Source organism: Pseudescherichia sp. L3 (assembly GCF_024656065.1).
Lineage (GTDB): Bacteria > Pseudomonadota > Gammaproteobacteria > Enterobacterales > Enterobacteriaceae > Pseudescherichia.
Window position 1 is genome coordinate 576,208 of the sequence record NZ_JANKYC010000002.1, and the last position, 56,061, is coordinate 632,268.

Annotated in this window: 53 protein-coding genes (2 of these 53 cut by a window edge); 21 read left to right on the forward strand and 32 right to left on the reverse strand. The window is 56.2% G+C overall.

The window, feature by feature from the left end; all coding sequences use genetic code 11:
• A protein-coding gene (locus NR795_RS14285) for a hypothetical protein (RefSeq protein ID WP_257758573.1) crosses the window boundary here: on the forward strand, nucleotides 1-423 show its 3' portion. 6 nt of this gene lie to the left of the window's left edge; only the last 423 of its 429 coding nucleotides appear in the window; its start codon lies beyond the left edge, outside the window; its stop codon occupies nucleotides 421-423.
• 34 nt (nucleotides 424-457) lie between these two features.
• On the opposite strand, the gene cybC is transcribed toward NR795_RS14285, so the two are convergent.
• The gene (gene cybC, locus NR795_RS14290) at nucleotides 458-847 is read right to left on the reverse strand and encodes a cytochrome b562 (RefSeq protein ID WP_144816483.1); all 390 of its coding nucleotides are present in this window, start codon (nucleotides 845-847) and stop codon (nucleotides 458-460) included.
• A gap of 33 nt (nucleotides 848-880) precedes the next feature.
• Nucleotides 881-2,233: a metalloprotease PmbA gene (gene pmbA / locus NR795_RS14295; RefSeq protein ID WP_144816486.1), complete on the reverse strand. Its 1,353-nt coding sequence runs from the start codon at nucleotides 2,231-2,233 to the stop codon at nucleotides 881-883.
• A gap of 94 nt (nucleotides 2,234-2,327) precedes the next feature.
• On the opposite strand from pmbA, the gene yjgA reads away from it, so the two are divergent.
• Nucleotides 2,328-2,879, forward strand: a complete 552-nt coding sequence (gene yjgA / locus NR795_RS14300) for a ribosome biogenesis factor YjgA (RefSeq protein WP_144816488.1) — start codon at nucleotides 2,328-2,330, stop codon at nucleotides 2,877-2,879.
• A gap of 45 nt (nucleotides 2,880-2,924) precedes the next feature.
• Here the strand turns inward: yjgA and mpl are convergent, their stop codons facing one another.
• Nucleotides 2,925-4,283 (reverse strand): UDP-N-acetylmuramate:L-alanyl-gamma-D-glutamyl-meso-diaminopimelate ligase, encoded by a 1,359-nt coding sequence (gene mpl / locus NR795_RS14305; RefSeq protein WP_144816490.1) that lies wholly within the window; start codon nucleotides 4,281-4,283, stop codon nucleotides 2,925-2,927.
• Nucleotides 4,284-4,455: 172 nt separating this feature from the next.
• Here mpl and fbp point away from each other — a divergent pair, with 172 nt between their 5' ends.
• Nucleotides 4,456-5,454, forward strand: a complete 999-nt coding sequence (gene fbp / locus NR795_RS14310) for a class 1 fructose-bisphosphatase (protein ID WP_144816493.1) — start codon at nucleotides 4,456-4,458, stop codon at nucleotides 5,452-5,454.
• A gap of 44 nt (nucleotides 5,455-5,498) precedes the next feature.
• On the opposite strand, the gene NR795_RS14315 is transcribed toward fbp, so the two are convergent.
• The 5 genes from NR795_RS14315 to ytfQ form a co-directional block, all read right to left on the reverse strand.
• Nucleotides 5,499-7,064 (reverse strand): methyl-accepting chemotaxis protein, encoded by a 1,566-nt coding sequence (locus NR795_RS14315; RefSeq protein WP_238081742.1) that lies wholly within the window; start codon nucleotides 7,062-7,064, stop codon nucleotides 5,499-5,501.
• A 109-nt stretch (nucleotides 7,065-7,173) separates the two neighbouring features.
• A complete protein-coding gene (gene yjfF, locus NR795_RS14320; RefSeq protein WP_042388421.1) occupies nucleotides 7,174-8,175 on the reverse strand; it encodes a galactofuranose ABC transporter, permease protein YjfF in 1,002 nt (333 codons plus the stop codon).
• A complete protein-coding gene (ytfT, locus tag NR795_RS14325; protein ID WP_238081746.1) occupies nucleotides 8,162-9,187 on the reverse strand; it encodes a galactofuranose ABC transporter, ATP-binding protein YtfT in 1,026 nt (341 codons plus the stop codon). The genes yjfF and ytfT overlap by 14 nt, the downstream gene beginning before the upstream one ends.
• Nucleotides 9,188-9,197: 10 nt before the next feature.
• The gene (ytfR, locus tag NR795_RS14330) at nucleotides 9,198-10,700 is read right to left on the reverse strand and encodes a galactofuranose ABC transporter, ATP-binding protein YtfR (RefSeq protein WP_144816500.1); all 1,503 of its coding nucleotides are present in this window, start codon (nucleotides 10,698-10,700) and stop codon (nucleotides 9,198-9,200) included.
• Between the two features lie 29 nt (nucleotides 10,701-10,729).
• Nucleotides 10,730-11,686, reverse strand: coding sequence for a galactofuranose ABC transporter, galactofuranose-binding protein YtfQ (gene ytfQ / locus NR795_RS14335; protein WP_042388427.1), 957 nt, complete (start codon nucleotides 11,684-11,686; stop codon nucleotides 10,730-10,732).
• Between the two features lie 309 nt (nucleotides 11,687-11,995).
• Here ytfQ and ppa point away from each other — a divergent pair, with 309 nt between their 5' ends.
• Nucleotides 11,996-12,526, forward strand: a complete 531-nt coding sequence (gene ppa, locus NR795_RS14340; RefSeq protein WP_042388429.1) for an inorganic diphosphatase — start codon at nucleotides 11,996-11,998, stop codon at nucleotides 12,524-12,526.
• A 135-nt stretch (nucleotides 12,527-12,661) separates the two neighbouring features.
• Nucleotides 12,662-12,985 carry a hypothetical protein gene (locus tag NR795_RS14345; RefSeq protein WP_257758574.1) on the forward strand — a complete coding sequence of 108 codons (324 nt, stop codon included), beginning with the start codon at nucleotides 12,662-12,664 and terminating at the stop codon, nucleotides 12,983-12,985.
• 48 nt (nucleotides 12,986-13,033) lie between these two features.
• Here NR795_RS14345 and NR795_RS14350 read toward each other — a convergent pair whose 3' ends face one another.
• From NR795_RS14350 to tamA, 3 genes are read right to left on the reverse strand one after another with little or no spacing between them, the layout of a single operon-like run.
• Nucleotides 13,034-13,378, reverse strand: a complete 345-nt coding sequence (locus NR795_RS14350) for a gamma-glutamylcyclotransferase (RefSeq protein WP_144816502.1) — start codon at nucleotides 13,376-13,378, stop codon at nucleotides 13,034-13,036.
• Nucleotides 13,379-13,380: 2 nt separating this feature from the next.
• Nucleotides 13,381-17,157 carry an autotransporter assembly complex protein TamB gene (tamB, locus tag NR795_RS14355; protein WP_257758575.1) on the reverse strand — a complete coding sequence of 1,259 codons (3,777 nt, stop codon included), beginning with the start codon at nucleotides 17,155-17,157 and terminating at the stop codon, nucleotides 13,381-13,383.
• Nucleotides 17,154-18,887 carry an autotransporter assembly complex protein TamA gene (tamA, locus tag NR795_RS14360; protein WP_144816506.1) on the reverse strand — a complete coding sequence of 578 codons (1,734 nt, stop codon included), beginning with the start codon at nucleotides 18,885-18,887 and terminating at the stop codon, nucleotides 17,154-17,156. Before tamA ends, tamB begins: the two co-directional genes overlap by 4 nt.
• 211 nt (nucleotides 18,888-19,098) lie before the next feature.
• Between tamA and msrA the strand changes: the two genes are divergently transcribed.
• On the forward strand, nucleotides 19,099-19,740 hold the full coding sequence (gene msrA / locus NR795_RS14365; RefSeq protein WP_144816508.1) for a peptide-methionine (S)-S-oxide reductase MsrA: 642 nt from the start codon (nucleotides 19,099-19,101) through the stop codon (nucleotides 19,738-19,740).
• 47 nt (nucleotides 19,741-19,787) lie between these two features.
• On the opposite strand, the gene NR795_RS14370 is transcribed toward msrA, so the two are convergent.
• Nucleotides 19,788-20,918 (reverse strand): RHS repeat-associated core domain-containing protein, encoded by a 1,131-nt coding sequence (locus NR795_RS14370; protein ID WP_257758576.1) that lies wholly within the window; start codon nucleotides 20,916-20,918, stop codon nucleotides 19,788-19,790.
• A gap of 47 nt (nucleotides 20,919-20,965) precedes the next feature.
• Nucleotides 20,966-24,895 (reverse strand): RHS repeat domain-containing protein, encoded by a 3,930-nt coding sequence (locus NR795_RS14375; protein ID WP_257758577.1) that lies wholly within the window; start codon nucleotides 24,893-24,895, stop codon nucleotides 20,966-20,968.
• Nucleotides 24,896-25,229: 334 nt separating this feature from the next.
• Between NR795_RS14375 and NR795_RS14380 the strand changes: the two genes are divergently transcribed.
• Entirely contained in the window at nucleotides 25,230-26,567 is a 1,338-nt protein-coding gene (locus NR795_RS14380) for a hemolysin family protein (protein WP_144816512.1), read from the forward strand.
• Between the two features lie 104 nt (nucleotides 26,568-26,671).
• On the opposite strand, the gene NR795_RS14385 is transcribed toward NR795_RS14380, so the two are convergent.
• Entirely contained in the window at nucleotides 26,672-26,878 is a 207-nt protein-coding gene (locus NR795_RS14385; RefSeq protein ID WP_042388447.1) for a DUF1107 domain-containing protein, read from the reverse strand.
• A 327-nt stretch (nucleotides 26,879-27,205) separates the two neighbouring features.
• On the opposite strand from NR795_RS14385, the gene NR795_RS14390 reads away from it, so the two are divergent.
• Nucleotides 27,206-27,763 carry a YtfJ family protein gene (locus tag NR795_RS14390; RefSeq protein ID WP_222890669.1) on the forward strand — a complete coding sequence of 186 codons (558 nt, stop codon included), beginning with the start codon at nucleotides 27,206-27,208 and terminating at the stop codon, nucleotides 27,761-27,763.
• Between the two features lie 3 nt (nucleotides 27,764-27,766).
• Here NR795_RS14390 and cysQ read toward each other — a convergent pair whose 3' ends face one another.
• A complete protein-coding gene (cysQ, locus tag NR795_RS14395) occupies nucleotides 27,767-28,513 on the reverse strand; it encodes a 3'(2'),5'-bisphosphate nucleotidase CysQ (protein ID WP_144816514.1) in 747 nt (248 codons plus the stop codon).
• Nucleotides 28,514-28,698: 185 nt separating this feature from the next.
• On the opposite strand from cysQ, the gene NR795_RS14400 reads away from it, so the two are divergent.
• Nucleotides 28,699-30,645, forward strand: a complete 1,947-nt coding sequence (locus tag NR795_RS14400) for a bifunctional 2',3'-cyclic-nucleotide 2'-phosphodiesterase/3'-nucleotidase (protein WP_257758578.1) — start codon at nucleotides 28,699-28,701, stop codon at nucleotides 30,643-30,645.
• 46 nt (nucleotides 30,646-30,691) lie between these two features.
• On the opposite strand, the gene NR795_RS14405 is transcribed toward NR795_RS14400, so the two are convergent.
• Nucleotides 30,692-31,078 (reverse strand): helix-turn-helix domain-containing protein, encoded by a 387-nt coding sequence (locus tag NR795_RS14405; protein ID WP_144816519.1) that lies wholly within the window; start codon nucleotides 31,076-31,078, stop codon nucleotides 30,692-30,694.
• A gap of 89 nt (nucleotides 31,079-31,167) precedes the next feature.
• Here NR795_RS14405 and NR795_RS14410 point away from each other — a divergent pair, with 89 nt between their 5' ends.
• The 3 genes from NR795_RS14410 to NR795_RS14420 all read left to right on the forward strand — a co-directional run bounded on the left by NR795_RS14410 (nucleotide 31,168) and on the right by NR795_RS14420 (nucleotide 33,935).
• Nucleotides 31,168-32,016, forward strand: coding sequence for an SDR family oxidoreductase (locus NR795_RS14410; RefSeq protein ID WP_257758579.1), 849 nt, complete (start codon nucleotides 31,168-31,170; stop codon nucleotides 32,014-32,016).
• Between the two features lie 80 nt (nucleotides 32,017-32,096).
• Nucleotides 32,097-32,921 carry an AraC family transcriptional regulator gene (locus tag NR795_RS14415; protein ID WP_257758580.1) on the forward strand — a complete coding sequence of 275 codons (825 nt, stop codon included), beginning with the start codon at nucleotides 32,097-32,099 and terminating at the stop codon, nucleotides 32,919-32,921.
• A gap of 75 nt (nucleotides 32,922-32,996) precedes the next feature.
• The gene (locus NR795_RS14420; protein ID WP_257758581.1) at nucleotides 32,997-33,935 is read left to right on the forward strand and encodes a DMT family transporter; all 939 of its coding nucleotides are present in this window, start codon (nucleotides 32,997-32,999) and stop codon (nucleotides 33,933-33,935) included.
• Between the two features lie 40 nt (nucleotides 33,936-33,975).
• Here NR795_RS14420 and NR795_RS14425 read toward each other — a convergent pair whose 3' ends face one another.
• The gene (locus tag NR795_RS14425) at nucleotides 33,976-35,547 is read right to left on the reverse strand and encodes a methyl-accepting chemotaxis protein (RefSeq protein ID WP_144816527.1); all 1,572 of its coding nucleotides are present in this window, start codon (nucleotides 35,545-35,547) and stop codon (nucleotides 33,976-33,978) included.
• A gap of 178 nt (nucleotides 35,548-35,725) precedes the next feature.
• Here NR795_RS14425 and ytfE point away from each other — a divergent pair, with 178 nt between their 5' ends.
• Nucleotides 35,726-36,388 (forward strand): iron-sulfur cluster repair protein YtfE, encoded by a 663-nt coding sequence (ytfE, locus tag NR795_RS14430; RefSeq protein ID WP_257758582.1) that lies wholly within the window; start codon nucleotides 35,726-35,728, stop codon nucleotides 36,386-36,388.
• Between the two features lie 48 nt (nucleotides 36,389-36,436).
• On the opposite strand, the gene cycA is transcribed toward ytfE, so the two are convergent.
• Together cycA and fklB are read right to left on the reverse strand one after the other, a co-directional pair.
• Nucleotides 36,437-37,849, reverse strand: a complete 1,413-nt coding sequence (gene cycA, locus NR795_RS14435) for a D-serine/D-alanine/glycine transporter (RefSeq protein ID WP_144816531.1) — start codon at nucleotides 37,847-37,849, stop codon at nucleotides 36,437-36,439.
• A gap of 311 nt (nucleotides 37,850-38,160) precedes the next feature.
• Nucleotides 38,161-38,781, reverse strand: coding sequence for an FKBP-type peptidyl-prolyl cis-trans isomerase (gene fklB / locus NR795_RS14440; protein ID WP_042388474.1), 621 nt, complete (start codon nucleotides 38,779-38,781; stop codon nucleotides 38,161-38,163).
• A 232-nt stretch (nucleotides 38,782-39,013) separates the two neighbouring features.
• Here fklB and NR795_RS14445 point away from each other — a divergent pair, with 232 nt between their 5' ends.
• Nucleotides 39,014-39,655: a LysM-like peptidoglycan-binding domain-containing protein gene (locus tag NR795_RS14445; RefSeq protein ID WP_144816533.1), complete on the forward strand. Its 642-nt coding sequence runs from the start codon at nucleotides 39,014-39,016 to the stop codon at nucleotides 39,653-39,655.
• 85 nt (nucleotides 39,656-39,740) lie between these two features.
• Here NR795_RS14445 and NR795_RS14450 read toward each other — a convergent pair whose 3' ends face one another.
• The 5 genes from NR795_RS14450 to rpsF all read right to left on the reverse strand — a co-directional run bounded on the left by NR795_RS14450 (nucleotide 39,741) and on the right by rpsF (nucleotide 42,265).
• Nucleotides 39,741-40,670, reverse strand: a complete 930-nt coding sequence (locus NR795_RS14450; protein ID WP_257758583.1) for a DMT family transporter — start codon at nucleotides 40,668-40,670, stop codon at nucleotides 39,741-39,743.
• Nucleotides 40,671-40,825: 155 nt separating this feature from the next.
• The gene (gene rplI / locus NR795_RS14455) at nucleotides 40,826-41,275 is read right to left on the reverse strand and encodes a 50S ribosomal protein L9 (RefSeq protein WP_042388480.1); all 450 of its coding nucleotides are present in this window, start codon (nucleotides 41,273-41,275) and stop codon (nucleotides 40,826-40,828) included.
• Nucleotides 41,276-41,316: 41 nt separating this feature from the next.
• A complete protein-coding gene (rpsR, locus tag NR795_RS14460; RefSeq protein WP_000135199.1) occupies nucleotides 41,317-41,544 on the reverse strand; it encodes a 30S ribosomal protein S18 in 228 nt (75 codons plus the stop codon).
• A 4-nt stretch (nucleotides 41,545-41,548) separates the two neighbouring features.
• Nucleotides 41,549-41,863, reverse strand: a complete 315-nt coding sequence (priB, locus tag NR795_RS14465) for a primosomal replication protein N (RefSeq protein WP_042388482.1) — start codon at nucleotides 41,861-41,863, stop codon at nucleotides 41,549-41,551.
• Between the two features lie 6 nt (nucleotides 41,864-41,869).
• Complete coding sequence (gene rpsF, locus NR795_RS14470; RefSeq protein WP_042388484.1) at nucleotides 41,870-42,265, reverse strand: 30S ribosomal protein S6; 396 nt, start codon at nucleotides 42,263-42,265, stop codon at nucleotides 41,870-41,872.
• A 367-nt stretch (nucleotides 42,266-42,632) separates the two neighbouring features.
• Between rpsF and NR795_RS14475 the strand changes: the two genes are divergently transcribed.
• Together NR795_RS14475 and NR795_RS14480 are read left to right on the forward strand one after the other, a co-directional pair.
• Nucleotides 42,633-42,842: a hypothetical protein gene (locus tag NR795_RS14475; protein WP_257758584.1), complete on the forward strand. Its 210-nt coding sequence runs from the start codon at nucleotides 42,633-42,635 to the stop codon at nucleotides 42,840-42,842.
• A 73-nt stretch (nucleotides 42,843-42,915) separates the two neighbouring features.
• On the forward strand, nucleotides 42,916-44,037 hold the full coding sequence (locus NR795_RS14480; protein WP_257758585.1) for an MFS transporter: 1,122 nt from the start codon (nucleotides 42,916-42,918) through the stop codon (nucleotides 44,035-44,037).
• A gap of 32 nt (nucleotides 44,038-44,069) precedes the next feature.
• Here the strand turns inward: NR795_RS14480 and NR795_RS14485 are convergent, their stop codons facing one another.
• The 6 genes from NR795_RS14485 to ulaA are packed head-to-tail and all read right to left on the reverse strand — an operon-like array spanning nucleotide 44,070 to nucleotide 48,478.
• On the reverse strand, nucleotides 44,070-44,756 hold the full coding sequence (locus tag NR795_RS14485; protein WP_257758586.1) for an L-ribulose-5-phosphate 4-epimerase: 687 nt from the start codon (nucleotides 44,754-44,756) through the stop codon (nucleotides 44,070-44,072).
• The gene (locus tag NR795_RS14490) at nucleotides 44,743-45,609 is read right to left on the reverse strand and encodes an L-ribulose-5-phosphate 3-epimerase (protein ID WP_144816541.1); all 867 of its coding nucleotides are present in this window, start codon (nucleotides 45,607-45,609) and stop codon (nucleotides 44,743-44,745) included. Before NR795_RS14490 ends, NR795_RS14485 begins: the two co-directional genes overlap by 14 nt.
• A 9-nt stretch (nucleotides 45,610-45,618) precedes the next feature.
• Nucleotides 45,619-46,269, reverse strand: a complete 651-nt coding sequence (locus NR795_RS14495; RefSeq protein WP_257758587.1) for a 3-keto-L-gulonate-6-phosphate decarboxylase UlaD — start codon at nucleotides 46,267-46,269, stop codon at nucleotides 45,619-45,621.
• Between the two features lie 13 nt (nucleotides 46,270-46,282).
• Nucleotides 46,283-46,750, reverse strand: a complete 468-nt coding sequence (gene ulaC / locus NR795_RS14500) for a PTS ascorbate transporter subunit IIA (RefSeq protein ID WP_257758588.1) — start codon at nucleotides 46,748-46,750, stop codon at nucleotides 46,283-46,285.
• Nucleotides 46,751-46,759: 9 nt separating this feature from the next.
• Nucleotides 46,760-47,065 (reverse strand): PTS ascorbate transporter subunit IIB, encoded by a 306-nt coding sequence (gene ulaB / locus NR795_RS14505; protein ID WP_144816547.1) that lies wholly within the window; start codon nucleotides 47,063-47,065, stop codon nucleotides 46,760-46,762.
• A 12-nt stretch (nucleotides 47,066-47,077) separates the two neighbouring features.
• Nucleotides 47,078-48,478, reverse strand: coding sequence for a PTS ascorbate transporter subunit IIC (ulaA, locus tag NR795_RS14510; RefSeq protein WP_257758655.1), 1,401 nt, complete (start codon nucleotides 48,476-48,478; stop codon nucleotides 47,078-47,080).
• Between the two features lie 351 nt (nucleotides 48,479-48,829).
• On the opposite strand from ulaA, the gene ulaG reads away from it, so the two are divergent.
• Both ulaG and ulaR read left to right on the forward strand, forming a co-directional pair.
• Nucleotides 48,830-49,894, forward strand: a complete 1,065-nt coding sequence (ulaG, locus tag NR795_RS14515; RefSeq protein WP_144816549.1) for an L-ascorbate 6-phosphate lactonase — start codon at nucleotides 48,830-48,832, stop codon at nucleotides 49,892-49,894.
• A 106-nt stretch (nucleotides 49,895-50,000) separates the two neighbouring features.
• Nucleotides 50,001-50,759: an HTH-type transcriptional regulator UlaR gene (ulaR, locus tag NR795_RS14520; RefSeq protein WP_257758589.1), complete on the forward strand. Its 759-nt coding sequence runs from the start codon at nucleotides 50,001-50,003 to the stop codon at nucleotides 50,757-50,759.
• Here the strand turns inward: ulaR and yjfP are convergent.
• Nucleotides 50,756-51,493, reverse strand: coding sequence for an esterase (gene yjfP, locus NR795_RS14525; protein ID WP_257758590.1), 738 nt, complete (start codon nucleotides 51,491-51,493; stop codon nucleotides 50,756-50,758). The genes ulaR and yjfP overlap by 4 nt on opposite strands.
• Before the next feature lie 226 nt (nucleotides 51,494-51,719).
• Between yjfP and bsmA the strand changes: the two genes are divergently transcribed.
• The 3 genes from bsmA to NR795_RS14540 all read left to right on the forward strand — a co-directional run bounded on the left by bsmA (nucleotide 51,720) and on the right by NR795_RS14540 (nucleotide 54,517).
• The gene (bsmA, locus tag NR795_RS14530) at nucleotides 51,720-52,022 is read left to right on the forward strand and encodes a biofilm peroxide resistance protein BsmA (RefSeq protein WP_144816558.1); all 303 of its coding nucleotides are present in this window, start codon (nucleotides 51,720-51,722) and stop codon (nucleotides 52,020-52,022) included.
• Between the two features lie 106 nt (nucleotides 52,023-52,128).
• Complete coding sequence (yjfN, locus tag NR795_RS14535; protein WP_042388511.1) at nucleotides 52,129-52,404, forward strand: DUF1471 family protease activator YjfN; 276 nt, start codon at nucleotides 52,129-52,131, stop codon at nucleotides 52,402-52,404.
• A 187-nt stretch (nucleotides 52,405-52,591) separates the two neighbouring features.
• Complete coding sequence (locus NR795_RS14540) at nucleotides 52,592-54,517, forward strand: methyl-accepting chemotaxis protein (RefSeq protein ID WP_144816560.1); 1,926 nt, start codon at nucleotides 52,592-52,594, stop codon at nucleotides 54,515-54,517.
• Here NR795_RS14540 and NR795_RS14545 read toward each other — a convergent pair.
• Nucleotides 54,514-56,061 carry the 3' portion of an isovaleryl-CoA dehydrogenase gene (locus NR795_RS14545; RefSeq protein WP_257758591.1) on the reverse strand. The gene runs 87 nt beyond the window's last position, so 1,548 of the gene's 1,635 nt are visible here — the last part of the coding sequence; its start codon lies off the right edge, out of view; its stop codon occupies nucleotides 54,514-54,516. The two genes, NR795_RS14540 and NR795_RS14545, sit on opposite strands and share 4 nt — an antisense overlap.

The window sequence follows — 56,061 nt, forward strand, 5'->3', positions numbered from 1 at the left end:
GGCATAGATAAAATAAGCGCCGTCAGTGCGCAGGGTGATTCGCATTTATCTAACGGCGATAACCCATCTACTCTGCTAAATAACAGCAAATTAGCAGAGATTAATAGCGATAATAATACGACAAATTCTGACGACAGCAGCACGAAGATTACGCTCACGTCTAAAACGCAGGATGAGATCGATAAACAGCAGCAGATAAAAAAAGAGGAGATAAAGAAGACCGACTATACGATGGAATTAACCGGTATTCCGCTGTATGGCGGGCGTCTCGTTTCAATTACTAAATACCCAAACGGCAGCGAAGAAATAATTGATACCCTGTCCGGGCAGCGAATAACGCGGCAGGATCTGCAGCAGGTTATTTCCCCGGCGGAGGTAAAGGTAGTCGAAGCCAGGCATAATCCTGATGGCGGGGTGGAATAGAGAGATCCGGCGGGAGGTGACTCCCGCCGTTATATTAGCGGAACTTCTTATGATAAGTATTACGGGTGGTTTTAAACTCTTCTGCTGCCGCCTGCGCCTCTTTCACCTTACCCGCGTTGGCAAGTTCTAGCGCACCGTCAATCTGACCAACCAGAATATCAAACCCGTGGCGGAAGTCCTTCATCTCCGGGCTGTCTGGCGCTTTGTTTTCCATCTTCGGCGGGGTCGCTTTCTGGGCGTCCAGCGCGGCGGTACGCATTTTGGTTAATGCATCCTTCATCTCCGCCGCATCACTGGTTTTCTGTACCACTTTCAAATTATCGTTGAGGGTCTCCATATCCTCTTCCAGATCTGCCGCAAACGCGGCAGAAGAGGCCAGAACGAAAGAGGAGACTGCTAACATCGCTAACAACGTTTTCCGCATTGCTCATGTCCTTTTATTATTGTTAAAAATGACTTACTGCCCGGCGATCTTCATCTCCGGCAGCAGCACTGAACCACACTGTATATTACTGCGTGTTTCAATATCGTCACCGATGGTCACCATATTGCGCCACATCTCTTTGAGGTTGCCAGCGATGGTAATTTCGCTCACCGGGTACTGAATTTCGCCGTTCTCTACCCAGAAACCTGCCGCGCCGCGGGAGTAGTCGCCGGTAATACCGCTCACGCCCTGGCCCATCAGCTCGGTCACCACCAGCCCGGTGCCCATCTCTTTCAGCATCTGCTCAAAGCTAAGGCCCTGCCCGTTAATACGCCAGTTATGGATGCCGCCCGCGTGACCGGTGCTTTTCAGCCCCAGCTTGCGTGCGGAGTAGCTGGTCAGCAGCCACTGGGTCAGGATGCCATCCTTGATGATGTCCCGGCGTTCGGTACGTACCCCTTCGCTGTCGAACGGCGTTGAGGCCAGCCCTTTCAGCAGGTGCGGGTGCTCCTCAATGGTCAGCCACTCCGGCAGGATCTGCTTGCCGAGGGAGTCCAGCAGGAAGGTAGATTTACGGTAAACCGCGCCGCCAGCAATCGCCCCGACGAGATGGCCAAACAGCCCGGTGGCCACTTCGTTAGCGAAGATCACCGGTGCTTTCATGGTGGAGAGCTTGCGTGGCGCGAGACGTGCCAGGGTGCGTCTCGCGCACTCGTCTCCTACCCACTCTGGCGACTTGAGATCCCCCAGCGCCCGGCCCATGGTGTAGGCGTAGTCGCGCTCCATGTCGCCATTCTCTTCAGCAATCACGCAGCTGGAGAGCGAGTGACGGCTGGAGCAGTAGCTTTGCAGCATGCCGTGGCTGTTGCCGAAGACTTTAATCCCGTAGTGGCTATTGAAGCTGCCGCCTTCGGTGTTGGTGATGCGCTTGTCCGCCTTCAGCGACGCTTGCTCGGCGCGGGCGGCCAGCTCAATGGCCTGATCCGGCGTAACCTCTGCCGGGTGGAAGAGGTCCAGATCCGGGGCCTCAAACGCCAGCAGATCGCGGTCCGCAACGCCGGCAAACGGATCCGGCGAGGTGTAGCGGGCAATATCCAGCGCCGCCTGCACGGTGCGGGCGATAGCGTCCGGACTCAGGTCGGTGGACGAGGCGCTGCCCTTGCGGTTTTGATGATAAACGGTGATGCCCAGTGCGCCATCGCTATTAAATTCAACGTTCTCCACCTCACCGTAGCGGGTGCTGACGCTAATACCGGTAGTCTTTGATACCGCCACTTCTGCGCCGTCTGATTTACCTGCGGCTAAGCCCAGGGCGGTGGAGACGGCTTCTTCCAGTGCTTTGCGTTGCTCTGCAACTTGTGTGATTACTTTCATCGCCAATGCCATAATGTAAGGGGAGTTTTAAAGAAGTCTAACAGAGAACCCATTCTCAGTGTGCTCCCAGGGTGTTAGTATTAGCCTCTTTTTTAAGGAGCCTGAGATGACCAAGCAGCCCGATGACTGGCTCGACGACGTACCCGGTGATGATATCAACGATGAAGATGATGAGATCATCTGGGTCAGTAAAAGTGAAATTAAGCGCGATGCGGAAGAGTTAAAACGCCTCGGCGCAGAGATGGTAGACCTGGGCAAGAACGCCCTCGATAAGATCCCGCTGGATGACGATCTGCGCGCGGCCATTGAGCTGGCGCAGCGTATCAAGAAAGAGGGCCGCCGCCGCCAGATGCAGCTGATTGGCAAACTGCTGCGCCAGCGCGACGTCGATCCGATTCGCCAGGCGCTGGACAAGCTGAAAAACCGCCATAACCAGCAGGTGGCGTTCTTCCACAAGCTGGAGCACATTCGCGATCGCCTGATCGCCGAGGGTGATGACGCGGTGCCGGACGTATTAAACCTGTGGCCGAACGCTGACCGTCAGCAGCTGCGTTCGCTGATCCGTAACGCGCAGAAAGAGCGCGACGGCAACAAGCCGCCGAAGTCCGCGCGCCTGATCTTCCAGTATCTACGCGAGCTGTCGGAAGCCGAAGAGTAATGTGTAAACGCCGGGTGGCGCTAACGCTTCCCCGGCCTACAACGCTTATTTCTGCGCTAACCTGTCCAGCAGCTTCTGGTGGATGCCACCGAAGCCGCCGTTGCTCATCACCAGAATGTGATCTCCCGGCTGGGCGGTTTTCACGATCATATCCGTCAGCGCATCGACATCCACATGCCAATGGGCAGGCTGCACGCAGGCCTCCGCCACTTCCGATACCTGCCAGGGAATATGCTGCGGCTGCAGCAGGAAGACCTCATCGGCCCGACCCAGCGACGGGGCCAGATCGTCCTTGCAGAGACCCATCTTCATGGTGTTCGAGCGTGGCTCCAGCACCGCAATAATGCGCGCCGTGCCGCCAACCTTGCCACGCAGCGCGGCGAGGGTAGCCAGGATCGCGGTCGGGTGGTGGGCGAAGTCATCGTAGACGCTGACGCCGTTGGCGGTGCCGCGCAGCTCCAGGCGGCGGCGAGCGTTGACGAACGTGCCGAGGGCGTTAGCCGCATCCGCAGGCGTGACGCCGACGTGGCGGGCGGCGGCAATCGCCATCAGGCCGTTGTGCATGTTGTGCTCGCCCACCAGATCCCACTTCACCTGGCCTACGCGCTCACCGTCCAGCAGCACTTCCCACTGCGAGGCGTCGGTAGTGAGCTTTTTCGCCTGCCAATGGCCCTGTTCGCCCACCAGCTCCTGCTCGCTCCAGCAGCCCATCGCCATCACCTGCTTCAGATTGATGTCGTTCTCCGGCAGGATGATCTTGCCCTGCCCCGGCACGATACGCACCAGGTGGTGGAACTGCTTCTGAATCGCCTTCAGATCGTCAAAGATGTCGGCGTGATCGAACTCAAGGTTGTTGAGGATCAGCGTGCGCGGCGCGTAGTGTACGAACTTGGAGCGCTTATCAAAGAACGCGCAGTCATACTCGTCGGCCTCAATCACAAAGAACGGGCTGTCGCCCAGGCGCGCGGAGACGTCGAAGTTGCCCGGCACGCCGCCGATCACAAAGCCAGGCTGATAGCCGCAGGCTTCGAGGATCCAGGTCGCCATGCCCGCCGTGGTGGTTTTACCGTGAGTACCGGCTACCGCCAGCACCCAGCGGTCGCGCAGCACAAAGTCGTGCAGCCACTGCGGGCCGGACATATAGGGAATGCTCTTCTCCAGCACTGCCTCAACGCACGGATTGCCCCGCGTCATGGCATTACCAATAATCACCAGATCCGGGGCCGGATCGAGCTGGCTGGCGTCGTAACCCTGAATTAAAGCGATGCCCTGCTTCTCCAGCAGGGTGCTCATCGGCGGATACACATTGGCGTCCGATCCCGTTACTTCATGACCTAAAGCACGTGCCAGCAGCGCCAGTCCGCCCATGAAGGTTCCACAAATTCCTAAAATATGAATGCGCATACGTCGGTCCTTATTTTAACTGGCGTCCATTTTACTCACATGTCCGGCCCAGAGAAACGCATTTAAGCGGAATCTCACTCTGGCTGGCGCGATTCACCTGTGCGCATTAATTCGGATCTTTGTTAGTATGGTTACAGTCGCTTTACTCCACATTAATTGCAGGGAAAGTGTTATGAAAACGTTAGGTGAATTTATCGTTGAGAAGCAGCATGATTTCTCTCATGCTACCGGGGAACTGACCTCGCTGCTGTCAGCGATAAAGCTGGGCGCCAAAATCATCCACCGCGATATTAATAAAGCGGGACTGGTCGATATTCTGGGGGCCAGCGGGGCCGAAAACGTGCAGGGCGAGGTGCAGCAAAAACTTGATCTGTTCGCGAATGAGAAACTGAAGGCGGCGCTGCGCGCGCGGAATATCGTGGCCGGTATTGCCTCAGAAGAAGAAGATGAGATCGTTGTTTTTGATGGCTATGAGCATGCGAAGTACGTGGTGCTGATGGATCCGCTGGATGGCTCCTCCAACATTGACGTTAACGTCTCTGTGGGCACCATCTTCTCTATCTACCACCGCATCACGCCGGTAGGCACTCCGGTCACCGTGGAAGACTTCCTGCAGCCGGGCAACAAGCAGGTGGCTGCGGGCTACGTGCTCTACGGCTCCTCAACCATCATGGTTTACACCACCGGCTGCGGCGTACACGCTTTCACCTACGATCCCTCCCTCGGCGTCTTTGCCCTCTGCCAGGAGCGTATGCAGTTCCCTGAGCTGGGTACGACCTACTCCATTAACGAAGGCAACTACATCAAGTTCCCGCAGGGCGTGAAGAAGTACCTCAAGTTCTGTCAGGAAGAGGATAAGCTCACCCACCGTCCCTACACCTCGCGCTATATCGGCTCGCTGGTAGCGGACTTCCACCGTAACCTGGTGAAAGGCGGGATCTACCTCTATCCAAGCACCGCAACCCACCCGGAAGGCAAGCTGCGCCTGCTGTACGAGTGCAACCCGATGGCCTTCCTGGCCGAGCAGGCGGGCGGCAAGGCGAGCGACGGTAAAGAGCGTATTCTGGATATTATTCCGGAGTCGCTGCACCAGCGCCGTCCGTTCTTCGTGGGGACTAACGCGATGGTCGAGGACGTTGAGCGCTTTATGCGCGAGTACCCGGACGCCTGACGCGCAGTAACGTTACCCTCTCCGCCTGGAGAGGGTAACGTGTTTTAGCCTGCGGCCTGCAGACGGAACGAGGCCATCGCGGCCACCAGCTCGCGGGACTGCTGCTCCAGAGAGTGGGTCGCGGCAGAGGACTGCTGCACCAGAGCGGCATTCTGCTGGGCAGTTTCATCCATCTGGTTCACCGCAATATTCACCTGCTCAATACCGCGACTCTGCTCGTGGGACGCGTTAGCGATCTCCCGCATCAGCTTCGTCATGCGCGTTACTTCGCTGGCGATCTCATCCATCGTCTCACCGGCCTGCATTGCCAGATTGCTCCCCTCCCCAACGTGAGTCTGCGAGTCGGTGATCAGGGTGCGGATCTCTTTCGCCGCGTCGGCGCTGCGGCTCGCAAGGTTACGCACTTCGCCCGCCACGACCGCAAAGCCGCGGCCCTGCTCCCCTGCCCGCGCCGCTTCTACCGAGGCGTTAAGGGCCAGAATATTGGTCTGGAAGGCAATGCCGTCGATAACGCTAAGAATATCGGCGATACGTGCCGAACTGCCGGAGATATCCTGCATCTTCTCGATCACATAACAGACCATTTCGCTGCCGCGATCGGCGGTGTCAGAGACCGTCTTCGCCAGCTGGTGCGCCTGCTCGGCGTTGGCGGCGTTCTGCTTCACCGTGGCGGTGATCTGCTCCATGCTGGCGGCAGTCTGCTCAAGGGAGGAGGCGGTAGACTCGGTGCGCTGGGCCAGATCAACGTTGCCTGCGGTTAACTCCCGGCTGCCGGTATCGATCTGAGCGCTGGCGTCGCGAACGCGGGTCACCGACCCCACCAGCGAGTGACGCATGTTCTCAATGGCGGCGTTGAGGCGGGAGAACTCCTTGCTGGTTATCTCCGTCTGCATCGGCGTCAGGTTACCCGCCGCCACCTGCTCCAGCTGCTGAATAGAGACGTTAAGCGGCTTAAGCAGCATATGGCGCAGCGCCAGCCATGCCAGGGCAATGATGCCGGCGGTCACCAGCGCGGCGATGACGATCAGCGCCATCACCCGTTTTTTACTCGCCTGTACCGCGTCCACTTCGGCCTTGCCGCGTGCTTCGCCCCAGTTCAGAAACGCCTGCATATCGTTATCAAACTGACGCGACACCGGCACCAGCTGATTCTCCAGTAGGGAGTAGTAGTCGTCCGCGCTCTGCTGATTGAGGGCCTTCAGCATTGGAACGATACCCTGGGTATTGTAGGCCTGATAGCTTTTGGCGACCGCCGCCAGCAGGGCCTTGCCGCTCTCGTCCTCGACGCCCGCGTCGATGGTCTCCTGCAACCCTTTCTGGGCCTGCGCGATCTCGCTATTGATGTTTTTTACCGACTTGCCGGCGTCGTCCAGCAGCCCGACCTCCATCATGCGCACCGCCTGTCCGGCTTCGTTGCGCGCACGCAGGATCAGGGTATAGCCCTCGTTGAGGTTTGCCATCTGCTCACCCTGAAGGTGATTAATACGCTGTAGCGAGGAGGAGCTCTGGGTAAGGGCATAAATACCGATGCCGCTGACCAGAAGGAGGAGTAACGTCATTACGGCCAGCAGAGAGAGCAGGCCAGTGCGAATCGAAAGCGTTCTAAGCATGATGGTGATCCCGGTAGCAGAGAGACTTCGTAGCGTGAATAGTGCTGATTCGAACAGTTATCGACCGCTACCGGGAAAGCTTTAGCTATTTTTTAACCATATCAAAAAGTTATGACTTCGTTGCCGGAATGCTCACCCGTGTGACCGGGGAGTTCTGCCGGTTCTCCCACAGTACCGTCAGGCCGCGTTGCAGGGCGATAAAGATAAACAGCAGAATGCCGATGGCGATCTTTGTCCACCACGAGCTGAGCGTGCCGTCGAAGTTAATATAGGTCTGGATCAGCCCCTGGATCGCCACGCCAAACAGCGTGCCTAATACCGTTCCCACGCCGCCGCTGAGCAGCGTGCCACCAATCACCACCGAGGCGATGGCGTCCAGCTCTACTCCAACGCCCGCCAGGGCATAACCCGCCTGGGTGTAGACAGAGAAGACGATGCCCGCCAGCGTCGCCAGCCCGGTTGAGAGCATATAGATGCGGATCGTGGTACTGCGGGTAGAGATGCCCATCAGGTTGGCCGAGGTGGCGCTGCCGCCAATGGCATAGACCTGATTGCCAAAGCGCGTGCGGTGGGCGAGGAAGATGCCTATCACCACCACGCCCAGCATCAGCAGCCCCATCGCGCTCAGGCGACCGCCGCCGGGAATTTTCCACGCCAGGCTAGAGAGGGTGTCGTAGATCGGATGGTTAATGGGAATCGACTCTTCAGAGACCAGGTAGCTGACGCCGCGCAGGAAGAACATCCCGGCGAGGGTAATGATAAACGCCGGGATCTTCAGGGCATCGATCAGCAGGCCCATAAACGCCCCGAAGGCGCAGCCCATCGCCAGCACCAGCGGGAAGGCCAGCAGGGGTGAGATGCCCCAGAAGCCAATCGCCTTCGCCAGAAAGACGCCGGTAAAGGCGATCACCGACCCCACCGACAGGTCGATGCCGCCGGAGAGGATCACAAAGGTCATGCCAACGGCGATAATCCCAAGAAAGGCGTTATCGGTCAAAATGTTGCAGATAACCCGCGTCGAGGCGAAGCCCGGAAACTGGGTCAGGCAGTAGAGATAGCCGAGCACAAACACGCCGAGCGTGATCATCAGCGGCAGGTTACGTTTTATCATGACCACGGCTCCTCTTAATCAGATCGATAAAGCGCGGCGACTGCACAATCAGCACGCACATTACGACGACGGCCTTCACGACCTGGTTCAGCTCCGGCGGGAAACCCGAAAGTAAAATGCCGGTGTTCATTCCCTGGATAATCAGCGCCCCGACAATCGACAGCAGCAGGTTGAAGCGCCCGCCCATTAGCGAGCCGCCGCCAATCACCACCGCGAGGATGGCGTCCAGCTCCAGCCACAGCCCGGCGTTGTTGGCATCCGCCCCGCGAATGTCCGCCGTGACGATGATGCCAGCAATGGCGGCGCAGACGCCGCTCAGGACGTAGGTCAGCATCACGACTACCCGGGTATTCACCCCGGCATTTTTGGCGGCGCGGATGTTGATCCCCACCGCTTCAATAAACATGCCCAGCGCCGTCTTGCGGGTGAAGAGCCAAAACACCACCAGCGTTATCAGAGCGATAATCACCGGCGTAGGGAAGAGCAGCAGCGAGCCGCTGCCGAGCCAGGAGAGACTGGGGGCGTTGAAGGTGACGATCTGTCCGGAGGTGATCAGCTGCGCCACGCCGCGCCCGGCGACCATCAGTATCAGCGTGGCAACGAAAGGCTGGATCTTGAGGATGGCCACCAGCACGCCGTTCCATAGCCCGGCCAGCACGCCGCTGCCGATGGCCGCCAGCAGCACAATTGGCAGGCTGTGCCCGGCCACGGTCATCGAAGCCGCCGTCGCCCCCGCAATCGCCATGATGGCCCCCACGGAGAGATCGATCCCCCCGGTGGCGATCACCAGCGTCATGCCGATGGCCAGCAGCGCTACCGGTGCAGCACGGTTAAGAATATCGATGGGACTGCCGAATAGCCGCCCATCCTGCAGAACGATCTGGAAAAAATGCGGCGCAACCAGGCTGTCGACCAGCAGCACCAGGATCAGCGCCACCAGCTGCGGCATACCCGTCGGCCAGCTTATGCGCCGCTTCGGCTGGCCGGTTTGCGGAAGGGAACGGGGCATCACACTCTACTCCTTATGCCGCGATGGCATTCATGATCGCCGGAACCGAAAGTTCTGCGAGCGGGATCTCTGCCACCTGTTTGCGGTCGCGCATGATGATCACCCGATCGGCATAGCCGACCAGCTCCTCCAGCTCAGAGGAGATCACCAGTAGCGCTAAGCCGTCGGCGCACAAGGTTTCAATAAGCCGGATGATTTCGGCATGAGCCCCTACGTCGATGCCGCGCGTCGGCTCGTCGAGGATCAGGAACTGGGGTTTGGTCAGCAGCCAGCGGGAGAGCAGCACCTTCTGCTGGTTGCCGCCGGAGAGAAACTCAATCGGCTGCTCGGCGCTGGGGGTGCGAATACCGAGCTGGCGAATAAAGCGCTCGGCGATCTCATTCTGCTCCCGACGGGGAATGGGCCGCAGCCAGCCGCGTTGGGCCTGCAGGGCGAGAATAATATTCTCCCGTACCGAGGCCGCGGCAATAATGCCGTCGGTTTTGCGATCCTCCGGACAGAAGCCGATCCCCAGGCACGACGCCTGATGCGGCGAGCGCAGGGTCTGCGGCTTGCCTTTGATGAGCGCCCTGCCGCTGTCGGCGGGCTTGATGCCGAAAATCACCTCGGCGGTTTCGGTCCGTCCGGAGCCTAACAGCCCGGCGAGACCGACGATTTCGCCGGGGCGCACTGCAAAGTTAAAGGGTGCGATGGTGCCTTTCTTGCCAAAATCGGTGAAGGCGGCCACCGGCTTGTCGCTGAGCAGCGTCCGGCCCGCCCGTTGCAGGGCGTTGCTCTCCAGCTCGCGCCCCAGCATCATTTTCACTAGCTCGATCTGCGGCAGCTCGCGGGTTTCGCGGCAGCCAACAAAGCCGCCGTTGCGCAGAACGGTAATGCGGTCGCTGACCTCATAGACCTGATCGAGGAAATGGGTGACGAAGATCAGGCTCACGCCCTGGGCGCGCAGCTGGCGCATCAGGGTGAAGAGCATCTCCACCTCCTGGGTATCGAGGCTGGCGGTAGGCTCGTCGAGGATCAACACCTTTGCCGAGAGGTCGATAGCGCGACAGATAGCAACAATCTGCTGCATCGCTACCGAAAAACGGTTCAGCGGCTCGCGCACGTCAAGCGAGAAGCCGTAGGAGGCCATCAGCGCCGTGGCACGGCGCTCCATCTCTTTACGCTGCAGGAAACCAAAGCGCCGTGGCTCGCGGCCGATAAACAGGTTATCTGCCACCGACATGTTCGGCAGCAGGTTAACCTCCTGATAGACCGTTCCGATGCCCAACTGCTGGGCATGGGCGGTGTTTTTAGGCGAGATCGCCTGGCCTTCGAGGCGAATAACGCCGCGATCGGCATGGTAGACGCCGGTCAACGCCTTGATGAGCGTTGATTTACCGGCCCCGTTCTCACCGAGGAGCGCCATAATTTCGCCCCGGCGCAGGCTAAAGTTGACGTTATCAAGCGCCTTTACGCCGGGGAAAAATTTACTTAACCCCTCGGTACTCAGAATTTCCTGGTGTTGGTCGGTGGTCATGATGGCCTCCCCGAAACGAACCGCCGGACTTAATAGCCCATATTTTTCTTCTTCTCGAGCTCTTCTTTCGCCGTATCCGGCAGGTAGAGCGTCGATTTGGTCATGGTCATTTTCTCAGGCTGGGTACCGTCTTTTTTGAATTTCTCCAGCGCGTCGAAGGCCGGGCCAGCCATGTTCGGCGTCAGCTCAACGCTGGCGTTGGCTTCGCCTTCAATCATCGCTTTAAAGATATCCGGCACGCCATCGATAGAGCCGGTCAGGATATCTTTGCCTGGCTTCAGGCCCGCCTCTTTGATGGCCTGAATAGCACCGATCGCCATATCGTCGTTATGGGCGTAAACCATGCAGATGTTCTTGCCGTTATTCTCGGCTTTGATAAAGCTCTCCATGACCTCTTTCCCTTTGCTGCGGGTAAAGTCGCCGGACTGGGAGCGGATGATTTTGATGTTTGGCGCTTTAGCGATGGCGTCAGCGAACCCTTTTTTACGGTCAATCGCTACGCTCGCCCCTACCGTGCCCTGCAGTTCGACAACGTTACATTTCTTATCGCCGACGGTTTTGATCAGCCACTCGCCGATCAGCTGGCCTTCCAGCACGTTATTGGCGGTAACGGTAGTCATGTAGAGCGACTTATCTTTCACATCAATGGAGCGGTCGAGGAGGATCACCGGGATCTCGGCATCTTTAGCCTCTTTCAGCACTGGCTCCCAGCCGGTCGCCACTACCGGGGCAATAAAGATGGCGTCCACGCCCTGGGCGATGAACGAACGTACCGCCTTGATCTGGTTCTCCTGTTTTTGCTGACCGTCGGCGACTTTCAGCGTAATACCGCGTTTTTCCGCTTCGCTTTTCGCGACGTTGGTTTCAGCGGCTCGCCAGCCGGATTCGGAGCCGACCTGTGAAAAACCGACGGTTAACGGGGCTGCCATCGCCATAGACGACATGGCTGCTGAGACTGCTGTGACCAGAAGTAAGCGCTTCCACATAATAACGTCCTCGTAGGGGTGATTATTGTTTGGCTAAAAGATGTTCGCGAAGAGACTATAGCGAATGGAAGATGTAACGAATTGCGTTACATCACACTTCAAAAAAGTAAATAAAACGTTAATCACAAGTTTGTAATCGCTTTCATTTTGCTATGAAAAATGCGGCTGAGGTTATGTACTTTTCGGTTATGTGAATGGTCTGAGAAACGCGCGATTGGCAGGGGGAAAGCGAAAACAGGCGAAGACTTTCGGCGTGAGTTGGCTATAATACCCGGCACTTGTTTGCCACACATTTTAAAGGAAACAAACATGAGCTTACTGAACGTACCGGCGGGTAAAGATCTGCCAGAAGACATCTACGTAGTTATCGAGATCCCGGCAAACGCCGATCCGATCAAATACGAAATCGACAAAGACACTGGCGCGCTGTTCGTTGACCGCTTCATGTCTACCGCGATGTTCTATCCGTGCAACTACGGCTACATCAACCACACCCTCTCTCTGGACGGTGACCCGGTTGACGTTCTGGTCCCAACCCCGTACCCGCTGCAGCCGGGTTCAGTGGTGCGTTGCCGCCCGGTTGGCGTGCTGAAGATGACCGACGAAGCGGGTGAAGATGCCAAGCTGGTTGCGGTTCCGCACACCAAGCTGAGCAAAGAGTACGATCACATCAAAGACGTGAACGACCTGCCGGAACTGCTGAAAGCGCAGATCACCCACTTCTTCGAACACTACAAAGATCTCGAAAAAGGCAAATGGGTTAAGGTTGACGGCTGGGACAACGCCGAAGCGGCGAAAGCTGAAATCGTGGCCTCTTTCGAACGCGCTGCGAAGAAGTAATAGTTATTATTGTCATCAAGCCCCACGCGTTGGGGCTTTTTTGTGCCCTGTATAATAAGACATATTAGTAAACTGACTCGACGGATTTTATTATCGCTTCAGGACTGGTTATTTTCGTCAATATGAGCGTTTTACATGCTACATTTCTTTCTTCAAAGCATAAAAATGGGATACATAAAGGCGTTTGACTGTTACGGCAAAGACAGTAAATGGCAGTATCTCTGCATCATGGCATTTCAGCTTGCCTGGTTTTTGCTCTACCTATGGCTCCCCTACCAAAGCGATTATGCCATTCTTCTTTTTTTACTCTTTTTCCTGCCCGTCATCTCAAGCAATACGCGCTGCATCAACTATCACGGTTACTCGCGAGCGCTGTGTCTGCTATGGCTGATTGCGCCGTATATCATGTTGTTTGTCCCGCTGTTTTTAAAAAAGCGACGCGCCGATAGAGAAAACTAAAACGCGGGTCGTTAGAAAAAACAGCGCCACCCGAAGGTGGCGCTGCTGTTAGTCCCGATCCCTGTCTAACCAGTTCCCGGTCTCTATCCGCGTGTGTTCATCCACCGACAGCTGGTACACGTACATCCATGCACTGCCGTACGGTGTCTGAATCAATTGACGCTTGTACTCCCCGCCCGCGGTGCGGAGCTGATCCAGCTCGGCCAGGGTTTCGGCGTCAATACGGTAAACTTCACCCAGCACATGGCCCGGACCGGGCACCGCACCTGGGTAGTGCCCCAGACTGTAAAGTTGATAATTCTCAACGCTGTGATCGCCCAGCCATTGAGCATTAGTCATCCAGTGACTGTTACCTTGCTTGCGTCGTAAACTGCCGTAAACAAATATTCGCATTGCTAAAACTCAAACTGATAGAGCAGATCTAGTGCCTGGTCTACGCCAGACACCGCTTCCAGATATAGCTTAGGCATCAGGCGATAGCGTAACGTGAGCGTCGCCAGAGAGTCAAAAATACCCACGCCATACTTCACCTGCAATCCCGGCAGAACATAGCCGCTGACCACCACCTGGGAGGAGTCGCCTACGCCCTGCGTGTCCAATGCCAGATTGCTGACGCCAAAGGTCTCGCCGATTCGACCCACAACCTGTCCGCTCTGGGCAACGCCCAGGCCCACCAGCGCCGACGTCATCGCTGCGCTGTCGCTCTGTGTGCTCTCCAGCCCCTGGCCGCGAAGCAGATAGGAGAGTGCTTCCTGCTGCGACATCGCCGGGTCAGAGAAGATCTCCGCCTTCGGTTCGTCGGCAGTTCCGGTCACACGCACGCCGGCAATAACGTCGTTTTCAGTGGATTCCGGGTTACGGATCGCTTCGATGTTAAGCAAAGGTTGATCCGGCGGACCCGAGAACAATAACTCACCTTTGCGCACAATCAAATCCTGACCGTACGCATGGAAGCGGCCCTGAGGAATATTAATCTGTCCGTTTAAGCCAAGTCCTTGTTTATCCTGAGCAACTTTAAGATCGCCCGTTAAGCGTGCTTTTAAGCCAAACGCGTCCAGACGCACGTTATTGCCCACGTGAACGGTTAAATTACTGTTGATCGGGATGCCTGCGGTCTGCGGCTCCTCCGGCTGCAGCTGGCTGTTAAGCATCACTTCGTCGCTGGAAACCCCTACCGCGCTCTCCGGTACGTCGTGGACCACAATGCGTGCCCATGGCACATCAATGCTGCCGTCGAGGGTGAAGAGCTGCGGCGTAGCTTCGAATACCACGTCCGGGGACGCGTCAAGGCGAACCATCGGCGGGACGGTGATCCGTACCCGGCTGCCCTTCGCCGCGATCCGTGCGCGCCAGTTGTCGATCTGGCTCCAGTCGGCATTACCGCTTAGGTTAATCTCGCCCTGTCGAGTGCGGACCACCCCTTGCAGAGTCGAACTTTGGCCATTGAAGTTCATCGCCACCTGGCTGGGCTGCATCTCAAACGGCATAAAGTTGGCGTCAATATCCACGCCGTTCAGCCCCATCTGGCCAAACAGCTGCGGGCTCTGCACGTTGCCCGCCAGCCGCAGGTTAGCGTTGAGCGTACCCGCCGCCTTCTCACCACGGGAGAAGATGGCGTTGATCATCGCGATGGAGAAGTTGCGGATATTCACCGTGCCGCCGAGGTTGCGCTGCCCCTGGGGATCGGTCACCTGTACCTGGCCGTCAAACTGACCGTTATTGGTCAGGCGCATCATCCATCCGAGATCGGCGCGGTTGTCGCGCAGCTTCGCGTTGAGGTTAAGCGTATCGAATGCGACTCGCAGCGGCGCATCGTTAACGGTCTGCGTCACCCGCACGTTGCGCCCGGCCAGGGTCACTTCACCCTGCGGCAGCCCCGGTTTGGTGGTATCCCAGCTGACGTCCGCCCGGCCGCTGAACGATCCGCTGGCCTGAGTGGTATCTGGCATAAAGGGTTTCAGCATCGCCAGGTCGAAGCGGTTCAGGTTAACCACCGCCCGTCCCTCTGCGCCTGCGTCCACGGTCTGCGGCACGCACAGCTCCGCGTTAGGGTTGGTCCAGCAGTGTGGCCCAATGCTTACCTTCTGCTCCTCGCCACGGTAGTCGAGGGCGATGGCACGATTCAGCGACCACGGCCCGACCGGCGTAGCAAAACGCGTATCGCTCAGGGTCCCTTTCCAGCGCTGGTTAGCGCGGTCAAAGCTGCCCGCCAGCCGTAGCTGACCGGACACCGGCTCGCCCTGCGCCCGCAGGTTCAGCTCGTGCTGCTTTTCACTGCCTTTGGCATCCAGGGTGACCAGGCTCAGGTTAACGCCCGGCTGAACGATGCGCTCTACGCGGGCGGTGAGGCTCCCGGCGATCTGGTCGGTAGATTTTATGTCACCCTCAACGCGCACGCGGGCGATGGAGAGCTCCTGCCAGCGCAGGTTGTTGGCGGTGATATCCGCCTGCACCTGCGGCGCATCCACCGTGCCCCGTACTTTGACTAGCCCCTTCGCCGTGCCGCCCAGGCCCGGCAGCGCGTTATCCAGCCCCGGTGCATCGATGTTGGCGTCGAGATTCAGCGCCTTAACCCCCAGCTCGCCCTTAACGTCGGCGCTGTTGCGCCCCAGCTCAAGGTGCAGGCCCGGTACGGTCCACTGCATATAGCTGTTGCCCTTGAGCGAGCCGTTGACGTTTACGTTGTTGTTCTTGACGTTGCCGGTAATTTTCATCTCCGGCACTTCCATCTGCCAGCTGCCGCCGTAGAGGCTGCCGCGCGTTTTAATCAGGCCGTTGAGCTTCGACGGCCAGTCGGGCACCTCTTTAGCCGTATTGATGCCGTTAAGCGTCAGCTCCCCACGCCAGCTGATGGCCTGCTGCCAGTCGAGCAGCGCCTTCAGCTCGGTTTTGCCCTCCAGCGCGGCGATGGTCAGCTTGTCGAGATTGATCTGCTGCTCGTTGCCTTTCGCATCCAGCGTGATGGTCGCAGGCGGAACCTGCTGCCCTTTCACCGCCGTGCGGAACGAGAGGGTGTAGTCGGTCATCTTACCGCTCAGCTTCAGCCGCAGGTCGTCAGCCTGATACTGTCGCTCGCCGGTAAAGGGCCAGTAGAGCTGCTCGCTAATGATATCCAGGTTCAGGGGCAGCCCCGCCTCTGCCAGCTGCGTCTTCGCCCGCAGCACCATGTCTACCGGGCCGGAGAGGTTAACCCCCACGTCAAGCGTCTCGCGCAGCGCGCCGCCGACCTTGAGCTTCACCCTCTCGCCCTTCAGAGGATCGACGTTCAATGTACTGTTGAGGGTAATATCTACCGGCCAGCTGTTGCTCAGCTGCGCCGTGCCGGTGGCGTTAACGGTGCCCTGGTTTGAGTCGATATCAAGGGCGTCGAGTCGGGTGTTACCGTCGATGCTGCTCACCTTCAGCAGCAGGCTGCGCACCAGAATGTCGGTATCACCGGTAAGACGCAGCTGCTCGCCGCGAAACTCTTCAATATTGAGGTTAAGCGGCAGATGAACGTCGGTCATCTCCGGCAGCACTGGCTTAGAGAAGAGATCCTTCAGCGTTTCACCCAGAGGCTTCTCCTCGGGCTTCGGCTGCTCGATCTTCGGCTCGACGATCTGCTCCTGCGCCACGTCGGCCACCTTCGGCAGGGCAATCAGCAGCCCCTGTAACGAGGTTGGCTTAACGGTCAGGTTTTTCTCCTGCCAGTTCAGCCCGGTGGTGAAATCCATCACCGAAACGGTGGTGTTATCAATCTTGATATTAACGTTGTTCAGCGCCACCCGGCTGAGGGTAATCGGATAGGGAGTAGAGAGATCGAGCGGCCCGCTATCCTCCTCTTCCACCTGAGCGGCAGGCGGCATCTTAGTGCTATCTACCGTCACGTTAATGTCTTTTAGCGACAGATCGTTAACGCACAGGCTGCTGTCCCGCAGGCAGGCAAGCTTTACCGCAAGGTGGATCTCTCCGGCGTTAACCGCCACGCCGGGCTGGTCATAGCGGATATTACGCAGGGTCAGGTCACGCCAGCCGCCGGTAACCTGGCCAATCTCCAGCCCTGGTACCCAGCGGTTCGCGGCCTTGAACACAATATGCAGCCCGCTGGTGGTGCCCACCAGAAACGCCACCGCCCCCAGCAGCAGCACAATAAACACCACCACCCCGAGGCTTATCTTCTTCCATAAACTCATAATTCAGGCCCCAGACCGATGTAGAACTGTAGATCGTGCTTATCGTCGTCGGCGATAGGCAGGGCAAAATCAAGCTTTATCGGCCCGACCGGCGACTCCCAGCGCACGCCCACGCCTGCACCGGTTTTAAAGTCGCTGCGGCGGATATCGCTCACCGCCTCGCCGCTGTCGATGAAGGTCGCGCCCCACCACTTGCCGGTCACGTTGTACTGATACTCCAGCGAGCCGGTGGCCAGCTTGGAAGCCCCCTTCAGCTTGCCTTCGCTATCCTCTGGCGAGATCGATTTGTACTTATAGCCCCGGATACTGCGGTCGCCCCCGGCGAAGAAACGCAGATCCGGCGGCACGCGGTCGAAGTCGCCGGTTTCGATCCAGCCCAGGTTGCCGCGCACCACAAAGCGGTGGCGATCGTAGAGGGTACGGATCCAGACGTTCTGCGCCTGCAGGACCGAGAAGTCGACGTCGGACCCCCAGGCGGTGTTGGAGTAGTCGATGGAGTAGCGCTGGGAGTCGCCCCAGGTCGGCATCAGGCCGCCGCGCGAGCGGGTCCGGCTAATCATCACGCCAGGGTAGAGCAGCATGGTGGTATGGGTTACGCTGCCCTGGGTAAAGTGATCCAGGCTCCAGCGCAGGTTAATGGCGCGCTGCCAGCCGCTGGAGAGATCCCAATAGCGGGAGAGCGCCAGGGTGGTGGAGTCCGCCTCGGTATCATTGAGATCGGTACGCTTAAAGCCGCCCTGCACCAGGTAGTACTGCTCCAGCGGATTCTTCAGCAGCGGCATCTTGTAGCTAAAGTCGAGCTGCTGTTCGGGCGCGGAGATGCTGGTGGAGGTAGTAAAACTGTGGCCGTAGGAGTTGATCCACGGCTTGCGCCAGGTGGCCTTCACGCGCGGACCGACGTCGGTAGAGTAGCCCACCCCGGTCTCTATCGTATTCTGCGTGCGGGGCGAAACCACCCCGTGCAGCGGCAGCACCTTGGTTTTACGCGATTTTTCAAACTCTGGAGCAACAATCACCGAGTTAAACCAGCCGGTAGCAGAGAGGCGGCGGTTTAGCTCCGCCAGATCTTTGGTCTGGTACTCGTCGCCCTCTTTAAAGGGCACCAGGTTTTGCAGATACTCGTCGCGGATCTGCGAGCCTTCAAAAGTCACCTTGCCGAAGCGGTAGCGCTGCCCGCTGTCGTAGTCGATATCCCAGAATGCCTGATGGCGATCGAGGGCGATGCCGAGCTGGCTTTTGTTGAAGGCGCTGTCGAAGTAGCCTTTGCGCAGCGCGACGCTGGTAAGGCCCTTCTTAAAGCTGTCGTAGTCGTTATGGTTCAGCACCGTGCCAATCGCCGGTCGGGTTTTTAGCAGGTCGAGGTAGTCACTGTCGGTGCGCGCTCCGCCGCGCAGGATCACATCCGTTCCTCCGACGCGCACAGGCGTGCCGGGCGAGACGCGGGCGATCAGTACCTGGCGGCCCTTCGCCGGCGGTGGACGCAGTTCAAAATCGATGGTTGGCTCATAGTAGCCTAGCGCTTTTAGTCCGTCGCGGATGGCATCATCAACGCGAGCGCGGAAACGCTGATCCGCCGTTACTTCATCACTCTCGATGGTTGAGAGCTGGGCACGAACGTTTTTTTGCAGCGCGCCCGATAACCCCTCTACCTGTAAACGGACGTTTGCCGCTAAGGCCGTTCCGCTCACCAGCAGCAGGGTAGTGAAACCTATCAGTCGGATGTGTGGCACGTTCTCTCCTGAATATCAGGCTCCCTGAAGGTAAGGAAACCGAAATGCCGCTCCCCGGCTAAACAAATACCCACCATAGTGGGTTGAAAAATGGCTGGCTAGCCCAATACTTCTTAATGTTTAAATCTAGCCGTATTTGCAGCATTTATTGTGTTCAATTCAACGCTGCGTTACAACCTTGATCACAGATCTGTTCCTGGGAGGCCACACCGTGAGTCTATTTGATAAGAAGCACCTCGTTACTCAAGCGGATGCATTGCCAGGACGCAATACACCTATGCCGGTAGCCAGTCTGCATGCCGTTAACGAACACTCGATGACCAATGTACCCGAAGGGATGGAGACCGCGCTGTTTGCGATGGGCTGCTTCTGGGGCGTGGAGCGCCTGTTCTGGGTACTGCCCGGTGTCTACAGCACCGCAGCAGGCTACGCGGGCGGCTATACGCCGAATCCCACCTACCGTGAAGTCTGTTCCGGCGAGACCGGGCACGCCGAAGCCGTGCGCGTGGTCTATGACCCGAGCGTGATTAGCTACGAGCAGCTGCTACAGGTCTTCTGGGAGAATCACGATCCGGCCCAGGGCATGCGCCAGGGCAACGACCACGGAACCCAGTACCGCTCGGCCATCTACCCGCTGACGCCGGAGCAGGAAGCAGCCGCGAAGGCGAGCCTGGCCCGTTTCCAGCAGGCAATGCGTAGCGCCGGGGACGATCGTCAGGTGACCACCGAGATCAAAACCGCCGGGCCGTTCTACTATGCTGAGGACGATCACCAGCAGTATCTGCACAAGAACCCGTACGGGTACTGTGGGATCGGTGGGATTGGGGTGTGCCTGCCGCCGCAGACGGTATAGCTGTTGTAAATGCGCCACGCAAGCGTGGCGCATTTTATTAAAGCGAATTAAGCTTCTGATGAACTATCTAATTTTAGAATACTTATTTTAAACTTAGCATAGCTGTGAAATTGACGCCCTTTATCATGAATCCACAACACTTTTTCTTTTAAGCCGTGAATAGTTCCGAAAAGCCCCATCCCTAAATCAATGTTGCCAAAAATAGACGACACATATGATAAATCCTCTGCTTTTTGGGGATTATTTTTCCTTATCGACTCACTGGCTATATTGAAAACAGTAGATGTCAAACTTGCTGTAAAATTTATCGTTTCATATAATAGTTTAGCATTACTGAGACCATGATCGACGCTTTCAGCTTTTGTTCGAATGTTGATTTCGGTATCAAGGAACTCTTCAGTAAGCTCTTCAGCAACCTCTGCAACTTCATCTACTAAATTATTTGCTAAATTATGTTCCAGCATGTCCACTATATCATTACTTGTATGCTGTACATTACCAAGCTCATCAAACTTAGTGAGTGATTTTTTGACATCCTTCATGAATTTATCTAACGATCTGTTGATTCTTGAAGCCTTAATTTTTTTAGAAATGTGATTAAAAGAAGAGTATAATGTTGATACTGAGTTTATTATACCCAAAGCATAAGAAGCCTTTTCTAATTTCATCGCTGCTTGAGGATTGTTACTAGCTACAGCGTAAGCAATATAGTTAGTTAGGGCTGAAGATACCTGTGTACCATATGTCAATACATTACTTGTTGTTTTAGCTACGGTGCTTGCAAAAGCGTCAGCAGTTTCATCTGCAAAAAGATGTCGAAAAAGAGATGCAAAGCCAAAGGTAAACCATTTTAAAATCCCATGCCCACTTGGGTCGGTAAAGTTTACGGGATCGTTCTCACAATAAGCATAAGGATTAATTCCCCCTACCCCGAATGGGCTTTCGCTGTCCGGACAGTTAAAACGCATTAATATCGGGTTATAGGCACGATAGCCGTTGCCTAAATGCGACGTGCCGGTTAAAGGATCCGGGCGCTCACCGTTAAAGCCAGGAAGCTGGCCATTTTGTGGCTTATCAGCAGCACCAAAAGTAGAAAAGAGATTAACCTGCTGGGTGCCACCGTCATAAGCCAGCAGCGTACTATTAGTCTGGTTAGTACCAATGAGTTGTAAAGACATAATTTACGCTCCAGTGATTAGATATTCTACCAACAACACTCTCATAGCTATAGCTGTTCGTGACTTACCGCAGCATTGCCTGCCAGGCCAGAGATAATACGATCCTGCTGCTGCTCGCTTTGGCGAATCTGATTAACCAGTTGCGAACCACGGTAATAAAGATACTGCTCCTGACTATTTATCGACTGGAAGACAAGGTTATGCAGACCATCGTAGCCGTAGCCCGCCTGACTACCATCTGTTGTCTCTATGCTAAATAGACGACCCGATGCATCATAGTGTAACGTCCGGCCAGCTTCATCAATTTTCAGGCGCCCATCATCATAATAAGCCAAATTAATAACAGGTGGATATGCAGGGTTACCACTGTGTGTGATTGAGGTAAGTTGGGTTGCATCGTCATTATTAATATATATAGCAGATGAATCGCCGCTATTAATATATTTAAAAGTGGCTTTATCCGTAGCGCCGTTGCTGCCGACCGTCGTGCAGGTTCTAATATTATTCAGGCAATCATATTCAAAAACCTGCGAAGTAAACTCCACCCCATAACCATCTTTTGGCAATATGCTACCACTGCAGTCATGCTGCCGAAGCCGATTACGTGAATCGTAATAATACTGGTTATCACTAAGCGTTGTTTTTCCTTGCGTAATAGTAACATTTGAGATTTGATTGTTTTCATAGTATCCGGTGGTGATAGTAATAGCCTCGCCACTGTTAGGCGTGAGCGTACGAGACTGTTCACGGCCGTAATCATCATAGCCAATCGTTGTCTCAAGGCTGGCTGAGCCATTGCTCGTTTCAGCTATTTGTGTCTGGAGTCGGCCAAATTCATCATAGGAAAAAGTGAGCGTGACAGCAGGGTCTCTAATAGTAAGCGGCTTGCCTGCATCTTTTCCTGAAAGGTTATAGCTTATCCACTGTATATTACCTGCAATGTCGGTATAGCTCACCGGTTTATTCATTACGCTCCATTTGTAAACCGGCGTTTTATTACCAAGGCTATTGGCTACAGTTTCAGTATTGACCTGTCCGGATGTAAACCATGTATACGAGTTTTCTTGCTGCCCGGTTTCGATAACGGTATCAAGTAACCCCCGATTTTTAAAATAGGTATAGGTTTGCTCTGTGCTTTGCCCGTTGTCATCCGCAGTAATAGAGGTTAGAGCATTCTCCAGCATAGGATCGTACCCATAGGTAAAGACCCTGTTTAGACTATCGGTAAGGGTACGAGGGTCGGGAGTATTATCGCTATATGTATAGACTTCATATCGACCACCTACCGTCGAGTTATGTATCCGGCCTAAACCATCAATCTCCCGTGTACCCATCACATAGGCTGTCCCATCCGTGTCGATAACGGTTATCTTCTGAACTATGGCAATACTAAAATGAGGAGCATACTCCTGTTTTATAGTAGTACCATCCGCATACGTTGTTTTATATGCGCGATCGAAATCATCGTATTCATAATCAACTGCATGACCCATCGGATCGACGACGTGACGAAGGCGCTTCAAACCATCATAGGAAGAGTGCGTCGTAGAATAGATATTATCGTTTTTATCATAAACAGTAATAGATTGCGGGACATTCATATCATTAAGCGATAGCGTGCTTTTTGATGCCTTATGGCCTGCTGCAGATTGTAAAAATTTTTTATAGTCTTTACCGACAGCATCAAATTGCAGCATCCGGGTCAGCCAGACGCTGGCTTCAGGATCGTTAACGTCCGAGAAAAAATCATGCGCGCAGATCTGTGCCCAGTTGTTGAATTGGTTTTTAATATTAATTACAGCGCATTGAATCTTACCCTGATCGTCCAGATAACTGTCCGTTATGGTCTCATAAAGGATCCGACCAAGTGAGTCATAGCTACGTGATAATACTGTGCTAAACTCCTGATTAATCTGTTCGGTTGCACTTTTTTCAAGTGATATCACCCGACCAAGAGCATCATAATTGAGACGAGACACATTATCATTATAATTCGTAAAATTGGTACTCAGCGATGTCATTGAATAATCAACGCTAAGTTTTCTTTCATAATCAGCATTGCCTTCATGCGTTATCATAGAAGAGAAACGCCCAGCCTCATCATAATAGTAGGTATGCGGTGTGCCTAAAAAATCCGTTAACGCGTTAATTTTCCCTGAATAGATTGAACGTGCCATAATACCGGTCAAGGAAATATTATCGAAGCTTACCAATGTCATTTTACTTTCAAGAACGCCATCGGTTAAGTCATAATCATGTGTCTGGATTGCTGAATAGGGCGTTGTTCCCTGTGTGTCGGTACTATAAACAGTTGTGTTTTTGCTCTGGATATGCCCATATTCAAATGATGTTTTATCGTCTGAATAATATTGTGTATTTAGCGATGTTAATGGTTGTTTGCTACTGTCGAGCAATTTCACCAGCGACTCTTTATCTTTGACGATTGCCGTTGCCATAGGCCGATCATCTAACGCGTCAAGAACGCTATAGTGAGTGTAGGTTGCCCGAACAGGGACGTCGTCATAATCAGAAGGAGCAGGAGTGATCTTTTTACTTTTCACCAGGTTGGCGAAGCCATTAGGATCGGCAGGGCAGCCGGTGTAGCCGTCAGCGCTATCTGCTTCACCGTCCGCACTGTAATACTCATAGTCGGTCTGGATACCGTCGGGATCGATCTGCTGCGTCAGATTGCCAAAATCATCGTATTGGTATTGCGTCAATTCACTACGCGTGCCGCTGCTGTCCGTCCACGTCAATGTTTGCGTTTGCGGATACTGATATTGCGCAGGTAGATCGTCGTAGCTGGTATCAGGATGATCGACCTGCCAGGCATCGGCATAGTAGTAAGTTTCAGCAGAGTAATATGTTTCACCCTGCGCTACCTCCAGCTTGCTCAGAAGATGGTAGTTATTGTAGGTATAGGTAGTGGTAATCGCCTGCCCATCGCTGTCGGCCTGTATCAGCGTTGTGGAGTAGAAATAGTCCTGCCCCGCCAGGCTATAAACATAGTCGGTTGAGGCGTCCCACTGGCCGCCCTGCGGCGCATCGTAGCCCAGATAGTTAGGGAAACCCTGCGGGGTATCTGGCGTATAGGTTGTAATCATTTGTGGCTGATCAAAACCAGGGTCGATGACCAACTCAGTGACAGCTGGCAGTGAACCTTCCCCGGACTGAGCCGGAAACAGCATCAGACCATTGGTTGTGCCACTGTTATAGGTTACAGATTTAATTAATCCGGTAATCGCCTGGGTTTTAGTCAGGGTAAGCAGCCCGTTCCCCATTCCCACATCTTCATAAAAATATTGCCACTGGCCTTCCGGTAACCCAGAGTGAGAAATAGCTGACAGATAGCCATTCGATTTTTGCAGGGTAATAGTGTACTCCTCACTTGAGCCAGGATAAAAGGTCAGGGCAGGCCCGGCATCATGATCGAATTTTAAGTGCGTTACGCCGCTGTCATCGATAATGGAGTCAATCCCCCAGCCCCAGGACGTAAAATCCCAGTTAATATTTAACGAGTACCCCAGCGCGTTATATATTCTGGTCGTGACATAAATACCCGAATCATATTCAGTTAAATCGGTCACGCTGCCATCATTTTCTATTACCCTAAACCCATCGCTACCGTCCGGATTGCTTATCCGAATGAAATCAAAGGTGCGCATCTTATTTTGCCGGACAATAGGTGGGTTCACTGAGGCATCTACTGTGTAGCTCTCCCCCGATGCCAGCGAAAGCTGTCCGTTGTTATAATCAAAAAGAGTCAGCGCTGGCGCAATCCCGATACCCAAATCATAATAGTCAGTGCCTGAGGTAGCCGAATAGCCGATAGAAAAAGTCAGCTCCGGCCCCATGGCGCTATTACCAATGATTTGGCCAAGGGAGTGCTGAAAGCTAAACAGGCGGGTACGGGGATCGACATCCTCAGAAGAGGCGCTAAGAAAATTGGGCGTTTGTGAATAGTAATTTGCACTCATGGAGGTACCTCAGCAATAAAATAAATTATTAATAAGGGAAAATAAGCGGGCACGTATAAAACTAGTGTTTTCTAATTTATTTAAAAAGCCCGTTTTTTGGCGTGCCATGACTGATATTTAGATGATGTAATAAGAGCAAATCCGACTACTTAGCAGGTTTAAAACTGGCTACTGTACAAACAGTGTACTGACGACGCTGGCAGCCCTCCCCTGCCTTACGCTATACTACCCCAGGATCGCAGATCCACTCGCCGTGGATCGGCGTTTAACCTGATGTATTACATGGATTTTCAACTTTCCCCTCTTGAGGATCTGGCCAATGGCTGGATAAGATATGTTAAACAGTATTCTACTGATACTTTGCCTGATTGCCGTAAGTGCGTTCTTCTCGCTGTCGGAGATTTCGCTTGCGGCCTCCCGTAAAATCAAACTTAAGCTGCTGGCCGACGATGGCAATATCAATGCCCAGCGCATCCTGAAAATGCAGGAAAACCCCGGCACCTTCTTTACCGTCGTGCAGATTGGCCTTAACGCCGTGGCTATTCTCGGTGGTATCGTCGGTGATGCGGCCTTCTCGCCGGTGTTTTATGACGTGCTATCAAATGTCGTGTCGCCCGAGCTGGCGGATCGGCTGAGCTTTATCCTCTCCTTCTCGCTGGTTACCGGCCTGTTCATTCTTTTCGCCGACCTGACCCCGAAACGCATCGGTATGATTGCGCCTGAAGCCGTGGCTTTGCGCATCATCAACCCGATGCGCTTCTGCCTGTTCATCTTCCGTCCGCTGGTGTGGTTCTTTAACGGGCTGTCCAACGTTATCTTCCGCATCTTTAAGCTGCCGATGGAGCGCAAGGACGACCTCACCTCCGATGACATCTACGCGGTGTTTGAGGCCGGAGCGCTGGCGGGCGTGCTGCGTAAGCAGGAGCACGAACTGATTGAGAACGTGTTTGAGCTGGAGTCGCGCACCGTGCCGTCATCCATGACCTCGCGCGAAAACGTCATCTGGTTCGATCTGCACGAAGATGAGCAGAGCCTGAAGAGCAAGGTGGCGGAGCACCCGCACTCCAAATTCCTGGTCTGTAATCAGGATATCGATCACATCGTAGGCTACGTCGACTCAAAAGATCTGCTTAACCGCGTGCTGGCTAACCAGAGCCTGGCGCTGAACAGCGGCGTGCAGATCCGCAATACGCTGATCGTGCCGGATACCCTGACCCTCTCTGAGGCGCTAGAAAGCTTTAAGGCGGCGGGGGAAGACTTCGCGGTGATCATGAACGAGTATGCGCTGGTTGTAGGTATCATCACCCTGAATGATGTGATGACCACCCTGATGGGGGATTTGGTCGGTCAGGGACAGGAGGACCAGATCGTTGCTCGTGATGAGAACTCCTGGCTTATCGATGGCGGTACGCCTATTGATGACGTCATGCGCGTGCTGGATATCGACGAGTTCCCACAGTCGGGTAACTACGAAACCATCGGCGGATTTATGATGTTCATGCTGCGTAAAATCCCGAAACGCACCGATTCAGTGAAGTTCTCGGGCTATAAGTTTGAGGTGGTGGATATCGATAACTACCGTATCGACCAGCTGCTGGTGACTCGCCTCGACAGCAAACCTACCACGCTGACGCCGAAACTGCCGGACGCTGAAAACCAAAGCGCGGCGTAAAGCCTCTTCCTCAGAAACATCAACGGCCCCTTTAGGGGCCGTCTTATTATGTTAATGAACTACTGCATAGCACGTTTACATAGTACGTTTATATAGTACGTTGCTTACGCCATATCGGTTTGCAGTCGCATAACCTGGCGATTAACTTCAGACATTACAGAATAGTGCTGCTTGTCTTTCACTTTTGGGACCAGGATTTTACCCTTGTCGAACTCAAAAGCACCTACGTCCTTGATATACAACCGTCCACGGAACAGGATCTTCACGTACTTCGCTACCTGGAGCGGATTGTAACGTTGGAAAATTTTCATTCTTCTTTCTCTCCTGCTGAATCTTACGCCCAAGCGACGCCACAATTGGCTCGACTTTAATGAACGCAAATTTTGTTGCCCAGTGACTATAGACCACAAACTCATTGATACCCAGTATGCATAAGTTTATTTACCGTTTGATTACAATTAATCAGAATTTTCTACCCCAGGCACCGAGCACGACAGTATAAGGCAGGGTTTTTACGCAAATGTGTGCGTCCGCCCGCAAACTGGCACCCCATTTGCGAGAAAAGAAGATTAATTGCACTTATCATTAAAAGCAGAGACCAAGTGGTCGGATCACCTGCACTGAATAAGGGAAACATGATGACGTTACGCAATACACTGGCTGTAACCTGCCTGCTGCTGCCGCTGGTGGCCTCGGCCCACCGTTTTGAAGAGAATCAGCGCGTGCCCCCGGTTGGCGTGGCCGATCGGGGAGAGCTGGTCTTCGATAACAATAAGTTTAGCTATAAAAAATGGAATAGCGCGCAGCTGAACGGAAAAGTTCGCGTGGTGATGCACATTGCTGGCCGCACCTCGGCGAAAGAGAAAAATGCAGCGCTAATCGAAGCGATCAAATCGGCCAATCTGCCGCACGACAGGTATCAGACCACCACAATTATAAATACTGATGATGCTATCCCCGGCTCTGCAATGTTTGTGCGCAGCAGCATTGAGAGCAACAAGCAGCTCTACCCGTGGTCACAGTTTATCGTCGACAGTGATGGGGTCACGCGCAAGGCCTGGCAGCTGGAGGAGGAGAGCTCCGCCGTCGTGGTGCTGGATAGAGAGGGCCGAGTACATTACGCCAAAGATGGCGCACTGACCCAGCAGGAGTCGCAGCAGGTTATTGCCCTGCTGCGTAAGCTGCTGGAGAGCTAAAGATTAAAAGACAGAGACGCGGAAACCGGGGTTGAGGAAGGATTCACGCGGCGTGTAGTCCAGCGTTTTTCCCTGCCAGTCATGGACGTGCGCCCCGGCAGCCACCGCTACCGCATGACCTGCGGCGGTATCCCAGACGCTGGTAGGCCCAAAGCGCGGATAGAGCTGCGCCTCACCCTCAGCCACCAGACAGAACTTGAGCGACGAGCCGATCGCCGTAGTCTGGTGTTCACCCATCTGCTCCAGATACTCCTTCAGCTCGGCATCATTCGCGGCATGCGAGCGGCTGATCACCACGCGCGGTGGGCGGGCTTCACGCGCCTGGATTGGATTACGGATGTTGTTCTCCTCTTTCCACGCCTTCCCTTCCGCCGCGCTGTACATCACTTTCAGCACCGGGGCATAGACGACGCCCAGCACCGGCTTACCCTCTTCGATCAGCGCGATATTAACGGTAAACTCACCGTTGCGCTTAATGAACTCTTTGGTACCGTCCAGCGGATCCACCAGCCAGTAACGCTGCCAGTGCTGGCGAACGTCCCAGGCCGGAGGGTCCTCTTCGGAGAGCACCGGAATATCCGGTGTAAGTGCTTGCAAACCTTCGACTATCACCTTGTGAGCGGCAAGATCCGCCGCGGTCACCGGTGAATCGTCGGTTTTACGGTTCACGTCTATCGGGCTGTTCCCGTCGTAAACCTGCATGATAGCTTCCCCCGCTTCCCGCGCGAGCTGACAAATTGCGTCTAACATTTTCCACCTCTCTATGTCAGTGGTTTTAACTCGTTGTTTTACTTATACCCTATCACGACCAGAACTGCCATCTGTGACCACGCCTGCGGTTTTATTGCTCACTTTTATGGCAAGATTCACAAATCTGTAAGCAACCAGATGTAAATACATTTTCTTTTGTGGACTAGATCTAAAAGGACGCTCTGATGATTAAGTTTAGTGCAACGTTCCTGGCCATGCTGACGGCGGTCGGGGCCCAGGCCGCCACCGTGGATCTCCGCCTGCTGGAAACGACCGATCTGCATAGCAACATGATGGACTTTGACTACTACAAGGATACGCCAACGGAGAAGTTCGGCCTGGTACGCACCGCTACGCTGATTAATGCCGCCCGCCAGGAGGCCACGAACAGCGTGCTGGTAGATAACGGCGACGTGATTCAGGGCAGCCCGCTGGGGGATTATATGGCGGCAAAAGGGTTAAGCCCGAACGAGGTGCATCCCGTTTATAAAGCGATGAACAGCCTCGATTATGCGGTAGGTAACCTCGGCAACCATGAGTTTAACTACGGGCTGGATTACCTGCACCGTGCGCTGGCGGGAGCGAAATTTCCCTACGTGAACGCCAATATTATTGACGTAAAAACCCAGCAGCCGCTGTTTACCCCCTACCTGATTAAAGAGACCACGGTTAAGGATAAAGAGGGCAAGACACAGACCCTGCGTATTGGCTATATCGGCTTTGTGCCGCCGCAGATCATGACCTGGGATAAGGCCAACCTCAGCGGCAAGGTGACGGTGAACGATATTACCGAAACCGCGCGCAAGTATGTTCCAGAGATGCGCAGCAAAGGGGCGGACGTAGTGGTAGTAATCGCTCACTCCGGGCTGTCGGCAGAGCCCTATAAGGCGCTGGCGGAGAACTCGGTTTACTATCTCAGTGAAGTACCCGGCGTTGACGCCATCCTCTTTGGCCACGCCCACGCGGTATTTCCCGGTAAAGATTTTGCCGCAATTAAAGGCGCAGATATCGCCAACGGCACCCTGAACGGCGTACCGGCGGTAATGCCAGGCATGTGGGGCGATCATCTTGGCGTGGTCGATTTGGTATTGAATAACGATAGCGGCACGTGGAAGGTAACCCACTCGCGCGCCGAGGCCCGCCCTATCTACGACGCGGCGGCGAAGAGGTCGCTGGCGGCAGAGGACAGCAAGTTGGTATCCGTTCTCAAAGCATCCCATGATGCCACCCGCGAGTTTGTCGGCAAGCCTATCGGGCAGTCCGCCGATAACATGTACAGCTATCTCTCCCTGGTGCAGGACGATCCCACCGTGCAGGTAGTCAACATGGCGCAGAAGGCCTACGTTGAGCACTATATTCAGGGCGATCCGGATCTGGCCTCACTGCCGGTGCTCTCCGCTGCCGCGCCCTTTAAAGCTGGCGGCCGCAAAAACGACCCGGCCAGCTTTGTTGAGGTCGAGAAGGGCCAGCTGACCTTCCGTAATGCCGCCGATCTCTACCTCTACCCCAATACGCTGGTGGTGGTGAAGGCAAGCGGCAAAGAGGTAAAGGAGTGGCTGGAGTGCTCTGCCGGGCAGTTTAACCAGATCGATCCCCACAGCAGCAAACCGCAGTCGCTGATTAACTGGGATACCTTCCGGACCTATAACTTCGACGTGATTGACGGCGTTAATTACCAGGTCGACGTGACCCAGCCCGCGCGGTACGACGGTGAGTGCCAGAGCCTGAATCCGCAGGCAGAGCGTATCAAAAAGCTAACCTTCAACGGCAAACCTATCGATCCCAACGCCACTTTCCTGGTAGCGACCAATAACTATCGCGCCTACGGCGGCAAATTTGCCGGGACCGGCGACAGCCACATTGCGTTTGCTTCGCCGGATGAGAACCGCGCCGTGCTGGCAGCCTGGATTAGCGCTGAGTCAGCCCGCACGAAAGCAATCCACCCGGCGGCAGACAACAACTGGCGTCTTGCTCCGATCCACAGCGACACGCCGCTGGATATTCGCTTTGAGACCTCCCCCTCCGCTAAAGCAGCAGCGTTTATCAAAGAGAAGGCCCAGTACCCGATGACTCAGGTCGGCAGCGACGACATTGGGTTCGCCATCTACAAAGTTAATCTAAACGCGAAGTAACCCGTAGGCCCGGCAAGCGTGAGCGCCGCCGGGCGTTTTCCTCCCCCTACGCCGCCCGCTCGTCGCGCCTCGCCAGCACCTCCGGCAGGTTCAGCTCGATCCAGTCGGCGAGCGCGGCCACCTTCTCGCTCACCTCTTCACCCAGCGGCGTCAGGCTGTACTCAACGTGCGGCGGCACGACCGGATAAGCCACCCGGTTGATAAAGCCGTCCTGCTCCAGCCACTGCAGGGTTTGCGCCAGCATCTTCTCGCTGACGCCGCCCATCTTGCGGCGCAGATCGCTAAAGCGATGCGTACCGTCGCGCAGGGCCACCATCACCAGCACGCCCCAGCGGCTGGTCAGGTGTTTAAGCACATCCCGGGAGGGGCACTGCTCGGCGAACAGGTTTCCTTCGCGCAGTCGTTCACTCAGCGTTTGAGGCGTAGTCGCCATTTTCATACTTACCTTTTTGTACGTACTTACTAAAAGTTAGTTAGAGTGCTAGTGTGCCATAACTCACTACCCACAAGAAGGAAAATTCCATGATTGCAATTACCGGCGCAACCGGCCACCTGGGCCAGCTCACCCTTACCGAACTGCTGAAAACCGTTCCCGCCAGCCAGCTGGTGGCCATCGTGCGTAACCCAGCGAAAGCCGAAACCCTGGCTCAACAGGGCGTTATTGTGCGCCAGGCCGAGTATGGTGACCAGGCAGCGCTCACCGCCGCCCTGGAGGGCGTTGATAAGCTGCTGCTGATCTCTTCTAGCGAAGTGGGCCAGCGCGCGGTTCAGCACCGCAACGTTATCGATGCAGCGAAGGCGGCAGGCGTAAAATTCATTGCCTACACCAGTCTGCTGCATGCCGATCGATCTCCGCTGGGCCTGCACGTTGAGCACGTGGATACCGAGCAGTATCTGGCGGCCTCTGGCATTCCCTACGCCCTGCTGCGTAACGGCTGGTATAGCGAAAACTATCTGGCCAGCGCCCCGGCGGCGTTAGCGCACGGCGTATTCATCGGCTCCGCCGGCGAGGGCAAAATCGCCTCCGCCACCCGTGGTGACTATGCGGCAGCGGCGGCTAAAGTCATCAGTAGTGAAGGCCACGCGGGCAAGGTGTACGAGCTGGCGGGCGACGAGTCCTGGACTCTCAGCGAGCTGGCGGCCGAGCTCAGCAAGCAGAGCGGCAAACCGGTGGTTTATCAAAACCTGAGCGAAGCCGACTTTGCTGCTGCCCTGAAAGGCGCAGGCCTGCCGGAGGCGTTTGCTAACCTGCTGGCGGACTCTGACGCGGGTGCGGCAAAAGGCGGCCTGTTTGACAGCAGCCGCACGCTGAGCACGCTGATTGGCCGCCCTACCACGCCGATTCGCGACAGCATTCGTGCAATCGTCTGACGTTACAGCGTCGTTAATTTTTGTGGCATCCCGGCGGGTCATTCCTGATAATGAAGCGATGACCCGCGTGGAGAGAGCCAGTGCAAGGTGTACCGGAGCAGTTCAGCGATGAGAGAGACAGCGCCCGCTTTCGCCATCTGGCGCAGCTTCCTGGCGTGGAGCTTTATCATGCGCATATCTCCCGCTACGCCTTTGAACCTCATACTCACGAAGCCTTTGGCATCGGCACTATAGAGGCCGGCGCAGAGCGTTTTCGCTATCGCGGCGCACAGCATGTCGCCCCGGCTCGCTCGGTCGTCACCATGAACCCTGATGAACTTCACACCGGCGAGGCGGCAGCCGACGACGGCTGGCGATACCGAATGATCTACCTTGAGCCGGATCTGCTGGAGCAGGTGACCGGTATCCGCCACTGGTGGTTCGCCGACGCGACCCGCTACGATCCGCTCCGCTCCCGGCAAATCTGTACCCTGATCCACAGCCTCTGGCACAGCGACGATGCGCTGGCGCAGCAGGGGCTGCTGCTGGATCTGATTGATACCTTTCGCCCGCTGGCCCGCCATGCGCCCGCTCTGGCAGAGGGTGCCCACCGTTTTGAGCGCGTTCGCGACTACCTGCACGACAACTATATGCACTCCCTGACGCTAGACGAGCTGGCGCAGGTCGTCTCGTTGAGTCCATACCACTTTCAGCGCCAGTTTAAAGCTCACTTCCACGTCACGCCACACCAGATGCTGATGGCGATCCGCCTCTGGCGGGCGAAAGATTTTCTTACCCACGGCATGCCCGCTGCCGAGGTTGCGGCCGTTACCGGCCTGACCGATCAGTCGCACCTCACTCGCACTTTTACCCGCCGCTACGGCATTACCCCGGTGCGCTATCAGAAACAGGTGGCCCGGCGCTAATGCGCAATCTCGTACAATACGCCTGCATTGGGTCTCTCTACACTGCGTGCTGGTTCAAATGAGGTAGATGAGAAAATGATTAGCGGCGTGCTGTATGCCCTGCTTGCAGGCTTAATGTGGGGATTGATTTTTGTCGGGCCGTTGATTGTGCCAGAGTACCCGGCGCTGTTGCAGTCGATGGGGCGCTACCTGGCGCTGGGGCTGATCGCCGTGCCGCTGGCGTGGCTCGGGCGTAAACGCCTGCAAAAGCTAACCCGCCGGGACTGGCTCACCGCGCTGGCACTGACCCTGATGGGCAACCTGGTCTATTACGCCTGCCTGGCAAGCGCCATTCAACGTACCGGCGCGCCTGTCTCCACCATGATTATCGGCACGCTGCCGGTGGTGATCCCGGTTTTTGCCAACCTGCTCTACAGCCATCGCGATGGCAAGCTGGCCTGGTCGAAGATGGTGCCCGCGCTCGTGTGTATCGCTATTGGCCTGGCATGCGTGAACGTCGCCGAACTGCAGCACGGTGTGGCAAATATGGACGGATGGCGCTACGTCTCTGGTATTCTGCTTGCCGCTATCTCAGTGGTCTGCTGGGCGTGGTATGCGCTGCGCAACGCCCGCTGGCTGCGGGAGAATCCGGATAAAAACCCGATGATGTGGGCCACGGCGCAGGCGCTGGTGACCCTGCCCGTCTCGCTGATTGGCTACGTCGCGGTATGCGGCTGGTTAAAACTGGATCGGCCTGACTTTGCGCTGCCGTTTGGACCGCGCCCTTGGGTATTCATTGGATTAATGGTGGCGATCGCCGTGCTCTGCTCGTGGGTGGGTGCGCTGTGCTGGAATATCGCCAGCCAGAAGCTGCCGACGGTGATTTTAGGTCCGCTGATTGTCTTCGAAACATTAGCAGGACTGCTCTATACCTTCCTGCTGCGCCAAAGCCTGCCGCCCGTGCTGACCGCATCCGGTATTCTGCTGCTGGTCGTGGGTGTCACGCTGGCCGTAAGGGGAAAACCGGTGCAGTAGGCCGGGCAAACGCAGTGCCGCCCGGCACGTTATCAGAATATTAGCGGCTGCCTTCACGAGCGATCTTAAACACCGCTACTGCCTCGCTCAGGCGGGCAGACTGCTCCTCCAGCGCGGCGGCGGCGGCGGCAGACTCCTGCACCAGCGAGGCGTTCTGCTGGGTTACGCGGTCCATCTCTGCTACCGCCTGGCCGACCTGATCGATACCACGGCTCTGCTCATCAGAAGCAGAGGCAATTTCGCCCATGATGTCGGTCACACGGGTGACGGCGCTAACAATCTCTGCCATGGTCTCCCCGGCCTGATTCACCAGCGCAGAGCCTGCGTCAACGCGGTCGCCAGAGTCATCAATCAGGCCTTTAATCTCTTTCGCCGCCTGGGCGCTGCGTTGGGCAAGGGTACGTACCTCGCCGGCGACAACGGCAAAGCCCCGGCCCTGCTCACCAGCACGAGCCGCTTCTACCGCTGCGTTCAGCGCCAGGATGTTGGTCTGGAAAGCAATTCCGTCAATCACGTTGGTGATCTGGGCAATCTTATGGGAGCTGGTGGCGATCTCATCCATCGTCCGCACCACGCTCTCTACGACGCTGCCGCCTCTCTTCGCGGTAGAGGAGGCATCCAGCGCCAGACGGGAAGCCTGACGAGCGTTGTCGGCATTCTGCTTCACGGTCGCCGTCAGCTGCTCCATGCTGGCCGCCGTCTCTTCCAGAGAGGCCGCCTGCTGTTCGGTACGGGAAGAGAGATCGTTGCTGCCGGTGGAGATCTCGCTCGCCCCGGTATAGATCACGTCAGCTCCGCCACGCACCACGCCAACCGTGTTCGCCAGCGCCGTCTGCATCTCCTTCACGTTATGCGCCAGCAGCGCCATTTCGTTTTTGCCTTCGGCAGCAATCGGCCGGGTCAGATCGCCTGCGGCGATAGCGCGGATGTGACCGAGCACCTCATCCAGCGGCTGGAGCAGCACGCGGCGCATCGCAATCCAGCTGGTAATAATCACGGCGATCACCACCAGCATGATGGCTGAGAGGATCCACAGAATACGTTTGTAGTCGCTCTCGTTATCTTTCACGCCTTTGCTGGCCAGATCTGCCTGCGCCTGACGCCATTCACGGTATACCGCCTGCATCGCTTTCTGTTTCTGCTCGGCGTTCTGTTTGAACATTCCAGCCAGATCGCCCTGCGCCAGCAGGGTATTCATCTGGGTCAGGGTCGTAGAGTAGTTGCGATACTGCTCTTCCAGACGGTCAGCCATGCGCTCATCCATTCCCGGGGTTTCCGGCAGCGCATAGTATTTGTCGTAATGGTCCTTCGCCTCTGCCAGCAGGTTTTTCGCGATGGTGACCAGCTCGCTGAGCTGCCCGCCGTTAATCTGGCTTGCCTCGCTGCTTTGCAGACGCAGCATGCCCCGGTTGAGGGTCACGCGGGCCTGGTTCAGGCTAATCCATGCGTCGGTAAACTCGGCCACGTTCTGGCTGGAGAGCTGAGAAACATTGAAATTATCTTTATCGTTATTGAGCGCGGTAATGAACACGCTGGCTGAGATCAGCTGCATGACGCCTAGCGCCAGCAGGACTGAAATCAACAGGGTAATGACTTTCATACGTTTAAACATATATTGCCTTTTAGGATGCAGGATATTGTCTGGCCTGTATCTATCGGCAGTCGTGGCCGCTTCTTGAACAAAATTGTGAAGTACATCTCATTTTTACCCCTGCCGCTAAAGGGTTATAGCGCCTTTCTAAAGATGTATTTAAAATACATCTTATTATTTACACATCGAGGTAACTGCTATGGCCTTTCGCGATCAATCTTTAGGTGAGCTGGCGCTCTCTATCCCTCGGGCCTCGGCCCTGTTCCGTCAGTACGATATGGACTACTGCTGCGGCGGTAAGCAGACGCTGGCCCGTGCAGCCCAGCGTAAAGCGCTAAACGTTGAAGAAATCGAGGCCGCGCTGACGAAGCTGGCCGAGCAGCCGGTGGACAAAGAGTGGCGCGTGGCCCCGCTGGCCGAGATTATCGATCATATCATCGTCCGCTATCACGACAGGCACCGCGAGCAGCTGCCGGAGCTGATCCTTCAGGCCACTAAGGTTGAGCGCGTACACGCCGATAAACCGAACGTGCCGCGCGGGTTGGCCAAATACCTGACCATGCTGCATGAGGAGCTCACTAATCACATGATGAAAGAGGAGCGGATCCTCTTTCCCATGATCAAACAGGGTCAGGGCAGCCATGCGGCGGGACCAGTTAGCGTAATGGAGAGCGAGCATGATGAGGCGGGCGAGCTGCTGGAGGTGATCAAGCACACCACTCATAACGTAACGCCGCCGCCGGAGGCCTGCACAACGTGGAAAGCGATGTATAACGGGATTAACGAGCTGATTGACGATCTGATGGAGCACATCAGCCTGGAGAATAACGTGCTCTTCCCGCGTGCGCTAGCGGGGGAGTAAACCTTGTATTGCCCGGCGGCGCTACGCCTGCCGGGCCTACAGACTCTGTTATTTGCGGAAACTCTCTACGCGCTTCTTGCCGACTAGCAGCCAGAACGCCCCCAGCACCACAAACCACAGCGGCGTAACGATCAGCGCCTGACGGGTATCCTCTTCCAGGGTCAGCAGCACCAGCACAAAGGCGAAGAACGCCATGCATACCCAGCACATGACCTTGCCCAGCGGCATCTTATAGATGGACTTCGCGTGCAGCTCCGGACGGCGCTTACGGTAGACCAGATACGAGCAGAGAATAATGGTCCAGACGAACATAAACAGGATCGCCGACACGGTGGTGATCATGGTGAACGCTTCAATCACGCTCGGGTTAACGTAGAGGATCACCACGCCGCCCAGCAGGCAGATGCAGGAGAAGGTCAGGCCGGTTGCCGGTACGGCGCGCTTCGACAGCTTGCCGAAGCTCTTTGGTGCCACGCCGTCCTGGGCCAGGCCAAACAGCATCCGGCTGGTGGAGAAGACGCCGCTGTTCGCCGAAGAGGCTGCCGAGGTCAGCACCACAAAGTTGATGATGCTCGCCGCCGCTGGCAGACCCACCAGCACAAACAGCTCCACAAACGGGCTTTTGTTCGGTACTACGGAGCTCCACGGCGTCACGGACATGATCACAATCAGCGCGAAGACGTAGAACATAATGATACGGATAGGGATAGAGTTAATCGCGCGCGGCAGTGACTTCTCTGGATCCTTCGTTTCCGCCGCCGTGGTGCCCACCAGCTCGATACCGACAAAGGCAAAGACCGCAATCTGGAAGCCAGCAAAGAAGCCGCTCAGCCCTTTCGGGAACCAGCCGCCGTCATCCCACAGGTGGGTAAAAGAGGCCTCAACGCCGGTAGGCGACTGGAAGTTCATCATGACCATTACCACGCCGACGATAATCAGCGACACGATGGCGACGATTTTAATCATCGCAAACCAGAACTCCATCTCGCCGAACAGCTTCACCGTCGCCAGGTTAAGGCTCAACAGCAGCCCAATCACCGCCAGCGAGGCTACCCAGTCCGACAGGCCAGGGAACCAGAACTGGGCGTAGGCGGTGATGGCCACTACGTCCGCCATACCGGTCACTACCCAGCAGAACCAGTAGGTCCAGCCGGTAAAGTAGCCCGCCCACGGGCCAAGCAGATCGGCGGCAAAGTCGCTGAACGACTTGTACTCAAGGTTCGACAGCAGCAGCTCGCCCATGGCGCGCATCACGAAAAAGAGCATAAAGCCGATGATCATATACACAAATATGATCGACGGGCCGGCAAGACTGATTGTTTTACCCGATCCCATAAACAGCCCGGTACCGATGGCACCCCCAATGGCAATAAGCTGAATATGACGGTTAGTGAGATGACGCCGTAGCGACGGCTCGGCCGGGGCCTGCTCGTCGGTAGCGACTTTGATTTGATCTACCATGTGTTTATTTCCTGTACCTGTCTGTGTTGTTGAGGCTCTTCTGGCCTTTCATTGCTGACGCGCAGGGCGCCTGAATGTGGACTCATCGATATTAGGTAAGAATCGGAGGGATGAACACTGCGATTTAAAAGCAATGTTACACTTATGTTAAAAATGAGTGTGATATCACAACCCTAACTTGATTTGGCTCACAAAAATACACGCAAAAAAAGCATTTGCAAGATTAAGTATCGACATTTATGTAAAGCGTGGAGGATATGCGGAGGTGTGGCTTCCTCCCCCCGTTTGGGGAGAGGAATCGTTTAGCGGCGTTACAGGATTTCCAGCAGCTCGACTTCAAACACCAGGGTGCTGAACGGCGGGATTGATGCGCCCGCGCCACGTTCGCCGTAGGCCAGGTTCTGCGGAATGGTCAGCTCCCACTTAGAGCCTACCGGCATCAGGGTCAGCGCTTCGATCCAGCCTGGGATCACGCCGTTAACCGGAAACTCAGCCGGCTCGCCACGGGCGACGGAGCTGTCAAAGACTGAACCGTCCGTCAGCTTACCGGTGTAGTGCACGCGCACGCGGTCGGTACGCGCCGGGATAGCGCCCTCGCCCTGCTTGATCACGCGGAACTGCAGGCCAGATTCGGTGCTGTTCACGCCTTCACGCTCGCGGTTCTCGTCCAGATACTTCACGCCCTCTTCAGCCATCGCGGCAAAACGCTCGCGACGCACCGCATCGGCACGCTCGTGAATTTCACGCAGCGCACGATGAACAACATCCACCGGCACAGCAGGCTGTTTACCTGCCAGCGCGTCGGCAATACCGGCAACCAGCGCTTCCGGCAGCAGGCCCTGGAGGCCAGACTCGCTCAGCTGCTGGCCTACCTGCAGGCCGATACCGTAACTTGCCTGTGCTTCGATAGTGTCAAACGTCGGGGTTGTCATGGGTTTTCCTTTCATCGTATTAAAAGTAGCGGGCAGCATAGCAGCCACGCCGCACCGGGTAAAACTTTGTCGCAGGGAGGGTGACAAATCGCAGCGAAAAAGAAACAATAGAGAGGGGTAAGATTATTCCCGATCCCAGGTCACGAAAGAGCGCTTTACTACGCGAGTCAGGCAGTTAGCAATCTATACTCAGTGATACAGGAAAATAACGACGCGGAGCAGGAGGAAAGCCATGCCCGGGCGATTTGCACTGAAACCGACTCTGGCGAAAATCTGGTACGCGCCGGATAACTTTCGCATTATGGATCCGCTGCCCCCTGCGCACCGTCGCGGCATCATCATTGCGGCGCTGCTTGTAGTCATCGGCCTTTTGCTACCTTCCGGGGACAGCGGCGATGATGCGCCCGTCAGGCGCGACGCGCAGCTGGATATCGCCCCTTCCCAGCCGTCCACCAACGCCCAGCCGCAGCTAGCGCCTACGGTGAGCGATCCCCAGCTGGTTGCACCGGTGGCCCCGGAGCCGATCCAGGAGCAGGAGCAGCCGGAAGAGACGCAGCCGCAGCCGACACAGAACAGTGTCGTGCAGCCTTTCCAGGAGTCAGGGGGTATCGATCAGCAGTGGCGGACCTATCGCATCGCATCGGGTCAAACCCTGGCCCAGCTGTTCCGCGATCATAACCTGCCAGCAACGGATGTTTACGCGATGGCACAGGTCGAGGGCAACGGCAAGCCGCTCAGCACGCTGCAAACCGGTCAGGTGGTGAAGATCCGCCAGAACGCCAGCGGTGTGGTTACCGGCCTGACGATTGAAACCGGCGATGGCGACGTGCTGTTTACCCGCCAGGCCAACGGCAGCTTTATCCGCGCCCGCTAATATTATGCCCAGTAGCACGGATGCTTAATGGGGCGATCTCTGTTGTAGGCCGGATAAGCGAAGCGCCATCCGGCGTTTTCCCGATTCATGCTTTGGGTTTATTAACCCACCAGATCCCCGAGCAGACCAGCACCAGCGCAATGGCGTATTTCATCTCCAGGATATTCTCCCCAAGGAAGATCGCCGACAGCACCGTGCCCGCCACCGGGACGACAAAGTTAAACGGCGCAATCATGCTGACGCGGTTGTACTTCAGCAGAACGCTCCACAGGGCAAAGGCGATGGATGAGAGCAGCGTCAGATAGCCGAGGAGCACCGCCGCCTTCATGCTATGCACCGCCAGCGTGCCGCCGGTAAGATAGCCCCCCAGCACCAATACCCCACCGCCAAACGCCAGCTGCCAGCCGGTCATTACCGTTGGATCGACGGTTTGCGAGATGCGTTTACCATACAGCATCGAGGCCGACAGTATAAACGCCGCCAGTACCACAAAACCGTCCCCCATCATGCTAAAGCTGAAATCCAGCAGCGAAGGGTTGACGTTCACCAGCATCACCCCGGCAAAGCCCAGCACGCAGCCGATGCTCTTGTTGTAGCTGAGCCTGTCATTTTTATAGATAAGGTGGGCCAGCAGCACGCTGAAGAAGGTGCCCGTGGCGTTCATGATTGAGCCTTTCACCCCGGTGGTAAACGCGAGGCCGATATAGAAGAAGATGTACTGAATCGAGGTTTGCGTTAGACCGAGAATAGCGATCTGCCCATACTGGCGCTGGCTGAGCCGGGCGATGGGTTTGCGCTGCGCCATGGCAAACAGCAGCAGCAGAACACCGGCAAACAGAAAGCGATAGCCAGCAAAGACGATCTTCGAGGGGATATCGTCGGTGGCGATAGCAAAGAGTTCATAGCCGCTCTTAATGGCGGGATAGGAGCTGCCCCAGAGCAGACAGCAGAGCGTAGCCCCGGCGTAGGCGACGTTTCTACGGGCGAAAACCGGTACTGAAGAGACTGTTTCCATTTCCTCACCAAAATTAAAATCGTGTTTTGATTTATTATCAGTGAAGGGGTGAGGAATTGATACCCAGCACCGTTGGGAGTGTCGGCGGGGTCGCAAAAAGCAAAACGCCTGCACGAGGCAGGCGTTTCGGTGTTATCTCAAACGAGAGTCGCAGATTACTCAGCAACCACGTTGATGATAACTTTAGCAAACACTTCGCTGTGAACCTGGAAGTCCACTTCGTGCTCACCGGTAGTACGCAGAACGCCGTTCGGCAGGCGAACTTCGCTCTTAGCTACGTCAACGCCAGCTGCAGTTACAGCATCAGCGATGTCGCGAGTACCGATGGAACCGAACAGTTTACCTTCGTCGCCTGCTTTAGACGCGATGGTAACGGTGCCCAGTGCGTTGATTTTCTCAGCGCGAGCTTCAGCAGCGGTCAGAACGTCAGCCAGTTTAGCTTCCAGTTCAGCACGGCGTGCTTCGAAGAATTCAACGTTTTTCTTGGTAGCAGGAACAGCTTTGCCCTGTGGTACCAGGAAGTTACGAGCGTAGCCCGCTTTAACGTTAACCTGGTCACCCAGGCTACCGAGGTTTGCTACTTTATCAAGCAGAATAACTTGCATTACCTTATCCTCTCAAAGTCGTATTAATGGACCGTGCCCGATTACTGATGACGATCAGTGTACGGCAGCAGGGACAGGTAGCGAGCGCGTTTGATAGCGCGAGCCAGCTGACGCTGGTATTTTGCACGGGTACCGGTGATACGGCTTGGGACAATCTTACCGCTTTCGGTGATGTAGTTTTTCAGCGTTGCGATATCTTTATAGTCGATCTCTTGAACGCCTTCCGCGGTGAAACGGCAGAACTTGCGACGACGGAAATAACGTGCCATTTGGCTAGTCTCCAGAATCTATCAATTCAATCTGCTCGGCATGCAGAACCAGTTTGCTCAGGCCATTCTTTGCCTTATGGCAGCTAATGAACCCCTGCACGGTAACTGCGCTACCGACCGTTATACTGTGAGTAATGGCCTGGTTCTCTTGCCCGCTGATTATTACAGGCATTTGACACCACGCCTGCCGGTGAAAACCGGCTTCCTCCTGCACAGAGCGGTGCTCAAGCACGAACTGGCAGTGAGGTATTCCTGATGGGCTGACCTTGCGAAGGGGCATCCTGCACACGGTGCCGGACAACACCAGACGGTTGGTCATCAGAAATTACTCTTCAGAATCCCCAGCATCTTCAGCATCTGCGGTTTCGTTAGCGAAATCATCGCGACGCTCACGGCGCTCGTCTTTCGCTTTAACCATCGGAGATGCTTCAGTAACAGCGTTTTTGGTACGCATAACCATGCTGCGGATAACGGCATCGTTGAAGCGGAAGTTAGTTTCCAGCTCATCGATCGCTTCCTGCGGCGCTTCAACGTTCAGCAGAACGTAGTGTGCTTTGTGCAGTTTGTTGATCGGATAAGCCAGCTGACGGCGGCCCCAGTCTTCCAGACGGTGGATCGTGCCTTCTGCTGCAGTAATAGCACCAGTGTAACGCTCGATCATGCCCGGAACCTGTTCGCTCTGGTCAGGATGGACCATAAAAACGATTTCGTAATGACGCATCGAATTGCTCCTTACGGATTATTCAGCCTCCTGTCAGGGTCAGCCGCGGCCCATGGAAGCAAGGAACGTGTTTGAAAGGCGGCTGAAAAATTGACGCGTAATCATACTTGCGAAGCCTGACGAACTCAAGGTGATTGCACAAATAATTCGCACAAAGCGTAAAGCGCCCTTTTCTGGCGAGGCTAAGCTTGGTCAATCAGCATTGCGGTGAATTTTTGCACAACTTTTTTGCGCAACTACAACAGAAACGATCGCGGTGAGTTTGCCCGCCAGGACATACACTTTATATAAGCCCGAACGCGAGTGAGGAACGTCTCCTCTACGATCGCGCATCAGAGAGTTGTTGATGGGTGAGTTGGGGTGCAATATGATGAAAAGAATCACTATTTTGTTACTGACCGCGTTGCTGCTGAGTACCAGCGCAACGGCGGGCATCTATGTCGATCCGCATCCGGAACGTAATATGGATGACGTGATGAGCTTAGGCGTAGTATATATAAACCACAATCACGCCGCTGACGGCGAAGCCGACCAGCCCCCAACGCAACAGAGCGAGGCACACGCTGCAAAGGACTAAAACCGAATACCGCTCCTCGACGCTGAGTCGTATTCCGCAAGGCGTCTGGGTTCTCGGCGGCGTTAGCCTGCTTATGGATGTCTCATCAGAGATGATCCACAGCCTGCTGCCGCTGTTTATGGCCACCACCCTCGGTGCCAGCGTGATTATTATCGGCATCATTGAGGGGCTAGCCGAAGCCACCGCCCTGATTATTAAAGTCTTTTCTGGCGTGCTCAGCGACTACCTTGGTAAACGCAAAGGGCTGGCCATGCTCGGCTACGGCCTTGGCGCATTAAGCAAGCCACTCTTCGCCCTCGCAGGCTCATCGGGCATGATTCTTACTGCGCGGATGATCGACCGCGTCGGCAAAGGCATTCGCGGTGCGCCGCGGGATGCGCTGGTGGCCGACGTTACACCGCCGGAGATCCGCGGCGCGGCTTACGGACTACGTCAGTCGCTGGATACCGTGGGCGCCTTTCTCGGGCCGCTGCTGGCGGTGGCGCTGATGTTTCTCTGGCACAACGATTTTCAGGCTATCTTCTGGGTGGCGGTTATTCCGGGCGTCATGTCCATCGCCCTGCTCTGGTTTGGCCTGAGCGAGCCAAAGACCCCCGTTGCCCATAAGCGTACTAACCCGCTGCGCCGGGAGAGCCTAAAACAGCTTAGTCCCGCCTACTGGTGGGTCGTGGGCTTAGGAGCCATCTTTACCCTTGCACGCTTTAGCGAGGCGTTTCTTGTTCTGCGCGCCAATCAGATGGAGATTCCGCTTTTCGCTATCCCACTGGTCATGGTCGCCATGAATCTGGTCTACAGCGTGACGGCCTATCCGTTTGGCAAGCTCTCAGACCGCATGAGCCATAGCGGCCTGTTACAAGCCGGGCTGCTGGTACTTATTGCCGCTGACATCACCCTGGCACTCAGCCAGCACTGGAGTACGCTGCTGATCGGCGTTGGCCTGTGGGGGATCCATATGGGTATGACCCAGGGCCTGCTGGCTGCCATGATCGCCCACACCGCCCCGTCGGCGCTGCGCGGGACCGCCTTTGGCATGTTTAATCTCATTAGCGGCATCGCGATGCTGCTGGCCAGCACCGGCGCGGGCATTCTGTGGGAGACACTGGGCGCTGCCTCCACCTTCTACGCGGGGGCCATCATCTGCGTGATTACGCTGCTGGGTATGCGGCTCACTCCTGCGGCATACCAGCAGCATTAAGCACGTTTACTTCTGCCCACTACTTTTGCCCACTACTTTTGCCCATAGTAGGCGTGTGCGCCATGCTTACGCATAAAGTGTTTATCCATCAGATAGCCATCGATGGGCTTCAGACCAGGGTTGATGCTGCGTGCGATCCACGCCATCCGCGCCACCTCCTCCATCACTACCGCGTTGTGCACCGCATCGTGCGCATCTTTGCCCCAGGCAAAGGGACCGTGCTGATACACCACCACGCCTGGGGTATGCAGCGGCTCGCCCTCCTTCAGCGTTTCGATAATCACCCTGCCTGTGTTCAGCTCATACTCACCCTGCACCTCCTGCTCGGTTAACGCCCGCGTGCAGGGGATATCTCCCAGGAAGTAGTCTGCATGGGTAGTGCCCAGCGCCGGGATCGCCAGCCCGGCCTGCGCCCAGGCGGTGGCGTGCGTGGAGTGGGTATGCACCACCCCGCCGAGGGAGGGATAGCGGCGATAGAGCGCCAGATGGGTAGCGGTATCGGAAGAGGGTCGCAATGTGCCCTCCACAACGTCGCCTTGCAGATCCACTATTACGATATCGTCAGCCTTCAGCGCGTCATAGGACACGCCGCTGGGCTTGATGGCCACCAGCCCACGCGCTCTGTCGATGGCGCTGACGTTACCCCAGGTAAAGGTCACCAGGCCGTAGCGCGGCAGATCCAGATTGGCGGCTAAAACCTGCTGTTTAAGCTGCTGCATGGCCATCCTCCAGCAGTCCGGCGCGCGCCATACGCTCGCATACCCATGCCCGCGCCGCGGCCACCTCCTGAAGCGGATCGGCCGCCGTCTCGCTCCACATCTCGATCAAATAAGGCCCGCAATAGCCGCTCTCTTTCAGCGTGCGGAAGCAGCGTTCAAAATCCACCACGCCGCTGCCGAAGGGAACGTTTTTAAAGACGCCGGGTTGCGTATCCTTCACGTGCACCGCCACGATATGCCCGCTGCCCGCCCGCAGCTCCATCTGCACGTCGTTGTCCCATGCCGAGAGGTTGCCGATATCCGGATAGAGCTGGAACCAAGGGTTGTTCAGGTAGTGGGTATAGCCAAGCGCTTTGCTGATAGAGTTCATCAGGGGGTAGTCCATGATCTCCATCGCCAGCGTGACCTGCGCACGGCTGGCCATCTCGACGCTCTCCTTCAAACCATCGCGAAAACGGCGGCGCGTCTCGTCGTTGGCCTGCTGATAGTAGACGTCATAGCCCGCCAGCTGGATCACGCGGATACCGACGTCCTGCGCCAGCTGAATGGCGCGACGCATAATCTCCAGCCCCTGGGTGCGCACCGCGTCATCTTCACTGCCCAGCGGAAAGCGGCGATGGGCGCTCAGGCACATGGAGGGAACCCGCACCCCGGTGTCGGCAACCGCTTTTACCAGCGCCAGACGCTGCTCCTGGCTCCAGCTCAGCCGAGCCAGCCGGGCGTCGGTTTCGTCGATCGACATTTCAACAAAGTCGAAGCCCAGCGTTTTCGCCAGAGTAAGACGTTCGTACCAGCACTCCCCAGCAGGGAGCGCTTTTTCATAGATGCCAAGCGGCACAGTTTTCGACAGCATAGCCGCTCCTTAACCCCACAGCTGGGCGATTGAGCGTTTAAACTGCCGCGCGGCCTGCACCGGATCGGCAGCGTCGCGGATGCTGCGCCCGGCGATAAACACGTGGATGGGAATGCCCTTAAACAGCGGCAGATCTTCCAGCGCCAGACCGCCGGTGACGGTGACCTTAAAGCCCATGTCCGCCAGGCGTTTGATCGCGCTGATATCCGCCTCGCCCCAGGCAACGCCCGCCGCCTGCGCATCACGGCTGCGGTGGTAGACTACCTGCTGAATGCCCGCTTCCCGCCAGGCCTGCGCCTGCTCCCACGTCCAGAAGCCGGTCAGCTCGATCTGCACATCGCCGTTAAACTCGTGGGCGACGTCGAGCGCGCCTTTGGCGGTGTTGATATCCGCACAGCAGATCACCGTGACCCAGTCGGCTTTGGCCTCAAAGCACATACGCGAGAGGATCTTCCCGGCATCGGCAATTTTAGCGTCGGCCAGCACAATTTTATGTGGATAGAGCGCCTTAAGATCGCGTACTGCACGTACCCCTTCCCCTACGCAGAGGATGGTACCCACTTCAATAATATCTACCTCTTCCGCAATCAGCCGTGTAGTGGCATAAGCATCGGCGAGGGTCTGGTTATCCAGCGCGACCTGTAACATCGGTAATGGCATCGTCGTCTTCCTTTTAAACTGCCGCCGCAGTGGCGTTATCAATTAAATCAAGAACCTCCTGCTCGGTACGGCAGGCACGTAAGCGATCAAAATTGGCTTCATCATCAAATAAATTAACGATCTGCATGATGCCGACCTCCTGATGGGTATTGGCATCGACGGCCGCCATCGTGATCAGGATATCGACCGGGTCGTTATCGTCGTGGTTAAACGCCAGCGGCTTCTTCAGGGTCACCAGGGCAAAACCCGTTTTTTTGACGCCCTCCTCCGGGCGGCCATGGGGCATGGCCAGCCCTGGGGCGATCACAAAATAGGGACCAAACTGCTCGACGCCGTCGAGAATGGCCTGGTAATAGTGCGGCTCCACCACGTCGGCAGCCACCAGCAGGTCGACACCTATTTTTACGGCGTCTTGCCAGGTTTCAGCTTCTGCCTGCAAACGAATAGAGTGGTTCTGTGCCAGCGAATCACGTAGTTTCATGAGGTGTCCTTACTTCACATCCTGCGGGAAGTGCTCTTTGATCACCTCCAGCAGCTTCGGGCCGAAATCAGCAGGCGACAGCATGTTGCGTACGCCAACCACATACTTATTGCCGGAAACGGAAATTTCACCGGCGATATGGGTAGAGGCAATGATGATGTCCGCGCCGTTCAGTTCACTTTTATATTCCCCTACTGCGCAGCTGTTCACCGTGTGATCAATATTTGCCTCGGTTAAAAACTGATCCACTTTCATTTTCATGATCATGGAGCTGCCTTGCCCATTACCACATACAGCCAGAATACGTACGGTCATAACCAAAACTCCTTATAAAGCAGACTGTTTTGTCAGTTGTTTTTCTGCATCTTCTTCAGCACGCAGCGAGCGTCCTGCGAAGAACATATAGGCCAGCGCAATAAGCAAAATGACGGCCATAAAAGCGATACCGATTGAGAAGAAGCCCTGCATCATTGGCGGTGCCAGAATTGACCAATCCGCCATGCCCATCCAGGCGCTCATACCTGTAAGCTTCACCGCCCACACGCAGCCGAAGATTTCAATCATCCCCATAACCAGGCAGATTTTTAGCGCCGCGCGCCAGCCGCCAAAGTGGTTGGCAAAGACGCCAATGGTGGCGTTTGAGAAGAACATCGGAATAAAGCCTGGAATGATCAGGATGGACGAGCCGCAGCCCACCAGGATGCCAACCGCGATCAGCTGGCCGAGGGTGCCCCATATAAAGCCCCACACCACCGCGTTCGGCGCGAAGCTATAGATTGCCGCACAGTCAATCGCCAGCACGGCGCCAGGGATCAACCGCTGGGAGATACCGTTAAACGCCTCAGAGAGCTCGGCGACAAACATGCGCACGCCCTGAGTGATGATGAAGATGGCAACTGCGAAGGAGAAACCGGTTTGCAGGATATAGATAGTCCAGTGAGTTTTACCCGCCATCGCCTGAACCACGTCGGTGCCGAAGGAGAGCAGAATGGCGCCAAAGAAAATCGTCATCACAATGGCCGTTGAGACGATGTTGTCATGGAAGATATTCAGCCAGCCCGGCAGCTTAAGATCCTCAACGCTCTCCTCTTTTTTGCCCAAATAGGGGGCAACTTTATAGGCAATCCAGGAGGCGAACTGCTGCTGATGACCGATGGAGAAACCACAGCCGTCGGTGACCTCCTGGGTCGGCTTGTACATCATGTTCGAGGTGATCCCCCAGTAGAGGGAGACCAGCACGGCGGTAGAGATAATGGTGGTCCACATCGGATAGCCAAAGATATAGAAGGAGACCGCGATCAACCCCGCCTGCTGAAACATGATGTGGCCAGTCAGCATAATGGTGCGGATACCGGTGATGCGCCGGAAAAGGACGTAAATAATATTTAGCGCCAGCGCCAACAGCACCGCATAACCCACCCAGCTGTAGGCATCTCCCATGCGGTCGATAGTGGCCATCATAGAGGCGTAGGTATCAGAGATGGCACCGTTAATGCCGTAGACCTCTGACATTTTGGCTACGACCGGTTTAAAGGTGCTGGTAAGGATCCCGGATCCGGCCTGTAGAAGCATAAAACCGACGATCGTTTTGATCGTGCCCTTGATAATAACGCTCACGCTTTTACGCAACAGCATATAGCCCAGGCAGGTGACAATGCCCAGCAGCAGCGGGGCGTTGGTCATGACCTGGTTAAAGAACACGGTAAAGAGGGTGTAGAGGGTCTCCATAACGCTCTCCAGAGAGTGAATGTAGCGGATCTTGCGACCCATCACAGAGTGTGCCACTACTCTACCCATCAGAAATAATCACAAAAAGATTGAATATGATTATTTGTGATACGCCACGCAATTTATTTCCCTACATTACATACGACAATAAATGTATGTATATAATAATCATTAAAATCAGTTATTTAATTAACAAATGGCATATTTAAAGCAGGATTGGCGTCGGAACGTCTTATCTTGACGCTTTTTTTAAGCCACATTTTTCCGTTGCGCTGTTGATAAAACGGTGACAACATAAATCAAAAGTAATCATAAAATGATTTATATTGACTACCTGTAAGGAGTAGCGCGATGAGTAAAGTGGAGACCATTACCCGTGAATCCTGGATCCTGAGTACCTTTCCAGAGTGGGGTAGCTGGCTAAATGAAGAGATTGAGCAGGAGCGCGTCGCTCCTGGCACCTTTGCTATGTGGTGGCTGGGCTGCACCGGGATCTGGCTTAAATCAGAGGGCAGCACTAACGTCTGTGTCGATCTCTGGTGTGGTACGGGTAAGCAGAGCCATGGCAACCCGCTGATGAAAAAGGGCCATCAGATGCAGCGCATGGCTGGCGTGAAAAAGCTTCAGCCAAACCTGCGCACCACGCCGTTTGTGCTCGATCCTTTTGCTATCCGTGAGATCGACGCCGTACTGGCCACACACGATCACAACGATCATATCGACGTTAACGTCGCCGCCGCCGTGATGCAGAACTGCGCCAGCGACGTACCCTTTATCGGGCCGCAAACCTGCGTCGATCTGTGGGTCGGCTGGGGCGTGCCCCGGGAGCGCTGCATCGTCGTGAAACCCGGTGACGTGGTGAAGGTGAAGGATATTGAGATCCACGCCCTGGATGCCTTCGACCGTACGGCGCTGATCACCCTACCGGTGGATCAAAAAGCCGCAGGCGTGTTGCCGGACGGCATGGATCTGCGCGCCGTAAACTATCTGTTCAAGACCCCGGGCGGCTCCCTGTACCACAGCGGCGACTCCCACTACTCCAACTACTATGCGAAGCATGGCAACGAGCATCAGATAGACGTTGCGCTGGGATCCTACGGCGAGAACCCGCGCGGCATTACCGATAAGATGACCAGCGCCGATATCCTGCGCATGGCGGAAGCGCTGAACAGCAAAGTGGTTATTCCGTTCCATCACGATATCTGGTCAAACTTCCAGGCCGATCCGCAGGAGATCCGTGTCCTGTGGGAGATGAAAAAAGATCGCCTGAAGTATGGCTTTAAGCCCTTTATCTGGCAGCCGGGCGGCAAGTTCACCTGGCCGCTGGACAAGGATAACTTTGAGTTCCACTTCCCACGCGGGTTTGACGACTGCTTTACCTGCGAGCCTGACCTGCCGTTTAAATCCTTCCTGTAAAGCGCAGAGCGTGCCGGCTAAGCCCGGCACTTTTTCGCTGTAGGCTTAGTAATTCACGACTATTTCAAATAATATCGTAAAAAATCATGTTTAATCGGCATAGCTCATGACGGAAGCGCAACGACACCAAATTTTACTTGAACAGCTGGCGCAGACCGGGTTTGTGACCGTAGAGCAGGTCATTGACCGGCTTGGCGTCTCTCCCGCTACGGCGCGTCGCGACATTAATAAACTTGATGAGAGCGGCAGGCTAAAAAAGGTCCGCAACGGCGCAGAGGCCATCATTAGCCAGCAGCGACCGCGCTGGTCGCCAATGAACATCCATCAGGCGCAGCATCTTGATGAGAAAATGCGTATCGCTAAAGCGGCGGCGATGCTGGTCAGCGCGGGCGAAAGCGTGGTGATCAACTGCGGTTCAACGGCCTTTTTACTGGGCCGTGAAATGTGCGGCAGGCCGATCCAGATCATCACTAACTACCTGCCACTGGCGAACTACCTGATCGATCAGGAGCACGAGAGCGTGGTGATCATGGGCGGGCAGTACAACAAGAGCCAGTCCATTACCCTGAGCCCGCAGGGCAGCGAAAACAGCCTCTATGCCGGGCACTGGATGTTTACCAGCGGCATCGGTCTGACCGCCGACGGCCTCTATAAAACCGATATGCTGACGGCGATGGCCGAACAGAAGATGCTTAACGTTGTGGGCAAGCTGGTGGTGCTGGTGGACAGCAGCAAGGTCGGCGAGCGCGCCGGAATGCTCTTTAGCCGCGCTGACCAGATCGATATCGTGATCACCGGCAAGCAGGCCAGCCCGGAGATTGTTAAGCAGCTTGAGGCGCAGGGCGTTAAGGTGATGCGTGTTTAAAGATGCGCATTAAAGAAGCCTATTGCCGCCTCCAGTGCCGCTGGGGTGATGCGATGGCGAACCCCCGCCTCCCAGCGGCAGGTAAGATGCCGATCCAGGCCTGCATCCTGTAGCGCCCGATGCAGGCGGTACGATTCAGCCGCCGGGACGACGTCATCGTCTTCACCGTGCCACAGCAGCAGCGGACGGGAAGCAAGCTGTGCCAAACGATCCGCCACGTCCCAGTCGGCCAGCGGGGCGACAATCTCGCTAAGCTCCGCGGCCGTCTCTGCGCGCGGGGGGAACAGCGTTTGGGAAAGTGAGGTAAAGTAGCCGGATCCCATCAGGCTGGCGACGCACACCAGCTCTGGGTGATGCGACATCAGGCCAAGCGCCGTCATGCCACCCATTGACGCGCCGCCCACCGCCAGACGCTCCTCTGCAACCCAGCCTTCATGCGCCAGCGCATCCCGCAGCGCCGGAAACTCATCAAAGTTGCTCTGTAGGATCTGCCAGAACTGACCCAGCCGCGCCTGCTCGTCACCGTTAAAACGTGCTCCGTGATCGCGCGCATCGGGCATCACGACCCGAAAACCTGCCTGCGCCAGCGCAACGGCGAAGTAGCTGTAAACCAGCTTTGATGAGCCAAAGCCGTGATAAAACACCACCGTAGGCAGGGGAACGGTGAGTTTTCCGGTGGGTGCGGCGTGCAGGATCTCAATGCCTGCCAGCTGGCGCGTTTCAAGTTCAATCATGGCGATCTCCTGATAAAGCCCTTGGTATGCCACGTCCCCCTGCTCTACGCAAGCCGCTGCCGCTGCGCGTACAAGAAAACAGTGAGAAGTACATTACGCTTTCGCATTATTTACAGCGGAAAATAGCGTGAGAGCTAACAAAATGGGAACATTCTCCATAAGGTTATTAAAGGAAGCACTACACTATCGCTAACGGGACAGGGCTAACGGGAAATGAGGGAAAGCTATGCATCGGTTTACACCACTTTTTTTAGCGCTGAGCCTCAGCGGCTGTAGCATGCTGCAAAATACGCCGCATCCGGCCCCGCCAGTGAGCGACCAGCCGCAGGAGATTAGCCGCAACCAGACGGCGGGTCTGCAAAAGATGGAGACCATTAGCGTGATGGTGCGTGGATCGCCGATGGACGTCGAGTCGGAAATCAAAGCCAAAGCGGCGGCCATGAAGGCGGACTACTATGTCATTCTCTTAGATGATGAAACGGTGGTCCCCGGCCAGCGATATGGACAGGCTATTTTGTATCGTCAGTAATGGCTCATTGTTTTTTAAAGGATATTTACACTGCTTTGCGTCCGTAGACTTTTTCCCGCTTACAATCATTCAGGGTCGGTCAGGAACATGTAAAAGGAGCGGATTTATGAAACGATCTCTTGCTTTAACGTCGCTGCTGCTTTCCGTCGGTTTAGTGAGCACCACCGCGCAGTCTGCAGAGTTTGCCAGCGCCGATTGTGTGACTGGCCTGAATGAGATTGGCCTTATTTCCGTGAGCAACGTCTCCGGCAGCGTACAGGATGTTGAGCGTGCCATTGCCCTGAAAGCCGACGAACAGGGCGCGTCCTGGTACCGCATCATCAAAATGGATGAGGTGCAGAGTGCCAATAGCTGGCAGGCACAGGCGATCCTCTACGCCTAAGCCCGTTCGGTTTGATCACATTGTAAGCTGGCCCCCTAAAAACGGTGGCTACTCATTTTGTTGCTTTTTAATTACCATATTGTGAGTGTGCCAATACATTTACGTAACATTTTGTTACACAGATCTGCTAAATGTTAGCGCCTAACTGCCGTTGAACGAGCCACACTTCTCGGGCAACGGACATCCTATGAACGCTCTTATTCGACGTGCTGGTTTAGGCACAAAGCTTTCGTTGCTGACGGGCGTCAGCGTCGCAGCACTTTTTCTGCTGTTTACCTCTCTGATGAGCCACAAGGCAAGCCAGCAGCTTGAAGCGCTGGCTACTGAAGATCTGCATAGCCAGGCTACCGGCGTGGCCGATATGGTCGAAATGTTTAGCAGCAGCCTCAGCGATGAGGTCGAACGCTACACCCGCCAGTTCAGCACCTTTATCCCCCGGCCGGTCTCTCTCGATACAACGCAAACCCGCACCATTAACGGCCTCACCGTTCCCTTACTGAAGGGCGGCGAGACGGAGCTGCACGAAAATAACGCGATACCGGACGACTTCTTCCAGCGCACCGGCTCGATTGCGACCCTGTTCGTGCGCAACGGCGATAGCTTTGTGCGCGTGGCGACCTCACTGCGTAAAGAGAACGGCGAGCGTGCTATCGGTACGCAGCTCGACAGCGCCAGCCCGGCACTGGCTCCCGTCCTGCGCGGTGATATCTATCGCGGCCTCGCGCTGCTGTTTGGCAAGCGCTACATCACCCAGTATCAACCGATGAAGGACGCCAGCGGTAAAACCATTGCTATCCTGTTCGTTGGCGTAGATATCACCCGCTCCTGGGACATCATGCGTGACAAGATCCTGCAGCGTCGACTGGGCGAGAGCGGGCATTTCTTCGTTCTGAACCGCAGCGCCGGTAAAAACTATGGCACCTGGCTGTTCCACGCCCGCGAAGAGGGGCAGCGTCCGCAGTGGGGCGAGGACGCTGAGCAGCAGCTGTTGACCCTGGCCTCCGGTACGCTGGAGCGTAAAACTCAGGATGGGCGCACCATGCTGGTCTCCTGGAGTGCCCTGCCGGGCTGGAACTGGACAATTGTTGGCGAAGTCGATAAGGCCGTACTGCTGCAGGATGTGACGCGTCTGCGCAACCAATTTTTGATTGCCGGCGCGCTGGTTTCTCTGCTCTTTGCCGTGCTGTTTGTCATCATCACCCGCCGCTGGCTGACTCGCCCGCTGCGTGAGGTCACGGCCCTTGCCCAGACTTACGCCTCCGGGGATCTGCGTGCCTCCCTCACCTCAACGCGTCAGGATGAAGTGGGCCAGCTGATCCACGCTATCAACGGCATCGGTAATGGCCTGCAAAACATGGTGCAGCAGGTCCGCGAGGCAGCAGGCGATATTCACTTTGCTACCAATGCGCTGGCGGCGGACAGCAGCGAAATCAGCGATCAAATCAACAAGCAGGCGAGCAGCGTGGAGGAGACCTCTGCCAGCATGGAGCAGCTTGCCGCCACCGTACAGCAAAACGCAGCCAGCATGGAGCAGACGCAGCATCTGGTGAACGAAACCTCTCAGGCGGTGCAGAGCGGCGGGCAGACGGTAGGACGCGCGGTAGCGACCATGAGCGATATCCGCAGCGCCTCCCAGCGTATTGCGGATATCACTCAGGTGATTGAGTCCATTGCCTTCCAGACTAACATTCTCGCCCTTAACGCCGCGGTTGAGGCCGCACGCGCCGGTGAGCACGGAAAAGGCTTTGCCGTGGTGGCTCAGGAGGTTCGCGCCCTTGCGGCCCGCAGCGCCAACGCCGTAAAAGAGATCGAGACGCTGATCGATGATACCCTGCAAAAGGTCACCGAAGGGCACACGCTCTCTGAGCAGACGCGTCAGGCCATGACGTCGATCATCGACCACATGGACAATATCAACCAGTTGGTGACGGAGATTAACCACGCCTCCCGCGAGCAGTCGGCAGGGATTAACCAGGTGAACCTGGCGATGACCCACATTGGCGATGCGACCCACGTCAACGCCGAACGCGTATCCCGCAGCGAAGAGACGGCCCAGACCCTACGGGAAAAAGGCGCGCATCTGAAGCAGCTGGTGAGCCTGTTCCGCCTCTAACCTACCCCGCCCGTGGCGCGCAGCAGCAGGTCGTTCTGCACCTGAGCGCTAAGCAGCGCGCCACCGCGGGTATCCAGCATGGTTTGGCACCATGCCTGGGCGACAGGCGGTGAGGCGTAGCGCAGCATCTGCGCCCCGGCGGCCAGCAGGTAGAGCTGCTGGGTAATCTCCCGGGCCTGCGCCTCCTGCGGTCGATGTAGCCGCTGCTGCAGCCGTCGCCAGGCGCGATCGAAGTGGCGATCCTGACCCTTTACCTCGCCAAAGGAGCCGCTCAATAGATCCATCACGCCGGGCTGCTTGCCGAGCACCCGCATCACGTCCAGACACATGATATTGCCCGATCCCTCCCAGATGCTGTTAACCGGCATCTCCCGGTAGAGGCGCGGCAGCTCGTTATCCTCACAGTAGCCCGTGCCGCCGAGTACCTCCATCGCTTCGGCAACAAAAGGGATCCCCGCCTTGCACACTGCATACTTCGCCACCGGGGTAAACAGCCGCGCCCACAGCGTCTCCTGCACGCTCTTCCGGCTCTCCCAGGCCCGCGCCAGACGGAAAAGAAACGCCGTCTGCCCCTCCAGCTGCAGCGCCATGCGGGAGAGCACGTCGCGCATCAGGGGCTGATCGACCAGGTGCTTACCAAACGCCTGCCGCTGATGGGCATGGTAGAGCGCAACGGAGAAGGCCCGGCGCATCAGGCCGTGGCTGCCCAGGGCGCAGTCGAGGCGTGTCAGGCCACCCATCCTGAGGATCTGCCGGACGCCATCTCCCTCCTCTCCCAGCAGCCAGCCGGTGGCGTCTAAAAACTCCGCCTCGCTGCTGGCGTTGGAGCGGTTGCCGAGCTTATCTTTCAGGCGCTCAAGGCGCAGGGCGTTGCGCGTGCCATCGGGCAGAAAGCGCGGCACAAAGAAGCAGGAGAGTCCGCCCTTCGCCTGGGCCAGCACCAGGTGAGCATCGCTCTGCGGTACGGAGAAAAACCACTTATGTCCTACCAGCCGGTAGGCCTCGCCGCTGCCTTTGCGTTCCAGCGGCTCTGCCCGGGTGGTGTTGCTGAGCACGTCCGAGCCGCCCTGCTTCTCCGTCATCCCCATGCCGATCAACACCCCGCGCTTCTGCCCGCCGGGGGCCAGATGGGCGTCATAGCGATCGCTGAGCAGCGGTTTGCACCACTCCTGAAACGTTGCGGGTAGCCACTGCTGGAGCAGCGGCGTGGCGGCAAAGGTCATGGTGACTGGGCAGAGGGTGCCCGCCTCTACCTGGGCGTGGAGGACAAAGCGCGCCGCCCGGGCAACAAAGGCTCCGGCGCGGGCCTCCTCTTCCCAGGCGAGGTTGTGAACGCGGTTAGCGCACAGCCCCTGCATCAGCAGATGCCACGCCGGGTGAAAGCGCACGTCGTCGAGGCGCTCACCGGTGGGATCGTAGCGCAGCAGCTCCGGCGGATTAGCGTTCGCCAGCCGGCCTAACTCCAGCGACTCTGCCGTGCCAAGCTGTTGTCCAATGCTGGCCAGCAGCTCAGCGTCCCAGCCAGCGCCCTCACGGGCAACGGC

Excerpts from the sequence above, each read along its gene's own strand:
- cybC (WP_144816483.1), bottom strand. The coding sequence starts at position 847 with ATGCGGAAAACGTTGTTAGCGATGTTAGCAGTCTCCTCTTTCGTTCTG.
- pmbA (WP_144816486.1), bottom strand. The coding sequence starts at position 2,233 with ATGGCATTGGCGATGAAAGTAATCACACAAGTTGCAGAGCAACGCAAA.
- yjgA (WP_144816488.1), top strand. The coding sequence starts at position 2,328 with ATGACCAAGCAGCCCGATGACTGGCTCGACGACGTACCCGGTGATGAT.
- mpl (WP_144816490.1), bottom strand. The coding sequence starts at position 4,283 with ATGCGCATTCATATTTTAGGAATTTGTGGAACCTTCATGGGCGGACTG.
- fbp (WP_144816493.1), top strand. The coding sequence starts at position 4,456 with ATGAAAACGTTAGGTGAATTTATCGTTGAGAAGCAGCATGATTTCTCT.
- NR795_RS14315 (WP_238081742.1), bottom strand. The coding sequence starts at position 7,064 with ATGCTTAGAACGCTTTCGATTCGCACTGGCCTGCTCTCTCTGCTGGCC.
- yjfF (WP_042388421.1), bottom strand. The coding sequence starts at position 8,175 with ATGATAAAACGTAACCTGCCGCTGATGATCACGCTCGGCGTGTTTGTG.
- ytfR (WP_144816500.1), bottom strand. The coding sequence starts at position 10,700 with ATGACCACCGACCAACACCAGGAAATTCTGAGTACCGAGGGGTTAAGT.
- ytfQ (WP_042388427.1), bottom strand. The coding sequence starts at position 11,686 with ATGTGGAAGCGCTTACTTCTGGTCACAGCAGTCTCAGCAGCCATGTCG.
- ppa (WP_042388429.1), top strand. The coding sequence starts at position 11,996 with ATGAGCTTACTGAACGTACCGGCGGGTAAAGATCTGCCAGAAGACATC.
- NR795_RS14345 (WP_257758574.1), top strand. The coding sequence starts at position 12,662 with ATGCTACATTTCTTTCTTCAAAGCATAAAAATGGGATACATAAAGGCG.
- NR795_RS14350 (WP_144816502.1), bottom strand. The coding sequence starts at position 13,378 with ATGCGAATATTTGTTTACGGCAGTTTACGACGCAAGCAAGGTAACAGT.
- tamB (WP_257758575.1), bottom strand. The coding sequence starts at position 17,157 with ATGAGTTTATGGAAGAAGATAAGCCTCGGGGTGGTGGTGTTTATTGTG.
- NR795_RS14370 (WP_257758576.1), bottom strand. The coding sequence starts at position 20,918 with ATGTCTTTACAACTCATTGGTACTAACCAGACTAATAGTACGCTGCTG.
- NR795_RS14375 (WP_257758577.1), bottom strand. The coding sequence starts at position 24,895 with ATGAGTGCAAATTACTATTCACAAACGCCCAATTTTCTTAGCGCCTCT.
- NR795_RS14380 (WP_144816512.1), top strand. The coding sequence starts at position 25,230 with ATGTTAAACAGTATTCTACTGATACTTTGCCTGATTGCCGTAAGTGCG.
- NR795_RS14385 (WP_042388447.1), bottom strand. The coding sequence starts at position 26,878 with ATGAAAATTTTCCAACGTTACAATCCGCTCCAGGTAGCGAAGTACGTG.
- NR795_RS14390 (WP_222890669.1), top strand. The coding sequence starts at position 27,206 with ATGACGTTACGCAATACACTGGCTGTAACCTGCCTGCTGCTGCCGCTG.
- cysQ (WP_144816514.1), bottom strand. The coding sequence starts at position 28,513 with ATGTTAGACGCAATTTGTCAGCTCGCGCGGGAAGCGGGGGAAGCTATC.
- NR795_RS14400 (WP_257758578.1), top strand. The coding sequence starts at position 28,699 with ATGATTAAGTTTAGTGCAACGTTCCTGGCCATGCTGACGGCGGTCGGG.
- NR795_RS14405 (WP_144816519.1), bottom strand. The coding sequence starts at position 31,078 with ATGGCGACTACGCCTCAAACGCTGAGTGAACGACTGCGCGAAGGAAAC.
- NR795_RS14410 (WP_257758579.1), top strand. The coding sequence starts at position 31,168 with ATGATTGCAATTACCGGCGCAACCGGCCACCTGGGCCAGCTCACCCTT.
- NR795_RS14420 (WP_257758581.1), top strand. The coding sequence starts at position 32,997 with ATGATTAGCGGCGTGCTGTATGCCCTGCTTGCAGGCTTAATGTGGGGA.
- NR795_RS14425 (WP_144816527.1), bottom strand. The coding sequence starts at position 35,547 with ATGTTTAAACGTATGAAAGTCATTACCCTGTTGATTTCAGTCCTGCTG.
- ytfE (WP_257758582.1), top strand. The coding sequence starts at position 35,726 with ATGGCCTTTCGCGATCAATCTTTAGGTGAGCTGGCGCTCTCTATCCCT.
- cycA (WP_144816531.1), bottom strand. The coding sequence starts at position 37,849 with ATGGTAGATCAAATCAAAGTCGCTACCGACGAGCAGGCCCCGGCCGAG.
- fklB (WP_042388474.1), bottom strand. The coding sequence starts at position 38,781 with ATGACAACCCCGACGTTTGACACTATCGAAGCACAGGCAAGTTACGGT.
- NR795_RS14445 (WP_144816533.1), top strand. The coding sequence starts at position 39,014 with ATGCCCGGGCGATTTGCACTGAAACCGACTCTGGCGAAAATCTGGTAC.
- NR795_RS14450 (WP_257758583.1), bottom strand. The coding sequence starts at position 40,670 with ATGGAAACAGTCTCTTCAGTACCGGTTTTCGCCCGTAGAAACGTCGCC.
- rplI (WP_042388480.1), bottom strand. The coding sequence starts at position 41,275 with ATGCAAGTTATTCTGCTTGATAAAGTAGCAAACCTCGGTAGCCTGGGT.
- rpsR (WP_000135199.1), bottom strand. The coding sequence starts at position 41,544 with ATGGCACGTTATTTCCGTCGTCGCAAGTTCTGCCGTTTCACCGCGGAA.
- priB (WP_042388482.1), bottom strand. The coding sequence starts at position 41,863 with ATGACCAACCGTCTGGTGTTGTCCGGCACCGTGTGCAGGATGCCCCTT.
- rpsF (WP_042388484.1), bottom strand. The coding sequence starts at position 42,265 with ATGCGTCATTACGAAATCGTTTTTATGGTCCATCCTGACCAGAGCGAA.
- NR795_RS14475 (WP_257758584.1), top strand. The coding sequence starts at position 42,633 with ATGATGAAAAGAATCACTATTTTGTTACTGACCGCGTTGCTGCTGAGT.
- NR795_RS14480 (WP_257758585.1), top strand. The coding sequence starts at position 42,916 with ATGGATGTCTCATCAGAGATGATCCACAGCCTGCTGCCGCTGTTTATG.
- NR795_RS14485 (WP_257758586.1), bottom strand. The coding sequence starts at position 44,756 with ATGCAGCAGCTTAAACAGCAGGTTTTAGCCGCCAATCTGGATCTGCCG.
- NR795_RS14490 (WP_144816541.1), bottom strand. The coding sequence starts at position 45,609 with ATGCTGTCGAAAACTGTGCCGCTTGGCATCTATGAAAAAGCGCTCCCT.
- NR795_RS14495 (WP_257758587.1), bottom strand. The coding sequence starts at position 46,269 with ATGCCATTACCGATGTTACAGGTCGCGCTGGATAACCAGACCCTCGCC.
- ulaC (WP_257758588.1), bottom strand. The coding sequence starts at position 46,750 with ATGAAACTACGTGATTCGCTGGCACAGAACCACTCTATTCGTTTGCAG.
- ulaB (WP_144816547.1), bottom strand. The coding sequence starts at position 47,065 with ATGACCGTACGTATTCTGGCTGTATGTGGTAATGGGCAAGGCAGCTCC.
- ulaA (WP_257758655.1), bottom strand. The coding sequence starts at position 48,478 with ATGGAGACCCTCTACACCCTCTTTACCGTGTTCTTTAACCAGGTCATG.
- ulaG (WP_144816549.1), top strand. The coding sequence starts at position 48,830 with ATGAGTAAAGTGGAGACCATTACCCGTGAATCCTGGATCCTGAGTACC.
- ulaR (WP_257758589.1), top strand. The coding sequence starts at position 50,001 with ATGACGGAAGCGCAACGACACCAAATTTTACTTGAACAGCTGGCGCAG.
- yjfP (WP_257758590.1), bottom strand. The coding sequence starts at position 51,493 with ATGATTGAACTTGAAACGCGCCAGCTGGCAGGCATTGAGATCCTGCAC.
- bsmA (WP_144816558.1), top strand. The coding sequence starts at position 51,720 with ATGCATCGGTTTACACCACTTTTTTTAGCGCTGAGCCTCAGCGGCTGT.
- yjfN (WP_042388511.1), top strand. The coding sequence starts at position 52,129 with ATGAAACGATCTCTTGCTTTAACGTCGCTGCTGCTTTCCGTCGGTTTA.
- NR795_RS14540 (WP_144816560.1), top strand. The coding sequence starts at position 52,592 with ATGAACGCTCTTATTCGACGTGCTGGTTTAGGCACAAAGCTTTCGTTG.